Origin of the sequence: Duganella sp. BJB1802 (assembly GCF_013369445.1) — a bacterium.
In the GTDB taxonomy this organism is placed as follows: domain Bacteria; phylum Pseudomonadota; class Gammaproteobacteria; order Burkholderiales; family Burkholderiaceae_D; genus Rugamonas; species Rugamonas vulcania_A.
Map to the genome: position 1 here is coordinate 1 of NZ_JABWEF010000029.1, position 57,671 is coordinate 57,671.

The window sequence follows — 57,671 nt, forward strand, 5'->3', positions numbered from 1 at the left end:
GGGGGGTGGCGGCCGGGGGGGGCGCGCAGCGGGTTGACCACGCCTTGCACGCCGAGCGGGCGGGTGGACAGCAGCGTGATCTGGCCCGGCTGCACGTTGCCGCTGCGGCCTATGCCGACGCGGAATTGCGCGCGCAGGTTGTCCTGGCCGGTGGGCAGGCGCGCGCCGTGGGCGCCATCGCCGAAGACCACGGTGGCGGCGCCGGCGGCGTCGGTGGTCAGTTCGTAGGCGCGCTGGCCGGGGGCGGCGTCCAGCAGGGAGTCGACTTCATTCCAGCGCACGTCGTTGACGCGGATGAGCTGCGTTCCGCGCACGCCGCTGGCGGTGGGCGCGGCCACGTAGGTGAGCGGTGCGCGCTTGAGCGTGTAGGCGGCGAGGCGGGCCCGCGCGTCGCCGGAGCCCATCACCTCGGACACGGTTTCGCCGTGCGAGGCCGGCACCACGTTGCCATACACGGTGACGCTGTCGCGGCGGTAGGTGAAGGCCAGCTTGTTGCGCAGGTAGACCACGGTGTGGCGGCTGTCGGCGGGCGAGGCGGGGTCGGCGACCTGCTTGATGGCGTCGATCATGGCCAGCTCGCCGTCGCGGATGCCGGGCAGCGCGACGCCGTTCGCCGTGATGTCGGTGCGTTCGCCGGCCACGATGATCCAGCGGCCCACGTCCAGCCCGTCGTACAGGCCGTTGAGGACGACGTTGTCGCCGCCGACGTCGTCCGCGATCGGCTCGGTGGCCAGCGTGACCAGCTCGCTCTGCACGGCGTACACGGTGTTGCGGTGGTAGGCGAGCGAGGTGGCCAGGTCGCCGAGGCTCGCGTCGACGTCGTGCAGTACGTCGAGCATCTTGCCGCTGTCGGGATCGACCAGTTCCAGCCGCGTGACTTTGCTGTTGAGGCTATAGTCGCCACGGTTGGCGGTGCTGGCGCCGATCACGCGGGCGAAACGCACCGTGTGGCTGCTGGCGTTCTGCACGCGCGGCGTCTGGATCAGCGCGTAGCTGTCCGGGTGGACCGCGTCGTTGACGCCGTCAAGGAAGGCGTAGCGGTGGTCGATTTCCGCCGCCGTCCAATCGGTGTCGTTGGCGTCGCGGATGACGGAGGCTTGCAGCGGCGCGTTGGCGCCATACGGGCTGTGCACGGAACGGAGCAGGTACAGGTCCGGTGCGATATCCTGCGTGGCGGGGGTGCCTGGCAGTTGGCCCCAGGCCGCGTACAGATGGGCGCCCAGGCTGGGCGTCAGCGATTGCAGCAGCGCGCCGCGTGTGGCACCGCTCGCTTCCAGGCCGGCGGAGGCCTTGCGGTCCAGGTAGCGGGGTGCGCGCAGTTGCGCCTCGGGCGCGGTTTCCAGCGCTGCGAGGCTGGCGTCGATGTCGGCGGATTCGATGGAGATCGGTTTGCTGTGGGTCGGTGTGAGGAGCGCGTCAAGGATGTCGCCTGCCGGGTCATCGACGGCGGAGAACCCTGTCGATGTCTCGCTGATGCTGGAGAACGCGTCGATGGCACTGGCGCCGAGCAGGTAGGAGACCAGCGCTTCCAGCAACTGCACCAGCTTGGGGTCGGCATGATCGCCGGCTTGTGCGACTTTCTTCTGCGTTTCGTCGGTCAGCGCCAGGATCTTGGCGGCGAGGTCGGGCGTCAGGCCGGGGCGGGGCTTCAGCGTCAGCACCACGCTGGCGGTCAGCACGTCGTTGCGGGTGCTGGCGATCTCGCGGCCCACTTGTTGTCCCTGCAGGTCGCCGAAGTGGAACAGCAGGCGTTCGCCGGGACGCACCACCAGGCTGGCGTCGTTGAGGCGGAACTCGAGCCGGGTCAGCGCGTCGACGCGTTTGATCGCCGGCACGCGGGTCAGGCGCGGCGGCATCATGCTCCACTCGGCGCGCGCTTGCAGGGCTTCGTCGGTTTCGAAGGTCTGCATCTGTTCGCCGGGCTGGGGGACGGTCTGGGTCTTGGCGCCGGCCGGGATTTCCACCGGCGCGGCGGCGGCGTCCAGCAGGAACGCCAGGTGCACGGTCGCGGCCACGCCGGGACGCGGCTTGTAGCCGACCTCCGATGCCAGTTCGCGCAGCGAGCGTTCGCTGCGCGCGGTGCGCAGATAGGCTTCGTTGGTCAGCCGTTCACGGTAGAAGGTCAGCACGTCGGCTGCGACGGACCAGGCGTCGAGCAGGGCGATCGCGGGATCGGTGAGGTCGCGGGTGCCGAGGGCGCGCAACGCCGGCGCGTCGCGGGCGCTGAGGCGGCGCAGCGCGTCGGCGAAGAAGTCGCCATGGTTGCCGATGCGGGTGCGCAGGGTGTCGCGGCCGGCGCGGTTGGCGGGTGGCGCCAGCGTGGCCGGGGTGCCGCAGGCGCAGTCGCAGTCGCAAGCGGTGCCGGCGCAGGGATCGCAGTGATGGTCGCAGCTCATCGTCCACCTCTCACATTCAATGTCAGCGTGCCGCGCTCGGGGAAGTCGGGATTGCCGTCCAGCTGGGCGATTTCGTCGGCGGCGATGGGCAGCAGGCCGTCCGCCAGGGTGCGCTGCGCATCGGCCGGGGCGACGTCGGCGCGGGCGAATGTCACCATCGCGACGTGGGCCACGCCTTCGGTTTGCTGGGCCAGGGCGACCAGGACGGAGGCGCGGATGTCTTGTCCGAACTGGAGGCGGTCTTCGTGGAACAGGCCCAGCTTGCCGTCCGCCAGCCGGCGGTTGGACAGGGCGTCGGACAGTGCGCGCTTGACTTCGGCGCGGATGGCGCCTGGCGCGACGCAGATGTCCATTTCGATCCGCAAAGGCACGCGGAGCGCGGGCAGCAGGCGCAGGTCGTGGCCGATGCGGCGGACCATTTGCAGGCGCTCCCGGGTTTGCGCTTCAAGCAATGGGTCGTCGTCGGCGGACGCGTAGCGGTCGAGGGCGACGGCGGCTTCGTACCAGCTGCCGCTCCACACCAGTTCCGCGTAGGCGCCCTGGATGCGGGCGTCGTTGGCGGCGATCTCGGCGTAGTCGGCGGCGGCGATGGCGCGCTCCAGCACGCGGCCGTAGGCGCGCGGTGCGTACTGTTTGACGTCGGCCACCGGTTCGGGCTCGCGGCCGCCGGTTGCGGGCATCGGGTTGCGCGGATTTAAGTCGATACCGGACACCAGCCCGTTGCGGATGGCGATCCAGACGATGGTGTCGTGGCCAACGTTGCCGGCGGCGCCGTTGCCGATCCGGTAGCGCGCGCGGAAGCGGCTGTTGGCCGGGGGGACGCGGCCGTCGTCGTCGCTGCCGAAGCGCAGGTGGGCGTAGCCTTCGTCGTCGACTTCGGTGACGAACACCTGGTCGTCGCGCTCGCTGGCGAGCAGGTCGGGCACGGCGTGCCAGCCGTAGCTGCCTTCCCAGACGATCTGGCTGGATTCCGGCGGCTCGGGCCAGCCCCGGTCCAGCCGCAGTTGCGGCAGGGCCTGGCGCGGGTCCTGGGTCAGCATGGCGGTGGCCGGGGCCGGCTCGGAGGGCAAGGCTGCGGCCCAGGTCAGGCCGTTGCGGGCGAGCGTCGGGTTGAACGGGGCGGGTGTGATGGTGATGTCGGCGGCCATGCCGTCGCAGGCGCAGCAGCCTTGCGTGCTTTCCTCGCCGACGATCCAGCTGTCGTCGCCGCGTTCGATGTCGATGCCTTGGTCGACCAGTACCACGTTGCCGCGCGCGACCGCGCATTCGACCCAGCGGCAATCGGGCGCGGCGGTGCGGGCGGACAGGCACAGCATCCAGGGCAGTGCGTCGGCGCGGTCCCATTCGATGTCGAGCAGCAGTGTGCCGGTCAGCGGATCGTGCAGTTCGGTGACGCGGGTCAGGCGGACCGCGTGGCGGCGTGCGGGATCGGCGTCGGCGCCCGAGCCGGTGACGCCGCTGCGGATTTCTTCGAAGATCAGCACGTCGCCAGCGGCCAGGTGGAGCGTGCGGCGCGGCTCGGCGTTCGACGCGGCTTCGTCCGAATCGCGCAGCGTAGCGTTGGTGGTGCCGGCCGGCAGGCAGCAGCCCTGGTTGTGCCAGGTGTAGAAGTGGATCTCGTTGTGGGCGACGCTCAGGTGCAGCTTGCCGTCGCCGCCCAGGTCGATGGCCTGGAACAGCGTGGCCTGGTCGATGCGCTGCAGTTCCTGCCATGATTTCAATCCGGGCACCACCACCTGCTGTTGCGGCGGCGGCGCGGCGAATACCAGCTCGGACAGGGGCAAGGCGATGTCGGCCGAGGTCTCGACCGTTAGCCAGGCGCGGGCGTTGCAGCCTTCGTGCATGCGGTAGTCGAGCAGCCGGGCGTGGCGCCGCACCGAGATGCGCCGGCGCGCGGTGCCGAGATAGGCTTCGGTGGCGACGGCGTCCAAGGTGTAGCTGAACTGGTCGGCGATGTAGGCCAGCACTTCGACCACGGTGACGCCCAGGTCGGGCAGGTGGCGTTCGCGCCAGTCCGGCATGACGGAGCTTATGCGGTCGAGCAGCAGGCGGCGGAAGCTGTTGAAGTCGCGCGCCAGGTAGTCGATGGCGGGCGCGGGGGCGGCCGGTGGCATCGGGCAAGGCGGCGCCAGGCAGTCGAGGTCGGACGGGCAGTCGATGCGGAATGAGAACGCGGCGCAGGCGTAGCGCGGGTCGATGCCGGCTGGCACCGGGCGCAGGCGCGGCACCGGGGCGGGCAGGGGATCGTCGCTGCAGCGGCTGGTGCGCCGCTCCGGTTCGATCAGGCACAGGCAGTAGCTGGAAAAGTCGCCGGTGCGGTCCACGCTGACGCGCAGGCAGACGTCGCCGTCCTCGTGCTGCTCGAATTCGGCGCCGGTGACCTGGATGCCGGTGATGCGCTCGCCACCTTCGATGAGCAGGTTCTCGCGGTCCAGTCCGGCCGGCGGCTGGCCGAAGAAGCGCACGCACAGGGTCAGGCCGTCCGGATAGACTTCGACATAATCGACCCCGGCCAGCTGTCCGCCGGCCCGCACCAGCGCGCGGCGCAGGTCGTCGCTGCACTGCGCGCCGGATTGCGATGTGCACGGTTGGCTGTTCATGTCAGGCTCCGGCTGAAGTTTTCGGTGACGATCTCGCCCGTGGGGCGCAGCATGTAGCGGACGGTGACGCGCAGCGTGGCGTCGTCGCTCAGCACCTCAACGCCGCGCAGTTCGATCAGGTCGCCCAGCCATTGGGTCAGCGCGGCCTGCACGGTCAGCTGCAGCGTCGCGGCCAGTTCAGCGCTGTTGGGGGCGAAGATCGATTGCAGCAGGCCGCTGCCGAATTCCGGCCGTATCACCCGCTCGCCCGGATTGGTGAACAGCAGCATCTCCATCATGTCGCGCACGTGGTCGGCGTCGGTGGAGGCCAGGCTGCGGCCGTCGGCGCCGATCTGGTAGGGGAAGGCGATGTTCATGGCGTTCTCCGCTCAGATGGCATTGACGCGCTGCTGGCCCGGCGCCAGGATCAGCGGTGTGGGGTTGGGCACGCAGGTCGATGTGGCCGGCACGATGCCCACCGGCAGGCCCATCGATGTGACGCGCGCCGCGCCGACGGTCAGCTTGCCGCTGACGCACGGCGGTGAGCCGGACGAGGCGGAGGGAAAGCCGCAGCCGGTGATGGTGTAGGTGTGGGCCAGCGTCACCACCGCCATGCCCATCACGCTCAGGCGGCTGGTGGGGGGCAGTGGCGTGGCCTTGCCGGCATGGCTGCAGGTGACGACGGCGTTCACGGTGAGCAGGAGTCCGGGCATGATTATTTGACGTAGAGCGCTGCGGTGAGTGGGTTGCCGTCCGGCGTGCCGTTGATTTGCACGCCGGGCAGGCCGAAGATGCGCACGCCCGTCGGCTCGACCGCGATGAACGAGGTGCCGCTCTTGAGCAGCACGCCGCCCTGGGGCAGCAGCGGCGGCAGCGGCGTGTCGCTAATGACCAGCGCGTGCTTGAGCAGCGATTCGATGGTCAGGATCGGCGCGCCGGGCGTGGCGGTGGCCTGGGTCTTGGGCGTGAACGCGGACGAGCCCCACCAGAAGCCGGTCCAGATCGGGTGGTCCGGATGGCCGTGCAGGAATTCGACCCAGACGTTGGCGCCGATCGGCGGCACCACGTACATGCCCAGCGACATGCCGCCATACGGCAGGCAGGGCAGCGCCCACGAGGACACGTTCGGTCCCCACACGTCCTCGACGGCGACCATCAGCCGGCCGCGCATCTCCGGGTCGATCGGCACGCGCACCACGCCGCGGTACTTGCCCCAGTAGCGCTTGACGCCGCCGACGCTGTCCGGTGGGCCGCCGCCGTCGTCGTCATCATCGTTGAACTGGTCGGTGAAGCCCAGGTCCTTCATGGTGGGTTGGTCGGCCATTTGCGTGTCCCTTCGGTCGGTTGCGCTAGCCCAGCAAGGGCAGGGAGGTGTCGGGCAGGCCGATGCCGGGGAGCGACAGCGGCTCGAAGGCGTTGCGCGCCAGGTTGAAGTTCTGCTTGAATTCGCCCGGCTTGATCTGGCTGGTGACGCTGCGCACGAAATACAGGCCGTCGTGCGACAGGCCGGCGCCGCGCACCTCGACCAGGCGGTGCGGCTTGAGCACACGACCGTAGCGCACCACGTTGAGCGCGCCCGAGCCGCTGATCACCTCGGCCGAGCGGGCCGCGTGGGCCAGCCCGACCATGATGGCCTGCGCCGGGTTGTAGTGGGCCACGCCGCTGAGCGGTTCCACCCGCAGCGGGATCGGCGAGCGCCGGCCCAGCGGCGGCGACAGCGGATTGACGTCCGGAATCGGGATCGGGATCGGCACCGGCAATTCCTCCGGACGGATCAGCAGCAGGTGCAGCGTCTTGGAAAAACCGTCGAAGGTGAAGCTGAGGTTGTCGACATTGCTGGCGGCGTCGCTGTTGGCGATCAGCGCAGCCTGCGGGGCGCCGGTCTTGATTTCCGGCCCCCAGTAGGCGATGGACTGGCCCGGCTGCGGTCCCGGTTCGATGTAGAACACGTAGCCGACGCTCTTGGCCACGTGGTTCAGGTATTGCAGGTCGGTGCCGATGTGGCTGGGGATGCGCGAGGTCGGTATCGGGATGTCGATGTTCACGCTGGGGATGATCAGCGGGATCATGCCCAGCGGGATGTACTTGGCCAGGATCAGGGCGACGCGGCCCTCGATGGGCATCGCCGGGTACTTGATCAGCCAGCTCAGGTCGACGGTGTCGAGCATGCGCGACAGGTCCTCGCCGGTGACGTTCAGGCGCGACTGGCCGGGGTCGTTGGAGACGGCCACCTCGTGGCGCGTGATGACGCCGTCCATCAGCACCTGCGGCGTGCCGTTGAGCGTGGCGTACAGCACCATGCGGCGCGGCGGATCGAAGAAGCCGTCCTCGAAGCGGCGCCGGATCGGCGAGCCCTTGCCGAAGGCGAAGCTGAGCGAGAAGCCGCTGCGCCCCTCGGTCACCTGGGTGACCTGGGCCGACAGCAGGCTCTGGGCCACGTCCAGCGGCACCGGCTCCGGGTTGAGCATGCCGGCCATCAGCGAGAACTGTATTCCGCGTAACATGCGTCCCCCTGTCAGCGGCGCGGCGCCGGCGTGCCTTCGGCGAAGGTGATCAGCAGGCGGCGGCCGAGGCGTTGCGTGAGTTCGTCCGGCTGCAGCGCGCGGTTGGCGTCGGCGATGCGCCACCACAGCGTGGCTTCGCCGAACTGCACGGCGGCGATGTTGTCCAATCGGTCCTGGTCGTTGACGGCCACCACGCCGGCGGCCGACAACGCTTCCGGCCCCGGCACGAGGCGGCGCTCGACGTAGGTGTGCTCGACGCCGTCGTCGTCGGTCCAGATCAGCAGCGGCAGGCCGCGATAGCGGCTCAGCTCGTCGAAGACTTCGGTGCGCAGGTCTTGCAGCGACGGCACCAGGGTGCGCGGATCTATCATCACAGTCCTTTCACGCCGAGTTGATCGAGCGAACCGGCCACCGCCCGCAGCGCCAGCGCTTCCTTGTTCTTCAGATAGCTCATGTATAGCGCCGCGCCCGGGTGGTCGATGCCGAAGTCGTTCACCGACAGCACGCGCAGCGCCAGCGTGACGCGCGCGCGGGTGGGGTTGAGGCTGATGTCGAAGGCTTCCTCGGTGACGGAAAACTCGGTCACCCGCACCGGCGCCACGCGCTGCGCGCTCCACACGAACAGCGCCAGCGGCGACTCCATCGGCGCGATTTCGATGGCGCCCTGGGTCATCAGGGCGTCGGCGGCGTCGACCTGGGCGCTGGTCGGGGTGACCAGCGCCTCCAGCGCGGCCAGTTGCGGGAAGATGCCGACTTCGACGGCGGTCTTGTTCGCGTCGGGGAATTCCAGCTGGTCGGTGGCGTCGATCTCCGCTTCCAACCGGAAGGTTTCCACCGGCGGGCCCTTGAAGCGCAGCGGTTCGGTGCGGTCGCCGGTATCGCCGCCGACCGATTGCACTTGCAGGGTGCGGTTCAGGTGGTCGGGCGTGTATTGCAGCACGATCACGCGGCCGGCGCGCCGGGTCAGGGCATCGATCATGACGATGCCGCACTTGAGCGTGTACGGGGTGCGGGGATAGGTGCTCATAGGAAGCCCTTGAAGGTGGCGTGGACGTTCTTGGGCAGGATGAAGGGGCGCTTGCCGGGCGGCGCGATGTCCCAGCGGGCGTCGTTGACGCCCTCCAGCTTGAAGGTGACGGCCTTGCGCGTGATGGTCTTGCCCTTTTCCTTGCTGGTCTCGCTGGCGACGTTGCGCTCCTTGATGACGAATTTGAGCTTGAAGGTATAGATGCCCTTGTCCTCGGCAAAGAAGGCCAGCGTCATCATCACGGATTCGCCGACGGCGGCGTTGTGCACGTCGAAGTTGCTGAAATTGACGAACCAGAAGTCGCGCGCGGTGTTGGTTTCGTCGGTCGAGACGCGGTATTTGGTGACTTCGCCGCCCTTGGCGCCGGGCTGGCCGGTGCCCTTGCTGCCCGCGCCCTCGGTGCCCTTGCCCGATGTGCCGGGCTTGCCTTCGCCCTTGCCCTCGGTTTCGCTTTTGCCGCCGCCCTGGTCCGTGCCTTGCTGCTTGGGCGGGGTCTTGGGCTTCTTCGCCAGCGCCGCCAGCACGCTCTTGCGCAGCTCCTCCGGCGTGACCTTGGCCGGCTTCCAGTTCAGCGTCTTCAGGTAGGCGATGTCTTCCTCGCTGATGCCCTGGGTGGCGGCCAGCACCTTCTGGATCCAGGTGGAGGCCGGCACGGTGTACTGGCCCTCCGGCGAGTTGTCGGCGATCGCGCGCAGCAACGCTTGCTGCGCGGGGCTGGACTTGTCGATCAATTCGCGGATGATGCGGGCCTGTGCCAGCGCGGCGTCCAGCTGGTCGTGGGTGATGGGCTTGCCCTTGAGGCCGAATACGGCCATTTCCTTCTCGGTCAGCAGGTCGGAGCCTTGCTTTTGCGTGCCCTGGCCGCTGGTGCCGCCGGGCTGGCCGGTGGTGGAGGTGCCGCCGGCGGCGCCCTTGGCGTCGCCGGGCTGGCTGCCGGCTTGGCCCTGGCCGGTGCCGGGGCCGCCGGTCTTGGGTGCGCCGCCCGGTCCCTCGGACTTGGTGCCGCTTCCTGTGCCGGTGCCCGTACCCGTGCCGGTCTTGTCTCCGGTCGCGGTGGCGCCCGTCGCCGTGCCGCTTGTGCCGGTCGCCGTGCCGGTGGCCCCGGTCGTGCCCTTGCCCTCCGCCGATCCGCGGTGGGCGGGCGGCGCGGTCTTTTTGCCGCCGGCTGTGCCGCTGGCGTCCTCGACGTTGCCGGTGCCGGCCGTGCCGGTGGCGGTCACGTCGCTGTTTTTGACGGAGCCGGCGCCGGCCACGCCAGCGGCCTTGACGTCGGTGCCGGTCGAGGTACCGACGCCCGCCGCACCAGCCGCCTTGGACGTGGTGTCATTGCTGTAGCCGGCGCCGGCTGTGCCCGCGCCGGTGCTGGTGGTGTCGACCGAGGCGCCGGCGCCCACGCTGGCCACCGACTGGCCTGAACTGGTGACCGCCGCGCCCGCCGACGCATTACCAGCGCCGATAGAGCTCGACGCGATGCTGACGCCGACCCCGGCATTGCCGGCGCCGAGGCCGGACGAATAGATCGACACGCCGATGCCCGCGCTGTACATGCTGGTGCTGGTGCTGCCGATCGAGATGCCGAAGCCCTTGTTGGTGGTCTTGGTGGCCTTGTCTTCTCCCTCCTTGGCGTCGCCGACGCAGCGGCACTTCTTCCTGAGCTCGTTGCTGAACGGTGGCGTGCAAAGGTACATGTACAAGCCCCTGGCGGGCGGCAGAACGCCCAGCCATTGCCGGCAGGTGATGGCCAACGGATCGAGGAAGGGCAGCGGCGGCGGTGGCGGCAGTGTCATCCGGGTGAGGGTCAGCCCGGGATTCACGCCGATATAGCGTTCTTTGAGAATGTTTTCGTAGAGTTGAAGCTTGGCTTCGCCTTCAATCAGGCCCTCGGAGTTGAACGGTTTGATTTCACCGAGCGCGAAGCCAGTGGGTGTGGCCATGATCAGGTCGGGCACCAGCTTTTTAAATACACCCTTGGCCTTCTTCAGCGCCTTGCTCAAGCCTTTGACCTTCTTGGGATCGAGCGCCAGGAACGGCGCCTTCTTCTTGGTCTGGACGACGAAATTGGGTATCAGGAAGCGGTACATGGCTTGCATGGCGGTCTGGATCTGCGTGTGGGCGTCGGTGCCGACCTGCCGCACGTTGCCCCGGTAGCAGATCCCGCAGCCGCCGGCCGCGTCGCCGTACGTGAGCGGCGCCTTGGCCACGCCGGTCGCGGACTGCTTGGCCGGCACGTTCACCTTCCAGCCGAAGGACACGGCCTCGGCGGCGATGTCGGCCTGGTCCTCGTCCGCCGCGTTGTCCTGCATCGTCACTTCGCCGTCGGGCGAGCGTTGCAGCGGTCCCTTGGTGCCGCCTTGCTGGACCACGTGGGTCAATTCGTGGGCCAGCAGCATTTGTCCGTCCGGATCGCCCGGCTGGTAGCGCCCGCCGGCGAAGGCGACGTGATTGCCGACCGTGTAGGCCGACGCGTGAATCGCGCTGGCCGAAGCGTTGGCCTCGCTGTCGGCGTGGATGCGGACGTGCGAGAAGTCGTGGCCGAAGCGCGATTCCATCAAGCCTTTGGTGGCGGTGTCCAGGCCTTGGCCCGGGCTGTCGAGCACACGGCCGACGCTGGCCGGCGCGCCGCCCGGGGCCGCCGCGTTGCTGGAGGCGCGCGCCAGGTTGCCGGATGCGCTGCAGCGCTCGCAACTGCCGCCTTGCTCGGCGCAAGAGCATTTGCGCTGCAGCAGCGCCGGCGGGACCGGCTGGGCCGGATTGGCGCCGGAGCGGGAGGATTGCTGGGCGGCGAACATCAGCGGCTCCTGGCAAAGGCCGGGGCCGACGTGCGGTCGCCTGTGCCGGCTGCGGGCGCCGAGGTTGCGCCAGCGCCGGCCGGAGGAGGCAGGGCCGCTCCAGCGCCGGCTGTTGGAGACAGGGCGGCACCCAGCGCCTGTCCCAGCGAATGGCCGAGCGGCGCCGTGGCGTGCGACAGGTCGATCCGCAGATGGTGAGCGGGCGACGGCGAGCTGCCGCCGGAAGTCATCCCGGCCCAGCCGGCGCGCAAGGCGCTGGTCAGCTGGGTTTGCAGGGCGCGCTCCAGTTGCAGGAGTTCAAGCGGCGACAGCGTCATGCCGTGCAAGGTCAAGCCGTCGATGACGCAGCGGATTTTCATGCCGGCACCTCCACAGGCGGTTGGGCTGGCGTTGCCGTGTTCGCGGGCGTCCAGGCAAACTCGCTCTCGGCGACCGGGCGGCCGATCTTCAGCAATTCCCAGCGGATGGCGTCCAGGATGTGTGGCATGCCGATGTCGGCGTGGGCGGCGGCGGCGTTGTGGGCGGCCGCCAGCGCCGCGTTGAAGATCGCGCCGCCGGTCATCGCGAAGCGGGCCAGGCGGTCCAGGTCCAGTTGCGCGCTGTCGAGGCGGCTGGGGTCGGGGAAGACCCTGGACCAGATCTCCTTGCGTTCGGCCACGCCGGGGAAGGGGAAGCCGATGATGAACCGCAGCCGCCGCATGAAGGCGTGATCGAGCGCGTGCTTCATATTGGTGGCCAGCAGCGTCACGCCGGGGAACTGTTCCATGCGCGTGAGCAGGTAGTTGATGTCGATGTTGGCGTAGCGGTCGTGGCTGTCCTTGACCTCGCTGCGCTTGCCGAACACCGCGTCGGCCTCGTCGAACAGCAGCACGGCGCCGCCGCCCTCGGCCGCGTCGAACACCCGGCGCAGGTTCTTGGAGGTCTCACCGATGTATTTGCTGACCACGGCCGACAGATCGACCCGGAACAACGCCAGCGACAAGGCCTGCGCCACCGCCTCGGCCGCCATGGTCTTGCCGGTGCCGCTCTCGCCGTGCAACAGGGCGGCCATGCCCAGGCCCCGGTTGGCGTGCGCCGCGAAGCCGTAATCGTTGAGCACGGCGATACGCTGGCCGGCGTGTTCGACCAGCCGCCGCAACTGCTGTTTTTCGTGCGGCGGCAGGGCGATATCGTCCAGCGCGGCGCGCACAGCGATGCGCTGCGCCAGGCCGTCCAGCGCGCCGGCGGTGTGCTCGACGCAGGCGTTCCAGGCCGCCAGCACCGGCGGCTCGAGGTTGGCGGCCGGGGCCACGCCCGCCGCGAGGCCGGCGATGCGCGAGGCCGACAGCTGGAATTCATTGGCCAACCTGGTCAGCGCCGACTCGTCGGGAACGGCGATGCCGCGCGCCATCAATGCCTGGTGCCATAGGGTGGCGCGCTCGGTCGCGAGCGGCGGTTCGACCAGCACGACCCCGGTGCTGCTCCAGGTCGCGTCGGCACAGCGGGTGTCGACGAAGACGGCGCCTGGCAGCCGCTGCAGCAGCCGGGTGGGCAACGGTTGCGGCTTGTCGCCATCGTCATGGTCCGCGTGTGTTTCCGCATCCTCGATCAACAAGGTCAGCGGCAGCAGCCTGGTTTCGCGCTGCCACAGGTGCAGGAAGCGTTCCATGTCCTGCGGCTGCGCGGGCAGGGCGCTTGCCGGCAATGCCATCAGCCGGCGCCCCGCCGAGGCGGCGGCCGTGGCCAGCACGTCGCGCTTGGAACTGGTGTCGGCGCCCAGCAATTGGACAATACCGCTGCCGCCGTCCGGCGCGAGCCAGTACGACAGCTGTTGCGCCACCTGCTGCTGGCGCGGCGGCAGCTGCGCGGGCGGCACGACCGGCGTCACCAGCGCCTCGATGCGCTCGTCCAGGTAGTTGAGGCCTTTGATGTAGGCGGCGATCCGTTCGTCGATCCGCAGCGGCGCGGCCAGTAGCGAGTCGGCGCCGGATTGGTGGACTTCCAGCAGCTGCAGGGCGCGCAGGGGGCGCTCCGGCGCCATCGCGTCCCAGCCGGCGGTTTGAAACAGGCTCATGCCAAGTGCGAAGGTGGGCGAGCGCCGGTACGGATCGCCTTGCGCGGAGGCGATCAGGGCTGGCATGTCGGGATCGAGTTCCGGCGCGGCCGCCAGCAGCAGCATGTCCCGCTCGAAGGGGTTCAGGCCCATGCCGTTGGCCAGCGACACCAGTGCGGGAGATGGCGTCGCTGCGGCGGCGTTCTCGAAGTCCAGGCGGGCCTCGGCGAGCCCGCCGGCGCTGGCGGGCTCCGCTTGCGGGGTGTCCGCGGCCGGTGGCAATTCCTGTTGAACTTGGGCCTTGCGCCGCCAGGGCCAGCGTACCTCCTGTTCCACGACCGGCGGCTTGCGGGTCAATGGCGGCAGGCCCGGCGCGAGCCGCCGTTCTTCGGCCGAGAGGCAAGCGCGCAGCCACGCCAGTCCGGCCTCGATGCAGGCCTGGTTGTTGCGGGCGAAATCGGCGTCGTCGGCAGGCATGGCGCTACCCCGGTACGGTGATGGATTGCAGTGGATCGAAGCTGGGCGGCTGCGCGCCGAGGTCGCGTACCAGGATGCTGTCGACGCCGTCCACGCGCAGCGCCACCGGCAGCGGCGTTTCCGATGCGGCCAACCCGGCCAGCGTGACGGTGATCTGCGCGGACTTGGCCGCCACCGGCGCCGGCCTGAACGGTTCTCCGCCGACAAAGATGTCGATCCGCTGTCCCGGCCAGATTTGAGGGAACACATGCAGCGTGAGATCGAACGGGCCGGGCGGTGCGCTCAATGTGGGCTGCGGCGACAGCCGGGGGGCCAGGCTGAAGCCGATTTCATTGGTCCGGCGCGTCGGCCTGCCGGCGGTTTCGATGCGCAGGGCGACCGTGTATTGGCCGGCGGGCCAGTCACTGTCGGCGGTGCCGCTGCCCGATGGCGGCAGCGCCACCAGCGCCTTCTGGGACGTGGCGCCCGCTGTCAGCGGCAGTTCGAGCGGCACCGGCAGTAAGGCGTGCTTGAATTCGGCGGTGACGGTGTCGCCGCTCAATTGGGCGCCCGCCAACGCCAGCGTGTCGCCGAGCTCGGCGGCGAGGTGGAAGCCGTCGGCGCTCACGATGGCGATCGACGTCAGCGTGGGGATGCTGGACGGCGGCACTTGCAGGTCGGGCTGGCTGTGGACGCCCTGGTCGCCGGCCCCGCGTTGCAGCACGGGCAGCGGCGAGCGCACCGGACGGTTATGCTGGATCAGCACCGTCGAGACCTGGTACACGACCGTGGGCCGGTAGCGCGCCTGCATCGCTGTCCACAGGCGGGACAATTCGTCCGCGCTGGGGTAGTTCGGCGTGATCTTGACCAGTTCCAGCTGGTCGGCCAGGTCGATCGCCGTGCGGCCGTCGGTGTCCGGTGGAATAAGGTTGACGTTGACCGGGTTGTTCGGACTGAGCGACCGCCGGATCGCGGCGCGCGGCAGCATCGGCATGTCGCTGAGTATCTCCATGGCGTAGCCCAGCAGGATTTCGGCGTTGAGGTCGCTGCTGCCATAGGCGGTGAGCATGTAATGCAGGTTCAGCGCCAGTGGCGCGTTGCTGAGGCGTTCGCCGCCCGGCCCCTGTGACGGCAGGCCGACGTTGCGCCAGCCCTGGTTGGGCGTGATCTGGTACAGGAACAGGTTGAGGCGGTTCTCCTCGGTCTCGCCGACGGGAATCCGGTCCGGGGGCAAAGCGCTCACCAGCAGCGAGCCGACCTGCGCCAGGTCGTTGTTGATCAGGCCGTCGTTGAGAACGTCCTTGAGGATGGCGGTGACCGCCGCCAGTGCCAGGGGGCTGCTCATGAGCGCGCTCCCCGTGCCCGGCGCGACAGGTAGGCGTTCAACGCGTCGCCACCGCGCTGCGGCGCTGCCTGCACGGCCGTGGGCGCCGAAGCGCCGGCGGGTGCGCGCACGTCGATGCGTCCAATATGAATGTCGATGGTGATTTCCTGAGCCGCCTCGGAGAACGGCCTGGCAGCGAGCGGCGTTTGCTGTGGCGGGGCGCCGCGCAAGGCGGGCTGGGACCGCTCGGCGCCGGCTGGCCGGGTGGCGGCGGCGGACCGTTCGATCGGCTGCGGCGCTGGCATGCCGGCTGGCGCAGGCCACGCGCGGCGAGGCGTTGCGTGCGCTGCGCCGTGGTCATCCTGCCGGGCTGGCGTGGATGCCGCAGGTGTTGCGTCGTGCGTGGGGGCGGCGAACTGTCGGCTGGCAGCCGCCGGGGGCGCCAGGCGGGCGGGCTTGGATGGCGCAACTTGCTGGGCGGCCACGGACGGGGGCGCGGAGGGCGCCTGTGTCTCGCGATGCAGCGGTGCGCGTTCCTCCTTGGCCGGCTCAGGTTGGACGCGGCCAGCCGGTTGCGAGGCGGCGACGGGATGCGCTTCTTGTCGCTCCCGTGCCGGTGGAGCGACCGCGGCCGGGCTGAGTGGCGCGCTGGCTGCGTGCGCCGTGCTGGCCGGGCGGAGCGCATCGTTCGCCGGGATTCCGGCCACGTCATCGGTGCGGCCCGCGCGCGAAGACGTGGCGGCGGATTCGTCCGGCTGGGCCCGCAAGGCGTCGGGATGCGGCATGCGCGGCGCGGCATCGGCGGTGGCGAACCGCATCGCCTCGAAAGGATAGGGCAGGCGTGGCCGCAACGCGTGCGTGGATGGCGCGTCCGGCCGGCTACGCGAGGCGATGCGGTCCAGCCAGCCGGTCGCGGCCGATCCGCCCCCGGCTTCGGTCGAGGCGTGCGCAGGCGCGACCGCTTGTGCCGTGCCCGCCGTGTCGCCCGTGCTGTGTTCGCCGTTTCGCATCAGGTCTCCAGCCATTCCAGGTAATGATTGCGGCGGGTGGACGACATCGCCAGGATATCGCTCTCGCGCCAGCCGAAAGCTTGCGCAAGTCGGCCCACCTCGCTCAAGACCCGGCGCGCGCACGCGCCGATCTCAGCCCACAACACGTCGATAATGTGCAGATCCGTGCGCCATTCGTGCCCGCAGGCGGGGCAGGTCATCGCGAAGGCGATGTGCGCCAGCGGATCGGCCTGTTCGATCGCCTGTTCGACGGCCGCCAGCGTCGCCTCGCCAAGCTCGGATGGCGAGATAGCCACCGCATCGCGGCAGGCGCTGTCGATGGTGCGTGCAAGCAGGCGTCCCGGCGCCGGCCCCTCCGTTTCCAGCAGCAGGTCATGCACGGTGGGCAGGTGGAAATGCACGTCGCAGCCATCGCTGTGGATGTGGTGCGTGGCGGCGGCCATCTGGTTTGCGTTCAGCAGTGCGTCCATGGGCATCTCGATTTCGACCACTTCCTCGCAGGCGGGACAATCGGCCAGGCACACCAGGGCGTAGCCGAACAGCCGCTGGCGCAACACGATCAATTGCCGGTTGATGTAGCCCAGCGGCCAGGAGGCGATATCGTCCCGCTCCGGGTAGGCGGCGGACAACAGCAGCAAGGCCCGGCGCGCCGGCGGCAGCGGCTGCCCCACGTCCCAGATGTCCAGCAGCTCGGCCGTGCCTGGCGTACGCATGGGCGCCTCGTCAGCCTGGTGGTTCCGTGAAGGTCGGTTCGGAAGGTTCCGGTACCTCGTAGTCGCGCTCCCAACCCTCGTTTTCCAGCTTCAGATGCTGGATCAGCACGGCGTTGGCGTTGGCATCGAGATCGGACGCGGCCAGGAACTCCGACACCCAGCAGCGATACACCTTGTAGCGGATCGCCAGCTGCCCGGCCTCGTTGTAGACTTCGATCACCAGATCCTTGCGGAAATCCTTGAGCGACACTTCCTTGCCCAGGCCGGAGCCGTAGTTCCACACCTTGTTGGCCCACTGCTCGAAGTCCTTGTCGTGCGTGACGCCACGCTCGACGGTGATGGCGTCGAATTCGGTGCGCCCGGGCGACTTGCGGCTGGAGCTGGGATCGCCGCCTTCGCGGTGCCGCACCACCTCGGTGGTACGTTTGAGCCCGCTGATCTTGCTGACCCCGGCGACGAAATCGTTGCCCCATTTGATGCGGAACTTGAAGTTCTGGTAGGGATCGAAGCGCAGTGGATTGACGGTAAATTGAGCCATGATCGTCCCCTCAGGTTTCGATTTGTCCGGCGATCTGCTGCAGCTGGATCACCACGAATTCCGCCGGCTTCAGCGGCGCGAAGCCGACGTTGACATTGACGATGCCGAGATTGATGTCGTTCTGCGTGGTGGTCGAGGCGTCGCAGCGGACAAAATACGCGTCGCGCGCCGATGCGCCCTGGAACGCGCCCTGCCGGAACAGGTTGTGCATGAAGGCGCCGACGTTGAGGCGGATCTGCCCCCACAAGGGCTCGTCGTTGGGCTCGAACACCACCCACTTCAGCGCACGGTACAACGATTCCTCGATGAACAGGGCGGTGCGGCGCACCGCGATGTATTTGTACTCGTCGCCGAAGGCGTCGGCGCCGCGCATGGTGCGCGCGCCCCAGACCACGCGGCCGAAGACCGGGAAGGTGCGCAGGCAGTTCAGGCCCTGCGGATTGAGCAGGCCGTTGTCCTCGTCGGTCATCGGCACCGTCATCGAACTGACGCCGAGCATGGCGGCGTCCAGCCCGGCCGGCGATTTCCACACGCCGCGTTGGGTGTCGATGCGGGCAAAGATGCCGGCGATGATGCCGCTGGGGGCGAAGGGTTCGATCTGGTCGCCGTGCAAGGGATTGGGCATGTTCACACGCGGGAAGAACACCGCCGCGTTGTGGCTGGGCGCCGCATACTTGTTGGGGAAGCCGGTCTGCGCCAGGTCCACCGAGGTCCATTCCGACGGCGAATCGAGCAGCAGCATGGCGCGCCGCTTCTCGCAATAGGCGGTGGCGACGGCCACCACGCTGTCGTCGATATTGTTGCTGGCGTTGTAGGGCGGAATGCACAGCATGTTGAACAGGCCGTCGCGGGTGAACAGTTGTTCCAGCGCGAACAGGCCTGTCTTCTGGGCCTGGCCGTTGGGCTTGATGAAATCGGCCGAGGTCAGCGCGGCGCCGTCGTCGACGCTGTCCAGCGCAGCCTTCAGCGCGGCATCGTAGGCGGCCTTGGCGGCCTTCACCGCCGGCGAGGACGGGTCCGGATCGGCGGCGCGCGCGGCGTCCCAGGCCAGGAAGGCCGTGCCGACCGGGTCGCCCTTGACGTTGGCGAAGTCAGGCAAGGCCGGCGGCACGCCGTTCAGGTCGGCCCCGGCCCAGACGATCAGCGTGGAGGCGTCCGCCAGTATCCGGTCCACGCGGCGGGCGGTGTTCTTGACGGTCAGGTTCAGGTAGGTTTCGGTGGTGCCGCCCTGCGCCGCGCTGGCCACCGTGAGATTGAACAAGTCGGCGACGCCGACGCCGAGCTGGGTGGCGGTGGCCGCGGCGGCCGGGCCGCTGGCGGCGGAGACCATCAGGCGCAGGTATCCGGCCCATTTGCCGGGACTGGCGGCGGCGAAGCGCAGCGTTCCGGCCTCCAGCACGCGCGCCTCGGGCGGTAGGTTGGCGATCAGGGCGAGGGCGGCTTGCGCTGCGGCCGCGACCGCGTTGGCGTCGGCGCCGTCGGCCAACCCGGCGAAGGCGGCGTTGGCCTGCTGCGCGGCCGCCTTTTGCGCCTGGGTGGCGTTGGCGTCGTCGGTGATGACTTTCAATGCGGCCGCCGCCTTGTCCTTGGCGTCCTTGCCGGTCGCGCCGGCGGCGCCCGCGTTGGCCACGGCGGCGATGGCGTCGGCCTGCGCCGAGTGGAACAGGCGCACGATCACGGCATGGCTGCCGCCGTTGATGAAGAAGTCGCGCACCGCGAAACTCATCGTGCTGGCGAGCCAGAGTTCGCCGAACTTGCGCTCGAAGTCGGCATAGCTGGTGATGTCGACCGCCGTATCGACCGGGCCTTTGCGGGCGCGCCCGATGAAGGCGGCGATCGAGGTGGCGACTCCGGTGATGGTGCGTACGCCGCTCGGTATTTCCTCGACGTAGACCCCTGGGTAACTCAATGCACTCGGCATGACCGTTCCTTTCGACATGGCGGCGCCCAGACCGGACGCTCGCGCGCCGGACCAGTTGCTAATTTGATTTAGGGACTTGCAAGGTGCAGACTGAAACAACATCAGGGTAAGTCGTGCATCGAGTTCACTGAACCGTGAAATGTATTCTGCGCCGATTTCCCCTGCCAAGGCGTCCGCGATTTCTATTAAACCGAAGCCTATTGATCTAGATCTAAAACATCGTTGGTCCCGCAAACGAAGTATCAAATGGCGTGGTGACTTGATAAATATAGTCGGCGAAACACGTCAAAAATACGCACTTTGTCACAACGTAATGCGTAAATTTTTAAGGCAGAAACCCAATGGTGTTGCCATAAATGTATGTTATCGGTTTATTATTGCGCCCTTCGCGGCCACGCCGCAGCACTGGGAAAGCACATATGAAACAGACAGTCCTCGCGATGGCCCTGCTGGGCATGGGAACCGGTGTAGCCTGCGCCGCTCCCGCCGATCTGGCGAAAGGACTGGCCGCCTACGATGCAGGGCGCTGCGACGACGCGGTGCGGATATTCAAGCCGGCCGCGGAAGCGGGAAACGCGGAAGCGCAAATTGCGCTGGGCGATCTGTATCAGGACAACGACCGGAACTGCGAGACCGAGCGCGATATGCATGCGGCGGAAACCTGGTACTTGCAGGCTGCACGCTCGGGCGACGTGGAAGCTCAGCACAAGCTGATCACGATGTACGACTACAGTTCAAGTATGAAAAACCCGGAGCAGGCCGTCTTCTGGCTGGCCAAGGCGGCTGCGCTGGGTGACGCCAGTGATCTGTCCAGCCTGGCCAGGCATTACGAACAGGGCGAGGGTGTACAGCGTGACCGCACGTTGGCCCATGCCTTCTACCTGTTGGCCAACCAGCGCCGGAAGCGGGACGATCATAAGGACCTGCCCAAGACACTGGAATACAGCGCGCAGCGGATGTCGCCGGAACAGCTGGCCGAGGCCGAGAGCATCGCGGCCGCCTGGAAGGAGGGCACAGCGCTGCCGTCGGCTTCCACGACAGGCGGGCGCGACCCGCTCGACTGGTACGTGGCCGCCGCCAAAGCGGGGGATCTGGATGCCGCGTACAAGGCCGGCACCTTGTACTTGAAAGGTGGAGAAGGCTTCAAGGTGCAACCCGAGCAGGCCGCGATCTGGCTGAACAAGGCCGCCCAGGGCGGCAACGCCGATGCACAGTACGAACTCGGCCAACTGTATGCGATGGGATATGGCGTACCCAAGGATTTGGTATTGGCGTTTTCGCTGCACCGGCTGGCGGTCAAGGGCGGCAGCAAAAAGGCCCAGGGTGAGACGGATGGCTGGGAGGACGTCCTGACAGCGCAGCAGCTCAGCGAAGGCACAGCGCTGATCGCGAACTGGAAGAAGGGCGACGCCTTCCCGCAAGCCTCCCGCTACGGCATGCAACGCAAGATCAACTACGTCGAGGACGCGCAGGGAAAGCTCGCCCCGACGCCGGCTGTGCTGGCCCTGTTCAAGGCGGCCAGCGAAGGCGAGGAAGCGGAGTTTGCCCGCCAGCTGGCCAAAGTGAACAACATCAACGACTATCTGGTCGACGGCAATCAGCTGCTGCATGCCTTGCTGCTGCCCGCCGCCAGTCTGCGCAAGGAAGCCGCGGCATGGCGCGCTGCGCGCAACGCCCCGCGCGACACCGGGCACTGGCATGCCCAGCAAGCGCGCCACGCCGCGCTGCTGCCGGCCAAGACGCGCATGCTGGCGCTGGCTCTAAAGCGTGGCGCCAGCCTCAATGAAGGCTCCAAGGACGACCACGCCGCGCCGCTGCATTTGGCGGCCATGTTCGGTACGCCCGAGATGGTGGAGCTGCTGCTCAAGCACGGCGCCGATCCGCGCCAGTATGGCGGCATGTTCGCCGGCCAGACCGCGCGACTGGCCCCGCTTGAATTCTCGGTGGAGCAGGAACAACATGGGCGCGGTTTGCCGGAACTGATCACGCCGGAACAGCGCACCGGAAATATGCTGGCGCTGCTGAAGGCTGGCGCGGAGCGCCCCTACATCCGCTTTGATATCAACCGAAAGCGCCAGAAGGCCGCCGGTGCGAAGGAGGAGCGTCCGTTTGCCGACCATCTGTTCTGGCCCAAGGTACTCGGCCTCACGCGCGGTACGGCGGTGCTCGATGCGCTGCTGAAAACCGGTACCAGTCCCGCCGACAGTGAACAAGGAAAGAGCGACTTCGAGTACGCAGCCGAAGTCGGCAATGACCAGGCCATCGCCTGGCTCAAGCCGCGCTTGCAGCGCTATGGCGACAACCAGCGCGACCACTGGCTCGACGCCGCCATGCTTGCCATGTACACCGCCGCGCCCGCTCGCGACAAGATGCTGGAACAGCTGCTGGTCAAGGACATGAATTGGAGCCAGGAAGGCCCGAACACCGAAGGCACCGGCCGCGACTACGTTCCGCTCGCCGCCGGCGGCGAACGTGTTGAAACCGGCACGCTGCTGAATCACGCCACGCGCGCGCGCCGCCTCGAGTGGCTGCCCCGTCTGGCCGCGCTGAGCGCTCCCGTCAGGAAGGGCGGCAGCGCCCGGGACCTGCAGGCGGCCGTGCGCGACCACGACATCAAGGCCATCAAAGCCTTGCTGGAGCAGGGCGCCGATCCGCTGACCGGTTACGAAACGTCGGCGCTGTCGGTGGCGCTGGCCACGCCTGCGGGCGACGACGCCATGCTGGACCTGCTGCTGGGCCATGTGGTGACGATGCCGAAGAACTCACTGGCGCAACTGTCGCCGTCGCCGCTGGACGGCATCCTGAGCGCGAAAGGCGGCATCAATATGTCGCGCCTGCGCAAGTTGCTCGATGCGGGTGCGCCTGCGCGGGGATTAAGCGGAAATGCCGTCAGCGCCGCGTTCACTTCGCCTGACCGCGAGCTGTTCCCCTTGTTGATCAAGCATGGATTGCTGGACGATACGGGCAGCGGCGATCCCGCCTTCGCTGGCCTGCCAAGGTTCCTGCAAGGCGCCATAGCGCACGGAAGGGTGGATCTGCTGCCGGCGATCCTGGAACACGGCGAAGATCCGAACCGGCGCCTTACGCTGGGCAGCCGGGCGGAGGCAAATCCGGTGGAGAACGCGATCGCGGTCGGGAACGTGGAGGCGCTGAAGGTTCTTGTGGCCCACGGCGGCGTGATCGATACGACTACCGTCAGGGACTGGGGAACGGCGCTGGAGCGCGCCATCGTCTCGCTCAATCCCGATATGCTGCACCTGGTGAGCAAGGATTTCAGCCTGCCGTTGAAGCAGGTCTGCTTCCCGCTCAACGGGCAGCTGGCCAGGGTGGTGCTGGAGTCGCCGGCCAGCTACTGGGGTTTATTGCGTGAGCACGGTTTGTTTACCGGCGGCGCGTGCCCTGGCATCCAGCAAAAATTCGTGCGCTACCTGTCCGAGTCGCCCGAACGCTCGCTGGAAGGCTGGCGGGGCGACAATCTGGTGCAACGTCTGTCGCAGCTCGGACCGGCTCGCGAAACCTTCGACGCCGGGACCTGGTCGGCTATCGCCTTGAGCAAGAACGCGCCGCTGGCGGGCCTGCTGGCCAAGGCCGGGTGGACGGCACCCGCCAGCGCGAAGGTGACGGCGAACGCGGCGCCGCAGTAAGACAAGGCGGCCGACCAAACGCAGGGGGCAATCCGGTGCGATAAATCGAACTGGCTAGTCCGCCGCCGGATTCAATTCCAGCAGCGCTTTTCTGGTGTCTTCATACGCCAGCGCCAGGTCTTGCAACTGTTCGGCCGCATCGTCGAAATTTTCGCCCTTGCCCATCAGCTCAAGATTGGTGCACGGCAGCCGCATGCGGTTGGCGCCCACGAATTCGATGCTCGACTGCAGGTAGTGGGCGGTCGACGCCAGCAACGGCGCATCCTGCGCCGTTGCCGCGCTCGCCAGCTTCTCCAGCAACTGCGGCACCTCGGCGATAAAGGAGGCGACCACCTCGTCGAGCAGGGAAAGGTCTTCGCCGATCGCGCGCAATTGCGCGATGCGGGCGTGGCTGAGCACCGCGTCGTCCGGCCGGCGCGTGGCCAGCCGGGCGATCGCCGCCACCAGCGCGGAGTTCAACACGTGCAGCTCGATGGGCTTGGCGATGTACTCATCCATGCCGGCGTCCAGGCAGCGCTCGCGGTCCCCGGGCAAGGCGTTGGCGGTCATCGCAATGATGTAGGGGCTGTTGCTGCCCTTGAAGCGCTGGCGCAGGCGCCGCGTGAGCTCGAACCCGTCCATCTCCGGCATCTGCATATCCATCAGGATGATCTGGTAGTGCCGGCCTTCCAGGGCCGTCATCGCCTCGACGCCGTTGGCCACCACGTCGGCCTGGTAGCCGAGATGACGCAACAGCTGCCTGAGCACTTTTTGATTGATCGTATTGTCCTCGACCACCAGAATGTCCACCGCGGCGGCAAGCCCCGGCGCGACGGCGGCGGGGCGGGGCGCGGCGATGGTGGGTTCGCGCTTGCTCAACACCTGCCGCAGCGCGTCCAGCAGGGCATGCGGCTTGATCGGCTTGTTCAGCCATGCGGCGAACATGCCGCTGTCCAGGCTGCTCCCTGCCTGCCGGTGGCCGACCGAGGTGAGCAGGACCAGCGGCAGCGTCGCCCGGTCGCGTATCTTGCGCAATTCGGCCGCCAGGCGCACGCCGTCCATGTCGGGCATTTGCATGTCAAGCACGGCCACGTCGAACGGCGCGCCATGGCGCACCAAGTCGATGGCTTCGGCCGCCGAGGCGGCGGACAGGCCCTCCATGCCCCACAATAGCGCCTGCCGCATCAGGATGCGGCGGTTGGTGGTGTTGTCGTCGACAATCAGGATGCGCTTGCCTTCCACGGTCGCCGAGCGATCCCGCAGCACATCCTCGGCGAGCTGGTCGTCGCTGGCCTCGGCCAGCATGGACAGCGTGAAGGTCGAACCTTTTCCCATCTCGCTGTGCACCGTCAGGCTGCCGCCCATGATCTCGGCCAGGCGCCGGCTGATCGTCAAGCCCAGGCCGGTCCCGCCGTACCTGCGGGTGGTGGAGGCGTCGACCTGGGTGAACGAGCGGAAGATGCTTTCCTGGCTGTGCTCGGGAATGCCGATCCCGGTATCCCTCACGGCGAAATCCAGACTGTAGGTGTTGGCATCCCGGCGCTCCGCGCCGACCGTCACGACCACCTCGCCGTGATGGGTGAACTTGATCGCGTTCGACAGCAGGTTGACCAGGATCTGGCGCAGCCGGGTGGCGTCGGACAGCATGGTGGCCGGCACGCCGGGCTCGATGATGTAGGCCAGGTCGAGGTGCTTCTCGCCCGCGCTCGACGCCACCAGGTCCAGCGCGTCCTCGACACAGCGGCGTATTTCGACCGCATGGCGTTCCAGGTCGAGGCGGCCCACCTCCATCTTGGAGTAGTCGAGCAGGTCGTTGATGACCGCCAGCAGCGCCTCGCTGCTGGAACGGATGGTCTCGGTGTAGTCGCGCTGCTCCTCGTCGATGCCGGTGTGCAGCAGCAGGCTGGTCATGCCGATCACCGCGTTCAGCGGCGTGCGGATCTCGTGGCTCATATTCGCCAGGAACATGCTCTTGGCGCGCACGGCCGCTTCCGCCGTTTCCTTGGCCTGTTCGAGCTCCTGCTCGTAGGCCTTGCGCTCGGAGACGTCCTGCAGGATGGCGGTCAGGATCACTTGCCCGTCCTCGCCGGATTTGGAGATCGTCGCCTCGGCCGGAAATTCGGTGCCGTCCTTGCGCACGGCGTAGATGGTGCTGCGTTCGCCCATCCTGCGCGCGGTCATGTCGCCGTGGCGGAAGGCGGACACGCGCGCGGCGTGCCCGGAACGAAAGCGCTGCGGTATCAACAGCTCCAGGCTTTTTCCCACGACCTCGGACGCCGCCCAACCGAACATGCGCTCGGCGCCCCGGTTGAAGAGGATGATGCGCTGGCTCTCGTCGGTGCAGAGAATGGCATTCTCCGCGATGTCGATGATGTTGCTCAGTTGGTCCGGGTTCAGTGGATGGGGCATCGTTGGTTCAGGGGGGCTCGGACAATAATATCCGCCATCCTAACACTCTTGCGCAACGATTAACCTGCCGGCGGCTGACCGGCGTCCAAAATGGCCTTCCTTCCTGGCAGCGACCGGCGCCGCATCAGCAGGTACGCGGCCGGCACCACCAACATCGACAGCAGCGGCGCGGTGATCATGCCGCCGACCATGGGCGCGGCGATGCGTTGCATGACCTCGGAACCGGTGCCCGATCCGATCATGACCGGCACCAGGCCGGCGATGATCACGGCGACCGTCATCGCCTTCGGCCGCACGCGCAGCACGGCCCCCTCGCGGATGGCCTCCAGCAGATCGGCCTCGCCGCAGGCGCCGTTCGCCAGCCGGGCGTCCCAGGCGTGCTTCAGGTACAGCAACATGATCACGCCGAATTCGGCCGACACGCCGGCCAGCGCGATGAAGCCGACCCCGCTCGCCACCGACAGATTGTGCCCCAACGCCCACAGCAGCCAGATGCCGCCGGCCAGCGCGAACGGCAAGGTCGCCATGATCAGCGCCGCCTCGTCGACGCGCTTGAAGGTCAGGTACAGCAGCAGGAAGATGATCAGCAGCGTCATCGGCACCACGACCTTGAGCTTGGCCGTGGCGCGCTCCAGGTATTCGAACTGCCCGGACCAGGACACCGAATAGCCGGCCGGCAGCGCGACCTGGCTGGCGACCCGCTGCTGCATCTCGCGCACGGCGGCGCTCAGGTCGCGGCCCCGGATGTCGACATACACCCAGCCCGACAAGCGCGCGTTCTCGCTCTTGAGCATGGGCGGGCCGTCGACGATGCGGATCGCGGCCACGTCGCCCAGCCGGATCTGGGCGCCGCGCGCGGTCAGCATCGGCAGGTCGCGCAGCTTTTCGACGGAGTCGCGCACCTCGCGCGGATAGCGCACATTGATCGGGAAGCGCTGCAAGCCCTCGACCGTCTCGCCGATGTTGTCGCCGCCGATGGCGCTCGACACCAGGCTCTGGACATCGGCGATGTTCAGGCCGTAGCGCGCCGCCGCGTCGCGGTCGATATGGATGTCGACATAACGTCCGCCGTTGAGCCGCTCGGCGAGGGCGGACGAGACGCCCGGCACGCCCTTGACGACCCGCTCGATCTCGCCGGTGATGCGGTCGATCTCCCGCAGGCTGGCGCCGGCCACCTTCACGCCGACCGGGCTCTTGATGCCGGTGGCGAGCATGTCGATGCGGTTGCGGATCGGCGGCACCCAGATGTTGGACAGGCCCGGCACCTTGACGGTGCGGTCGAGCTCTTCGACCAGCTTGTCGGGAGTCATGCCGGGCCGCCATTGGTCGCGCGGCTTGAACTGGATGGTCGTCTCGAACATTTCCAGCGGCGCCGGATCGGTGGCGGATTCGGCCCGGCCGGCCTTGCCGAACACCGTCTGCACCTCGGGCACCGTCTTGATCAGCCGGTCGGTCTGCTGCAGCAGTTGCGCGACCTTGCCGGCGCCGATGCCGGGCAGGGCGGACGGCATGTACAGCAGGTCGCCCTCGTCCAGCGGCGGCATGAATTCGCCGCCCAGGCGCGCCATCGGCCAAACCGTCACCAGCGCGATCAGCGCGGCCACCACCAGCGTGGCCTTGGGCCGGCGCAGCACCGCCTCCAGCAGCGGCCGGTAGAGCGCGATCAGCCAGCGGTTCAGCGGGTTCTTCCGCTCGTCCGGGATGCGGCCGCGTATCAGGTAGCCCATCAACACCGGGATCAAGGTCACGGCCAGGCCGGCCGCCGCCGCCATCGCATAGGTCTTGGTGAACGCCAGCGGCGCGAACAGCCGGCCCTCCTGCGCCTCCAGCGTGAACACCGGGATGAAGGACAGCACGATGATCAGCAGCGAGAAGAACAGCGCCGGGCCGACCTCGGCCGCCGCGTCGCCGATCACGGTCCAGTGCTCGTCGCCGGCCAGCTTGCGGCCGGGATGGGCGTGGTTCCAGGCCTCGATGTGCTTGTGGGCGTTCTCGATCATCACGACCGCCGCGTCGACCATGGCGCCGATGGCGATGGCGATGCCGCCCAGGGACATGATGTTGGCGTTCACGCCCTGGTAGGACATGACGATGTAGGCCATCAATATGCCCAGCGGCAGGGACACGATGGCCACCAGCGCGGAGCGAAGATGGAACAGGAAGATCGCGCAGACCAGGGCGACGACGATGAATTCCTCGACCAGCTTGTGCCCGAGATTGTCGACCGCTCGCTTGATCAGGTTGGAGCGGTCGTACACCGGGACGACCTCCACGCCGGCCGGCAGGCTCGCCTTGAGCTTGGCGAACTTGGCCTTGACCGCCTCGATGGTCTCCAGCGCGTTCTTCCCGGAGCGCATGACGATGACGCCGCCGGCCACTTCGCCTTCGCCGTTCAGGTCGGCGATACCGCGCCGCATCTCCGGCCCCAGCTCCACGCGCGCCACGTCGCCCAGGCGCACCGGGACGCCGGCCTCCGTGGCCGTCAGCGGAATCTTGCGGAAGTCGTCGAGCGATTGCAGGTAGCCCGATGCGCGCACGATGTACTCCGCCTCGCCCAGTTCCATCACGGAGCCGCCGGCCTCCTGGTTGGCCCGCTGCACCGCCTCGATCACTGCGCCGTGCGGGATGGCGTAGGCGCGCAGCTTGTCGGGATCAAGCACGATCTGGTATTGCCGCACCATGCCGCCGATGCTGGCCACCTCGGAGACGTTCGCCACCGTCTTCAGCTCGAACTTCAGGAACCAGTCCTGGTAGGCGCGCAGCTGCGACAGGTCGAGCTTGCCGCTGCGGTCGACCAGCGCATACTCATAGATCCAGCCGACGCCGGTCGCGTCCGGACCGAGCGCGGTCTTGGCCTGCGCCGGCAGGCGCGACTGCACCTGGTTCAGGTATTCGAGCACGCGCGACCTGGCCCAGTAGGGATCGGTGCCGTCCTCGAACAGGATGTAGACGAAGGAGTCGCCGAAGAAGGAATAGCCGCGCACGGTCTTCGCGCCGGGCACCGAGAGCATGGTGGTGGTCAGCGGGTAGGTCACCTGGTTTTCCACGATTTGCGGCGCCTGGCCCGGATAGCTGGTGCGGATGATCACCTGCACGTCCGACAGGTCCGGGATGGCGTCGAGCGGCGTGCGCGCCAGCGACCACACGCCCCACGCGGCGATGAAGACGGTCGCCAGCAGGACCAGGAAGCGGTTGACGATGGACCAGCGTATCAGTTTGGCGATCATTTCTTCGCTCCCATCGGCATGGCATCGTCGCGGCCGTCGTCGCGGGGGAGGGGCATGGCAGGGGCGTCGCCCATGCGGGTGGCCGTCCCTTTCAGGCTGGCCTCGGAGTCCAACAGGAACTGGCCCGACAGGACGATTTTCTGTCCGGCGGCCAGGCCCTTGCGGATCTCGGTCATGCCATTGCCTTCGGCACCCGGCTCGACATCGACCGGCTGGAACTTCCCGCCGTCCTGTGCCAGCAGCACGACGCTGCGGGTGCCGGTCTGGATCACCGCCTCCGATGGGACCAGCAGCACGTCGGCCCCACGGCTGGAGCCGAAGGTGACGGCGGCATACATGCCGGGCACCAGTTGCCCGCCCGGGTTGGCCAACTCGATCCTCGCCTTGAGGGTGCGGGTGGCCGCGTTCACTTCGGGCAGCACCGCGCCGACCTTGCCCTTGAAGACGCTGCCCGGCAGCGCCTGCGCGCGGGCCTCGGCGGCGTCGCCCGGGCGCACCCTGGCCGCCACGCTTTCGGGCACCTCGGCGTTGACCCAGACGGTCGACAGGCCGTTGATGCGGAACAGCAGCGCGCCCGGCGCCACAGTCATGCCCTCGCGGGCGCCAAGCTCGGCGACGACACCGCCGGCCGGCGCGGTAATCGTGACGCGCGGATGCACCTTGCCGCTCGATTCGACCAGCTGGATCTGCGCTTCGCTCATGCCGGCCAGGCGCATGCGCTGGCGCGCGCCGTCGACCAGCGATGCGGTGTCGCCACCTTGCATGCGACGGGCCGCCAGGTATTCCTCCTGCGCCGCGATCCAGTCGGGCACGTACAGCTCGGCGAGCGGCTGTCCCTTTCGGACCGGATCGAGCGGAGCGCGCACATACAGGCGCTCGATGAACCCGTTGCTGCGGGCCTGGACCAGCGCCACGTCGCGCTCGTTGTACGCGACACTGCCGACCGCGACGACACCGGAGGGCAGCCTGCCGCGCGTGACCAGCGCCGTCCGCACGCCCAGGTTCTGCTGGACGCGGGGGCTGATGGTGACGGTGCCGTCGTCGCCATCGGCGCCGCCATAGACAGGGACCAGCTGCATATCCATGTAGGGCGACTTGCCTGGCTTGTCGAACTTCTGCCCGGGGACCATCGGATCCTGCCAGTAGAGCGGTTTCCTGGCTGCCGTTGGTGCGGCGCGATCGGCCGGCATGGTCTTCATCGCCTGGGATGCGCCAAGCCGGTAGGCCCCGTATCCGCCGGCGGCGATGGCGAGCGCGATCGGCAGCGCGAGTATGGTCTTGTTCTTCATTTGGATTCCTGTTGACGGTTATTGCTTGCGTGTCCGGTAGCCAAGTCCTCGGGGACGAGGAAATTCAGCTGCGCCCAAAGCCGCGCTGTGTCGAGCTCAAGCTCCAATGCCTGCAGACGGGTTTCCGTCTCGTTGCGTCTTGCCGCCAGCACCTCGGCCAGCGTTGCCTTCCCGCCCCGGTAGGCGGCAAGCACCACTTCGCTGCGTTCGCCGGCCAGCGGCAGCGTTTCGCGCGTGTAGCGGGACAGCCGCTCCTTGCCGCTCTGCCATTCGACGATCTGGGTGCGGACCTCGGCCTCGTGGCCGCGCAGCATCTCGTCGCGCTCGGCCTTGGCTTGTTCCACCAGCGCGAGCTTGCCGGCCAGCTCGCGGTCCTGGCGGTTCTTCCTGTCCCATTGCAGCGGCACCGAAATACCGATCGATACCATGTTCGAATAGGCCGAGCCGCGTTGCTGGAACGCGACCTCCGCGCTCCAGTCCGCGCGCTGGTTCGCCTGCGCCAGATTGGCGTCGGCCTGCGCGATGTCCTGTTGGCGGGTCAGCACCGCGATCTGCGGATGATGGGCGAGGAGGGCGCCCGGCTCGGCGGTGTCCATGCGGATGGTGTCGATATCGGGCTTGCCGGCCACGGCAGCCTCCGCGCCGGTCCACCTGGCCAGCACCGTCCGGGCGACGCGGCGGCGGCGCGCGATTTCGCTGCCCCGGTCATCCAGGGCGAGCAGGGCGGAGCGGGCCGCGAGGATGTCGGCCTGGCTGCCGCGCCCGCCACGGTAGGCTGCCTCGGCCGCTTCGATCTCCTGGCGTGCCAGCGTGGCCTGCTTGGCGATGGCGTCGGCCATCTGGCCGGTATAGAAAACCTCCAGCCAGGAAATCGCGGTGTCGCGCTGGATCGCGGCGGTGGCGGCTTGTTTCTCGGCCTGGGCCTTGTCCGCTTCACGCTCCAGGCGCGCGGAACGCCAGCGCAGCTTGTCGGCGCGCGTCAATTCCTGCGATACGCCGATGCGGCGCATGGTCATGAAGTCGCTGCCTATGGTCAGCCGGTCGGAACCGTTGATGGGCAGGTTGTCGATGCCCACCTTGAGGACGGGGTCGGGCAACTGGCCGGCCGCGACCGCCATCTCGTGCGCGGCGTCGGCGGCATGGTCCTGCGCGGTCAGCTGGCGCGAACGGGCGACCGCAAGTTGTTGGGCCTGGCCCAGCGTGAGCTCCTGCGTTTGCGCCTGCGCGGCGTAAGCGGCAAGCAGAAGCGCGAGTGCAAATTTGATCTTCGACAGTTTTCGAAAACCGCCGGTGGGCGCGTAACGACGCGCGAAGAACGAGGATGACATGGTACCTCCAGAAAGCGACGGACAACATCGCGCTCGCCGGCTCGGCGATGCGATGGGGAACTAGGCGATCTGGTGGATTAAATGCGGAAGCAGCAGTTGCGGATGGCGACCGGCGGGGCGACGGTGCGGGCCCACACGATGGGCCGGTAGGCCGCTGCGTTGGAATCCAGGGCGGGATCGACGGGCGGCAATTCGAATATCAGCGCGCTTGGCACGAACGCCGGCACGTCGGCCAACGATGCGTTGTCGAGCGGCTGCTTGGCCGGCTCGCCATGCGCGTGCAGATCGCAGAGCTGGGGCTGCTCCGCATCCATGCCCTGGCAGTTCTGCATCATGACGGCGGCCCGAGCCGATACCGCGTTGTCGAGACTCCCCGCCGGCACGCCTGGACACACGTACGCCGCAACGGCAAGCTGCATATACAGCATGCTGAGCAGCGTGACGATGGCCGTGACAAGGCGAGTGGAGCGGGAGGTCTTCATGGATGAGGCAATGTTGAGAGTTCTTTTAGCCTATGTTGAATCAGATCAGCTGTCAAGGGCGGGCTTAAGATCAGCGCTGCTGTATCTCGTACTGGATACGGATAAGCGGACGCTGCGTGTCGGCGGAGCGGCGGGTGCTCGCATAGAGTCCGTCATCGTATCGCTGGCCGGAGCGCCGCGCGGACTGCAGTAGATTGCCCAACGTCAGGCGCAGCCGGCCGCCGGCCGCCGGCCAGGATGCATAGGCCTCCAGTTCCCGGACGACGCCGGTCTCCTGCACCAGAGACTGCGATGTGCGGGCGCGCCATCCGCCAACGAAACGAAAATTTGCGCCGGCGGTGACGCCTTGCGGCATGCGCAAATCGAGTCCGGCGTTGGCCGTCAGCGGCGCCTGGTTGCCGAGGCGGTTGTCGGGGCCGGCCAGGCCGTCGACGCGCGACCAGTTGCGGCTCAAGTTGGCGCGCAGCTCGACCGTGGAGCCGCCGGCCACTGAAGCCTTGAACGGCACGCGCGCGTCGATTTCAACGCCGTGGACATTGGCCACGCCGCCGTTGGCCGGACTGCTGACCCAGACTCCATCCTCTTGCCACAGCCTGAGCTGCACAACATCCTGTATGCGCCGCGCATACGCGGACATGCTGACCATGGCATCCCGCGCAAAATAGGACTCCAGCGCCGCGTCCAATCCCCAGGCCAGCTCGGGGCGCAGCGATGGATTGCCCTGATAGTCCGGCTGCGTCGGTCCGTTGTCGTTGTTGACTGTGTAGCGCCGCGGCACCAGGTCGCGCGGCTGCGGCGCCTTGTAGGTGCGTGCCAGCGCCACGCGCAACTGGTCGCGCTCACTGTCGGGCAGCTTCCAGACCACCTGAGCCACCGGACTCCACACCCGCGATGCGGTCGCGGCGTCCCCCGGACCCCATGTGCGGGTGTCCAAGCCTTCCCAGCGCAGTCCGAGATACGCTTGCAGACGCGGGGTGACGCTCCACTCGTCCTGCGCGAACAGCGCCAGTTGTTCCACGCTGGCGTCGTAGTCCTGGTCCAGCCTGTACAGGGGAGGGCTGCCGGGCCCCGATGGGCCGGTGTCGCGCTGATGGCGGCCCTCTTCGCGCCGCACATCGGAAGCGTCCCAGCCGATCGCAATGTCATGACCGGCCATCAGCGGCGCCAGGTATTTGCCGCTGGTGGTGGCGCGGCGCTCGTAGGCCCGCGAGTCCACCGCGCGGTTCAGCCATGGGGTGCCTTGCGCATCGATGCCGTGGAACAGGTAGTCGCCGTCGCGGTGACTCGCCTCGATGCCGGCTTTCAGCGTCAGCTTGCCGGTCTCGAAGCGCTGCATCCAGCTCAGGTCGGATTTGACCAGCCAGTTCTTGAACACCCCGCGCCAGTTGGAGTCCGGCGACGCGGTGGGCGCGCCCAGCAGTGTCGTCTCGGACTGCACGCCGCGCGCATCGACATGCGACAAGTCCACCAGGCCTTGCCAGGTCAGCGAATTGCCGCCGTCGAGTTTGACGTCCGCGCGCGGCGCGGCGCTGAGGCGGCGGGTACGGTTACGGTCATCGTCCTCCAGTCGGCGCAGCGAGGTGCCGCCGGCATCGGTGGTTCGCTCGTCGGTACCGGTCTGTTGCCTGCTGCGCGACTCGCTGGCGGTGGCGGTGACGCCGTAGCCGACCGCGCCGCTGCGCTCCATCCATTGGACGGTCGCCGTGGGACTGGTCTCGCCAGCCTGACGGTCCGCGCTCAGCTTGGCGGTGCGCCGGGGCGCGCCGGCGGCCTTGCGCAAGATGATGTTGATCGATCCGGCCACCGATTGTGCGCTGGCGTCCACTTGCGCGCTGCGCTGGATCTCGACGCGCTCGATCAGCTCCGGCGACAGGGTGGCGATGTCGAAGTTGGCGGGCGCCGGCTGGCCGTCAATCAAAATCTGGGTGTAGCCGCCGCCGAGGCCTCGCATGCGGATTTCGGTGCCGACGATGCTGATGCCCGGTTGACGCTTCAGCGCGTCCGCCAAGGTGGTTTCGCCGTAGCGCTGCAGGTCGTCGCGGCCAACCACGATGCGGCCGACGGCGTCGTCGCGACGCAACTGGCTGCCGCCCGGTCCCCGCACCTCGACTTGCGGCAACGGGGGCGTGTCGTCGCCGGCCGCGGCGGCAAAGCTCAGGACGAGAAGGGGAACTGGCCGCAATATGGAAAGGCGCATGATGGTGGTGACGGAAGTTGAAGAGCCGCCAGCGTAGCCGACGGCCTGCGGTCCCTCTAGCGGCGAGTGATGAATGCCCGCGCCTGTGGGATGAAGCGGCAGCCATCCGCACAATTCGGACTGTTATACTCCGCCACAAATATTGATATCGCTGCCCATGTCCGTAAAATCCCGCGCGTTTCTGACTAACTTCGGCCTCTGGACGCTGCTGTGCGCAGTCGCAGGGGTGAGCACCTACGGCGATGCGGCGCATGACCGCGATTTCCGCAGCTACTGGATGATGACGCTGGGTTGGTGGTGCGGCTATGCGGTGATGATGGTGCAAAGCTACGTGCTGTACCTGATCTATCAACGCCATCCTCGCTGGCTCGGCACCCGGCGCCTCATCGTGCGCGGCTATCTGCTGTACATGACGTTGTGCTGGCCGGTGGCCATGCTCGGCCTTGCCTTCCGGCGCTGCTTCAAGTTCGACCTGACGCCCACTCTGGCCAACGCCTGGCACTACTGGATTTCAATGGATAAATTCGAGTGGTTTGTGGTGTTTATCCTGTTGACCCTGGCATTTGGTGTCGTGGTGGCCGGCTTGCTGTGGCAGCAGCGGCAGCAGCAGACCCGCGAGCTGGCCGCCATGCGCTTGTCGCTGGAGCGGCAGCGACTGGCTGCGCTGCGCGGGCAGCTGGAACCGCATTTCATCTTCAATACGCTCAGTGCGATCGGCGCCATGGTGAGGACCGACGACAAGCCTGTCGCGCTGGACGGACTGTCGCGCTTCGGCGACCTGCTGCAGTACGCGCTGTTGAGCAGCGAGCGCGACTGGGTCAGCCTGAAACAGGAGCTGCGGTTCGTGCTGGATTATCTGGAATTGCAGCATCTGCGATTCGGTGCCCGGCTGCGCGTCGGCATCGAGGGAGAGCATGTGCTGGATGAGGAAGTGGAGTGTCCGCCCATGCTGTTGCAGCCGCTGGTCGAAAACGCCTTGCGGCATGATCTTGAGTGTCATGGCGGCAGCAGCGATATCAGCGTCACGTTCGCGCGCGAAGGCGGGTTTTTGCTGGTCAGCGTCAGCAATCCGATCTTCGACCAGGTGGCGCCGACTGCGGGACTGGGGATCGGCCTGCGGGGAATCCGGGCCCGGCTGCTGCTTGCCTACGGCAACCTGGCTTCGCTGGAGACCGCGCGGATCGACGGGCGGTTCGTGGCCGGACTACGGCTCCCATGGCAAGTGATGGACTGAGCATGACTTTTAAAATTCTGATTGTGGACGACGAGGCCCACGCGCGTACCAATCTACGGCTGGCGCTTGCGCCGCTGGCCGAATGGGAGGTGGCGGGCGAATGCCCAAGCGCGGCCAGTGCCCGCGACTTTCTGCAAACGAAAGAAGTGGACCTGATACTGCTGGATGTGCAGATGCCGCAAGAGTCCGGGCTGGAAATGGCGCGTTCCCTGAGCCAGCGGGAATTGCCGCCGCTGATAGTCTTCGCGACCGCGCATCGAGGACATGCCCTCGATGCCTTCGATGTCCATGCCCTGGACTATATCGTCAAGCCCGTTAATGAGCCGCGCCTGCACCAAGCGATCGCCCGCGCCCAGGTGCTGCTGGAACAACGCGCCACGTATGCCCGCGCCTTGCGCCAGTTCACCGATCCCGCCCCCGGGTTCTGGCGCGAATTGATCGTCAGGTCGGTAGGGCGGATGGACCGGGTCGCCTTGAACGATGTGCGCTGGATCGAGACCGCCGGCAACTACGTCGAGCTGCATCTGGCGGACGGCACACTGCTGCACCGCACGACGCTCACCGAACTGGTCCGGTACCTGGATCCGGACGAATTCTTGCGCATCCATCGCCGCATCCTGGTCAAGCGCGATCAGGTGGTCGGCGTGCGCCAGGGGCAGGAGAGCAGCTACATGGCAGCGCTGCGCTGTGGCCGGTTGTTGCCGATCAGCGAGAGCTACTGGCTTGCGGTCAAGTCGGCGTTGGGGCGCGGCAGCATCTTGCCGTGAGCGGACGGCACATGGCGGTCGCCGGCGGCATAGATTCCTCCCTGCAGAGCGTGCGGAGAATAAACGCGCCCCCACGTATGATGCCATGGATACGCGCTCGTGTGACTCTCAATATGCTAGCAGTATTGCATATTGAAAAACATTGGCGAAAGGCGCAGAATCGTCCGGATAGGTCCATCCGGGAGGGGCAGAAACGATGCTGGTTATCAGAACAGAGCAACTTGATCTCTTGGCCAAAGCGAGCCGGGAGGAATTCATCGAACAGATGTGCCGGCACTTGCGATCTCACTTCACCCATCAGCTGCGTGTTTGCGGCGACGATGTACTCAAATCCCACATCAATGATGCGCTGCGCCGGAGCGCTGGCTACGGATTGACGTCGCGCCAGGACTGCTGCCGTTTTCTGAACCTGGCCGTACTGTATGGCTGGCAGTTCGACCAGTCTGCAGCTCAGCAATGGATGCGCGACTATTTGATCGATGGGACTGTCAGCAGCCCCAGTGAGCGCCTGCGCCTGCTGGTGGACCAGTGCGTCCATAGACGCGAAATAGCGGCGCATAACCGCCAACTGCAGGACGGCTTCGGTCTGCTGCAAGAGACAGGACCATGAGCGCCGACGCGCTGAGGAACGCCGACGAGGCCGCCGCGAGCGGGGGCGCCGGGCAGGGGGTTGCGGACCCCGTGCTCCCTTGTCCGCTCAAGCTGCTCGCGCTGGAAGTGCTGGTGGTGGATGAGGACGAGCACGCCATGCCCGGGGTGGTGGCCGAACTGCGTAATGATGCGGGACAGGCATTGCTGGGCAAGGGAGGCAGCGACGGCGTCATGCGCTTTACAGGCTTGGAGGGCGCGGCCTATCAGCTGGATTTATACGCACTGGATGCACCGCTATGGTCGATCAGCTCCAGCGAGGCGCTGGAGCCATCGCAGCGCACCGGCGCGCCGGCGCAGTGGAGCGCCCCGGCAGTGCGCGGCGGCCGGACCGCGACCCATCAGGTGCTGCCGGGTGACTGCATGATAAAGCTGGCGTATCGCTACGGTCTGGCGCTGGAGACGCTGAGCGAGCATCCGGGCAACGCGGCACTCAAGGACGGTTATCGCAAGTACGGAATATTGCAGCCCGGCGATACGGTGCATATCCCCGATTTGACGCAGGGCAACGCCCCGGTAGAGGCAGGCATGCGTTACCGGGTGGTCTGCCGGCAGGAATGGGCTACGTTGAACCTGCGCTTTCTCGACGACGACGAGCAGCCACGGGCCGGCGTCGCATATTTGCTCAGCTTGCAGTTGGCCGATACCGGCGTCTTTGCCGACCGCACCGGAACGACCGATGAGAACGGCGCGCTATGCGAGAGGATACCCGCCAGCGCGGTGCGGGCCGATCTCTTCCTTGGCCAAGGCGCGGGCATGGAAGCTCATGAGATATGGATAGGCCATGTGGAGCCGGTCGGCACGGTTGGCGGCGTGCAGCAACGCCTGAACAGCCTTGGATATGACTGCGCGGAAGACGAGCCTGGCGTGCTCGGGGCCGCCACAGGCGCCGCGCTGGCGGCGTTCCAGGAGGACCATGGCTTGCAGCCGAGCGGCGAGTTGGATGAGGAAACCCGCGCCGCAATAGAGCAATTATTCGATTTGAGCTAAGCCTGCCCGAGATCCCTGCCATGTTCCCTGACGAATCGAGTGCCCCTCCGTCGCATGCCGTGCTGGACGACGACGAGCCTACGACGATGACCTTCAACACCGCCCCCAACTTGCCACCCCTGCCAAGCGGCCCTGGCGACAGCTCCGAGGCGGACAGCCGCGAGCCTGCGCTGGTGATCCATCTCGATCCGAACGACACGGGCGGCATCTTTCCTGCTGACGCGCCCAGGTATTGGGGCGCCGACCTTGCAACCCCTGGATACATACCGGCGCGGAACACGACAAAACAGAACTCCGAGATGCGATTGGCTGAGCTGCTGGACCACGACAAGGAGCGCTGGAAAGACGACGAGGCCGGACGATTGGCTCAGGCCCAGTTCAACGTTCTTCTCAAATCGGGCGGCCTGGTTAAGAAGGGGGACACAACGATGCTGGCGGAGCTGAAGCAGACCTTGCTCGGGACTCAGGATGAGCGGCTGGAGGCCGCTTGGAACATCCACCGGGCCCGCCAATTGAACATCCATAAGGCGAATCTGCGGGGCATCAGCCAGATCAGTTACGGCAAGACCCACGTCCGCGTGCCACTGTCCTCCAAGAGTGCGGTGTATCGCGATATCGAGCGCTATATCGGAGAATGCTTGAAGAAGCAGAAGTACGAGATGAGCAAGAAGGAGACGGAAAAGTTCCTGACCGATGTAGATCCGAGCAAGGCGTGGATGAAAGATCTGGACAAGTTGATACCCACGATTAACGAGGACAGCATATACGTCGACAGAATCGAGGTGGTGATCAATGCCCCGCGCTGGGCTACCTATAGAGGCTATGCGGACAACGGCGTCGGCTTGAAACTGCCACCTCGCGGGGACTCCGACCCGTCCGGGAAAAAGAAATGGTCGAAGTCGGAGGATTTTCCTTGGCTCTGCAGTCCTGTCTGCGAGGAACTACAACTGCCTTGCCTTTCCATCGACAAAGGTGAATATTATTTGTTCCATGGCACCGGCCCGGCCGGCGTCGAAGGCATCTGCGATCATGGTTTCGACCCGGGACGTTGCCGGAAGAGCGAGATGATCGGCATCTACGGCAGCGTTGGACAGGGCGCCTATCTCAGCGACAATTTCGCGAAATGCGCGGCGTATTCCCGCTGCGAGCACTGTGACTACGTTGCCTGTCTTTGTAAACACTGCCAACTGTGCGGCCAGTGGGTGCAAGCCGGCGATGCTTGCTTTTGCGGGGAGAAAATCCATCACGTCGACCCGTTGCGCCCGGTCCTTCTGTCCCGGGTTGCGTACAAGGAGCAGCAGGACCGCGTGCGCGTATCCAAGAACTATGTTCGACGGCGCCGCGACGTGGCGTCATTGTTGGAGAAACAGAAAACCAGCCCCGCCACCACGATTTGCGAAGGCCGGCCAAAGCGCAACTGGTTCCTGAAGAAACTCGACCGCCGCTTCGGCAACAACGACTTCATAGTCTATCGCAACGAAATGGCATATACCGAATTCGTGGTGTGGTACCGACGGCAGCCCAGGCCTGCTGTAAGCGGCGGTAGCAGTAGCAGCAGTTCCGGTTCGGGTTCCAGTCCTGCCATGGTTGGATACCTGGACGGCGCACAGGACAGACTGACGCCGGGCGGCCTGCAGCAGCCTCGATATCGGCGCCTACGTTGCCTGGCGCAAGACATGCCCAGTTGCGGGCAGCGCGCGGTATTCAATATCGCAGCCATGCGCGCCCATAGAGATGATACCAACGCTGCGCAGAACGCCATGAATGATGATCCGGGACTTAAGGCGATAGGCGGCATGGTGCACAATATCCATAGCGATGACGTACACGCCTTGCTGTTGGGGCTCGGCATCGATGACCAAGTTGTCGTCATTCAGAGCGTCTATGAGATCCGCTTTATGCTGGGCACGGCGAACGGCTATGCCATCGCGCCATCGACGCCGCTAATGAATTTTTACAACGGCCTGTCGAATAATCTGTACGTCGTGCTGAACACCGTCGCGCTGGACACCCGGTTCAAAGGCGGCAGTCACTGGATTGCTGTGCATTTGCAACGGAGCGCCAGCGGCATCGAGCTCCGATTTGCCGACTCCCTGGAGCGCGCCGCAAGCCGCAAGACGCTCATGAACGGCTTGCTAGAGGCGCTGGGTCTCCCGATTCTGTCGTGATCCGCCAGCCGCGCCGGTTTCGGCCAAGGCCGCTAAAGGCGGCAGCTTATTACATATAGGGTTGGCCGGGATTACTTGCTCTGATGATTTTCGCTCCGATGACCGAAATAATTCGCGCCCTGGTGACGCCCACGAACTGGCCGGCCGCCAGTTCGTGGGAAAAGTCGCGTGACGGCCAACCGGGCCAACGTCGAAGCGACGGTGGCCTATTTCCTGGAACACCTTGAAGGTGGAGCCGGATTGGCGGTGTCGTCGACGGCACAGAATGGAATCGACCAGACGAAGTCGGCTTGGGTCGCGAATTGCGTCAGGTCGACCTGGTCGACGACGATGGGGGCGTAGGGTGGGTTGCCGCTGGTCGAAGCGGCAAACCAGCTTGCCTCCACCGGGCCTATTGACGCCAGCCCGGTCAATCGATCGAAGCCACCACCCGTCGTTGCCTTTCCCATATGGTCGAACGCTGCGCGGCTATGGCATGTCATGCAGGACGACTGGTTCACGAAACCGTTCTCGGTGATCGAGTTGCCCAGGCGGACAGCTTGCCCGGTAGCGGTCGTAAAATCGGTTTGCGTGCCTTTCAGGCAGTAGTTGGCGAAGGCCGGGTCGGTCTTCGCCTTCGCATACAAGGCCGCAAGCGCCGGCGTCTTCTTGCAATCGGCGTAACCCTGGCCGGATGCCGGGTTCGGCGCCACATACGCTGCCGCCGCGCCGAACGGATCTTTGCAGCCGAGAATATCGCAGCGCGATGGGTTGTTCTTGTGCTCGAAGGTGGCCCAGGTCCAGTTGGGGACTTGCTTGGAAATCACGTGCATCGCGACCAGGGCATACTGGACGCCGTCGGACGCGGTGCTGACGTGGTAGACCTTCGCCGTGTCGGCCAGCGTTCCCGTATAGCCGGGAATGCCGCTTTTCTTCGGGTCCCTGGTCGAGACGACCGGATACCAGTTCGCTTTCACTTCCAGTGAGTCGACCGGAAAATTCATGGTCTTGCCGAAGGCGGCCTTGAGGCCGGAAACGGTAAACAATTTGTTGGCAACAATGTAGTTGTAGGCTTCCTTGTTGCGTCGCGTCTCCTCGGACGGCTCATCATCCGTGGCGCCCGGCACCACCTGCACCGTTTGGAAGGCGTGGCCCTTGGGGAGGGCCCTGGCGGCGGCACGCAGCGCGGGCACCTTTAATGCGAGCGGCGCCGTCTTGACCGGCCAGGGTTGTGGTTGCAGCTGAAAGGTATCGTGATCGCTCGCCCAGGTTTCGAACAAGGCGTTGCCGCCCCCGCCAGGCTGTACGCTGGCATTGACCTGCAGGAAGAGCTGCCACGCCAGTTCATCCGGGGCGTTCATCGGGTTCTTGGGTTCGGCAGCCGCGGCGGCATTCAGCAACGAGATCGATACAGCGAACAGGCAGACACCTAGTGTCGAAATGAGCTTGCGCATTTTTTTCCTCGTGACGGTTGTTGTGTCTTTTATGCAGGGAATGAAAGGCTGTATCAGACGGCAATGAGCGTGTTCACATTCCAATGGGGGAAGATCACGTCCTTACCATTGAAGCCTTTCGGGATAAACATGGGGATCGACTGCAGGTACTGCAGTTGCATGAAGGTTGACCTTTCATCGGCGGCCGGGCTGGCATTGCCCTTGAATCCGGGCGTGAGCACCGTCTCGATCATGAAGGTGCAGATGAAGGCGCGCGGATGGGCAAAAGCGCGCTCGAACGGCACGTTCAACACGCCGCCGTGGTCGTTCTCCGTGGTGACCGCCATCGACACCGCGTGCGTCACATCCTTAGCCTGGGCGTTGAGGAGGCCGATCGGATTGATGAATTCCTCGTACGACAAATCGGAACGCCCAACCACCTCCAACGCCTGTTTTATCTGGCGCACGTAGGCCGCATGCAAGTCCGTCGGGTCGCTGCCGTCGGCGTACATCGGCAGGAATTCGAGCGTGCTGCCATTGTTCTGGAAATTGGCGAGCTTGATGAATGGCTGGACGTCGCCGCTGGCCGGCGGCGTCAGGTCGGCGGCGCTCCAGTTGCCGATGGCATGTATGGTGTTACCGTGCGGGATGGTTCCCGAACGCAGCAGCGGGTTGTTGCTGAGGTATTCGCGTGTCGTGGCGGGATCGACATGCTGCAGGCCGTAGCCGCTGCAGTCCTCGGCCAGGGTGCCGGGGGTCTGGTTCAACCACATGCCGTTTTCTTCGTGCAGAATGTTCTTGCTGTTTTTCTCCGCCACCGTCTGCGAATATTTGATGGCGGTGTTTTGCGCCGTGCCGTGCTGTGCGCTGCGGTTGGGCGCGGAGGCCGAGACTTCGAAATGGTGGGTTTCGAACAGCGGGCTGATCATGACAAGGAAGCCCACCTCGGGCCTCGGGACCACCATCAAATTGAAGCCGGTATCGCCTATCCATTGATTGCCATTGGCCAGGGCGGCCAGCGGGCCGAGCCCGGCATCGTTGACATCGGCTTTGCGGTTAAAGGCGTTGGGCGTTGCTGCGAGAGGGTTGGTTTTCATGATCGGCTTTCAAGGTTGGGGGAGATGTATTCAAAACTGGGACCGGCCGTTTCACTGTCGTTGAGCGGAATTTTCATCAGCTCGAGTGCCTTGTACTTCAAGTCCCACATCATGGGGATCGTTCGGGCGATCGCACCGGGCTCGCCGTTGAAGGCGTGGTGGATGGCGTCGAGCAGCGCCATGTATGTAAGGTTGAAGTTCAGGGTCTTGTTCCACAACGGCGAGCCCGGTTCGTAATGGGCCAGCTTGGGATTGGGGCGCATTTGATAGGTGGCGTCCGCACTCCAGTCGACCTCGATGGGGGCGCCGGTGGGCGGTGCGTTGGCTTTGTCCTGCGGACGGTAGCGGCGTTCGCACGCAATTTCCTTGAAGCGGAAGTAGTGTGCATACTCGACATCCGGCCCCGGCATCGGGCCGCCGGCATCGATGATGCCGCCGTCGATACCCTCGCCCTGGCCGACGATCTCATTGATGCCCTTGATGGCGTCGTCCAGGCAGCGGACCGGCACCAGCTGCCCGCCGGAACCGTAGTAGTGCTCTGGCCCCAACTGGCGTGCCGGGTCGCCGTTGAACAGATTCTCGTCCCGCTCGGCCAGATAGATCAGCCCGTCCTTGAGCGCCGCGTAGAACTGGCCGATCGTGTGATAGTGATCGCCCGACGGCGGCGTATGCACAGTGCGCGGCAGTTCGATCTCGAGGAAGGTCGCCAACGCCTGTGGTGAAAACGACTGCAGCGGCACAAGAAAGGCGTCGTCGCTGTGCGGCAGATAGGTCGGATAGGAGGGCACGAAGCCACGGCCGTTGACCGACGGTTCGCCGCCCACCGCGTTCAAGATATTGGCCGCCTGGCTCATGTGCAGCATTTCCTCGATCACGATATCGTGCAGGGTGCGCAGGGCAAACGGGTTGCGCCCATCCTTGATCGAGAAGAGCGCGCACAGGTAGACCGGGATGGTCGAGTGCTCCAGTTCGATCGCGGTCTGCAGGTGGCGGCGAAGTTGGCCGACCGTGGTGATGGCGCCGCCTGGTCCGGGCGGCGGCAGCAACAATTGGCGGCTGCGCGCGGTGCCCGCAGCGGGGCGTGGGGTAGGGTGCATGGTCATGCCTTAGTCGGGAAGTTGTTGGAGGATCGCTTCCGCGCTCATGAACGCCATGGCGGTCATGGTCAGAGTCGGGTTCGAGGTGCCGACGGTGGGCATGCTGCCGCAACCGACCACAAAGAGGTTGTCATGGTCCCAGCTGCGCTGCACGCGGTCGACGACGGAATCGGCGGCGCTCGCGCCCATCCGATGGGTCCCGGCGATGTGGCCGGCGCCGTTCCAGGTGTAGCCGCGCCCCCGGTACCAGACATGGTTGGTGTCGGTCGGCGTGTACCGGGTATGATCGGCGATGCCGTTGGCGGCGAAGATCTGGTCCGACGCATCGCGCGCCGCTTCGAACGCCTTGCGCACATAGTCGGACACGTCGTACTGGATCACCGGACGGTAGTTGCCCAGATTGTCCTTGTAGCGCGGGTCGATGGTGACGCGGTTGTCCGGATCCGGTGGTTGCTCGCATTCGAAATGGAACAGCGCCTGGCGCGTGACCGTCTCGTTGATGTGCGTCCTGAGCGCGGCGCCGAACATGCCCTGGCCGATGGCTTGCGACACGTCGGTGCCGGGCGCCCCGGTCGGCCACGACCAGCCCCAGTTGTCGATCGGCGATATCCAGGCGGCGAACTCGCTCCGAAAGGCGCCGTCGCGAAAGGTCGGCACGTAGCTGGTGCAGCCGGGGCCGCGATAAGGGTAGACCTTTTCCGGCGTCAGGCCCCAAGTCAGCATGACGAGGTGGTCCATCAGATTGCGGCCGACCTGGTCGCTGGAGTTGGCGGCCCCGGACGCCAGCAGGATCTTGGCGTTTTCGATGGCGCTGGCGGCCAGCACGTAGATGGCGCCGGTGGCGACGGCGCAGGTGTGATCGGGCGAGCCCGGCGACTGGTAGACCTTGTAGTGGATGCCGCGCACGCGTCCGGTCGACGGATCGATGTCCACCGTCGACGCCACCGCCTGGGGGATGACGGTCAGTTTATCGGGCGGCGCCTGATTCAGCGTCTTGAGCGCGTTGTATTTTGCCTGGACCGGGCAGATCGGCATACAACTGGCATTGCCCTCGCAGCGGTTGCCCTGGTGCGGGTTCCAGGTCGCCCCGACCACGGTGTAGTGGCGGCCGGGTGCGCGTGTCAGGCGCCGCGACGTGGCGTCCCACTCGACGCCGGCATACCGGTATTCAGGATTGGGGACGGAGTTGCGGCCTTGCGGCATGCCGATGCACGTGAGCTTGTAACGGAGCCGGTCGACCGTCACCTCGAGGCCGTCGGTATGCTTGAACCACATCTTGTCCTGGTAGCTGGCCGGAATGCTCTTCATCGGGAACACATAGCCGGGGCCGTAGTTGGACTGTCCCATGTCCGGCCCCACCTGATGGGCGACGTCGCCGGCGACGCCGATCTCGAATTCCGCCATGTCGTAGTAAGGCATCAGCTCCGCGTACGAAATCGGCCAGTCGACGCCCTGTCCGTACAAGGTCTTGAGCTGGAAGTCGCGCGGCAGCATGCGCGGCACGTTGCCCAACCAGTGCAAGGTGGTGCCGCCGGCGCCGCGCAGGCAATCGCTGGCAAACGGCTGCGGACCGAGTTGCACCAGGTAGCCGGTGTCGTACGGGGTCTGGCGGGATAATTCGACGACGTCGATCGACGGCGCATTCGCCAGGTCCGGGTAGGGCGAATTGGGTACCTTCGCGGGGTTCGCATAAAACTGCGTGAGGTATTGCTGGTACGTCGTGAAAGCGGTGTCCTGGTCGAAAGCGAGGCCTGCGCCCAGGCCGGCTTCAAGCATCAGCACCTGCTTGCCGGCCCGCGTCAGGGTTTTCGCCATCACCGCGCCGGCGATGCCGGAGCCGACAATGACGACGTCGTATTTGTGTGGATGCATGATCGGCGTTGAGTCCATAAAAGCGCGGCGGTTAGAGTCGGGAAGTCAGCGGCGGCTCGCTCCAGGAGCCATACCCCGGTTGCTTCGCCCCTGGCGGATGGGTGTCGGCGGCTTTCCACATCAGCCCCTGCAGGTAGCCCTGCGGCAGCAAAGTGCTGCCGAGTTGGCCGGTGTACCAGAGACCGATGATGTTGCCCGCCAGCCCTTCGAAGCACGAGGGCGGCACCAGGCGTGCACGGACCAGCGCGTCGGATGCGGGCGGGCCGCCGGTTTCCTCGATGATGGCGATGTACTCGGCATAAAAACCCGCCAGCACGCGCGGCGTGTTGGACATCCGGATCAGCTGGTTGTAGCTCTCCGCCATGCCGGTCGCTTCCAGGTCGGTCTGGGTGAAACCGGTCAGCATGGCGGAAACGGCGAGAAAGTTCTCGTCGTGAAGGTCCTGTGGGATAGGCATGATGGTCGCGATTACCAGGGTTGCCAGGTCACGACCGGCGAGCCGTTGACGAGGTTGATCATGATGGAGCAGTCGTCCACCGGGGCGCCCGAGTTCTGCACGATGTTTTGGCTCGACCATCCATTGAACGCCGACCACATGAACACGCGGTTGTTCTGATCGTCCACCCAGCAGGACACGCTCCATGCGCTGGACGAGATGGTCATGTGATGCGCCGGCCAATAGGTGCTATCCGAGCAGTCGGACAAATAGACGAAGTCGCCGCCTGTTCCGCCGGTATGGGTGATGCCGAGCGCGGCGATCGCTACCGAATCGCCCTCGTCGTTGGTGAGGGTCGCTGCGGTGCCGGTGTTGTTGCCTACTGCCCAAAGTCTGCGGGACATGATAATTTCCTTTTTAATGGATCAACGCCGGGCGTTGAAGTGGTGGCCATGCTCCGTGGCCGCTTGCTGCGATAATTCGCGGCTGGCGGTCAGGATTGGCTATCATTGTGGTTCACGGGTTGGCAATCCGACATTGGCCGCAAGGATGGGCCTTACGGCCACGCCGACGCACCATTTATCGTGGTACAACATGGCGATACCCTCGATACGCCGCCTCATGGCGAGGCGGCCTCCTTCGGAAAGTTTATGAATATCCTGCTGATTGACGATCACGCGCTGTTTCGCGAAGGCCTGTCCCTGCTGCTGCGCGCGGCGCTGAAAGATGTCCACACCATCGAGGCCGGCAGTTGCGAACACGCGTTCGAGCAATTGCGTGCGAACGCCGCCATCGACCTGATCCTGCTCGACCTCGGCTTGCCCGGCATGAGCGGCTTCGATGGTTTGCGCCAGCTGCGCCATGACTACCCGGAGATTCCCGTGGTCGTGCTGTCGTCCAACGAGGACCGCGACAGCGTGTTGCGCGCCTTGGACGCCGGCGCGATGGGCTTCGTGCCGAAAAGCTCGACGTCGGGTGTGCTGGAGGGCGCCGTGAAGGTGATACTGGCCAAGGGCATCTATCTGCCGGCGACGATATTCCTGGCCGAGCCAGGCGGCGCCGAGCCGCGCCCGCCAGCGGCCTCGCCCGCCACAAGGCCATCCATCACCTGCGCGCAGCTGGGGCTGACGCCGCGTCAGGGCGACGTCTTGCAACTGGTCTTGCAGGGAAAGCCAAGCAAGACGATTTGCCGCGACCTCAACCTTTCGCTGAGCACGGTGAAGACGCATACCTCGGCGGCGCTGCGCGCGCTCAACGTCACCACCCGCACGCAGGCCGTTATTGCGGCAGGCAAGCGGGGGCTGAGCTTTGGCTCGTAGACGGTGCGTTCAGCAACCGGGCGCACAGTTCGAATAAGCGGCCGGGGCCGATCGGCTTGCGCACCAGTTCGCAATGCTCCGGCAGCGCGTCGAACAGCGGCGTGCGCGCTTCGCCCGTGATAATCAAGGCGGGTATCAAATGCCCGGCGTCGGCGCGTATGCCGGCGATGGCTTGCCAGCCGCTGTCGCCGGCGCCCAGGCGCAGGTCCGTGACGATCAGGTCGGGCGTCCGCAAGTGGTCGGCGAGCAGCGCACGCGCCGCGGCGGAGGAGGTGGCGGCGACGACATGGCAGCCGGCGCTGCGCAGCAGTTGCTCGGCGGCCTCGCAGGCGTCGCGGTCATCGTCGAGCAGGACAATGAAGGCGCCGCGCAGCCCATCCTGCTGCGCGCCCGCATTGGCCGGCAGCGAGGCCCGGGGCGTGTCCGGATGGGCCAGGGGCAGGGTGATGCCGAACACCGAACCGACGCCGGGCGTCGAGCGCAGGTCCAACGGCAGCCCGAGTAGCGCGGCGCTGCGGCGCACGATGGACAGGCCGAGGCCCAGGCCGCCGCCATGGCGTTTTTCAGGCCGTTCAATTTGATAAAACTCTTCGAAGATGTGGGATTGATATTCCGCCGGTATGCCGATACCGGTGTCGTAGACTTGCATGCGGATGGCCTCGCCCACGCGCCGGCAACCGACCAGGACCTTGCCGGTCTCCGTGTAGCGCAGCGCGTTGCTGACAAGATTGCCCAGTATGCGTTCCAACAGGGCCGGATCGGTCCGCACCGCGCAGCGGCAGCGCGCCAGGCGCAACACGATGCCTTTTTCCTGGGCGATCGGTTGGTAATTGAGTTCGATGAAATTGAACAAATTCTGGATGTCGACCGTTTGCAGGTCCACCTTCACCGCGTTCGAGTCGAGCTTGGAAATGTCGAGCAGGCTGCCGAACAGGGTCTGCATGCCTTGCACGGTCGCCTCGACTTTCATCACCAAGAGGCTGACCTCGGGATAGCGGATGCGCTGGCGCAGTATGCCCACCAGCAGACCGACGGCGTGCATCGGCTGGAGCAGGTCGTGGCTGGCGGCGGCCAGAAAGCGCGTCTTGGCCGCGCTGGCCCGCTCGGCTTCGTCATTGCGGACGGCCAATTCGCCGAGCCGCACCGACAGCTCGCCGTTCAGCAACGCCAGCTCATCGGCCTGATGCCGGAGCTGCGCGCCGGCCTGTTCCAGCGCATGGGTACGCTGCCGCACCTTTTCTTCCAGCTGGGCGTAGCTTGCCCCCAGCGCCGCCGCCATGCGGTTGAATTCATGGGCCAGCAATTCGATTTCATCGCCGGTGCTGACGACGATCCGCGTCTCCAGGTCCCCGCCGGCCATCTGCACGGCGCCGTTCCGTACCTCCAGGATGGGCTGGGCCATGCGCCGTGCCAGGAAATAGCTGGCGGCGGTCGCGCAAACCATCGCGCCGGCGGTGACGAACAAGGTCAGCCAAAGTGCGGTGAAGATCGAACCGAAGGCTTCCCGGACCGGCAGTTGCACGAACACTTGCCATTCCGGACCGGCCACCGCCGACGCCGTCGTGAGCACGTATTGGCCGTCCATGTCGCGCACCATGGCCGTGGCCGGCGTGGCGCCGCTGCGGAGCACCGCCGCGATCACCGGTGACGGATGCAAGTCGATGTGGCGCAGCACCAGGCTGTTGTCGGGATGGGCCAGCAATTGCCTGTCGCGGTCGATCAGGTAGGCGTAGCCGGTGTCGCCGACCTGGATGGCGGAAATGGTCGCATGAATCTGGCGCAGGTCGACCTGGACCAGCAAAGCTCCCCCGCGCCGGCCGCGCGCCGCCATGGCAATCTCGATATAGGGTTCGGAGGCCTCGCGAAACAGCACCGGGCCATAGGCAAGCTGCTGGGCGTGGGCCCGCGCCAACAGCGCTGTTTCGCGCGCGGACAAGGGCAGGGCGCCGCAGTCGCCTTCACGGTCCACCCCCACCCGCGACACTTCCAGGCGCACGCAGGCCGCGCCGTCGATATAGCGCACTTGCCAGATGGAGGGCACCTTGCGCAACAGGCGGTGGCTCTCGTCGCGTATCTGCCCGGTATCGACCGCCACGCCCGGCTGGTCGTAGTCGAGGGCCCACGTCATCGAAGCGACGATGGGTGCAAGGAAGGACTGGATCTGCATGCTGGCAAGGCGCGACTTCGCCACCAACAGCGCCTCGGCGCTCTGGCGCTGCTCGCGCACGTTCAGCGCCAATTGCACGATGCTGGCTACCAGCAGGGTGCCGCATATCGCGGCGGTCAGCACGCTGAGGTATTTGCGGAATAGCGATCGTTGCAAGCTCATTCGAGTATCCGGTCGGCACGGCGCAGAATTTGTGGACTGAGCCGGTAATGCGACGCGTGCCTGGCGCGCAGATTGATCACCAGTTCGAAATGCACTGGCTGACTGACCGGGAAGTCGCCGGCGGCGCCGCCGCGCAAGACGTGCACCGCCGCCCGCGCCATGCGGTCGAACGCGTCGTCCTGCAGCGCGCTGAATTGGATCAGACCGCCGTCGTCGACAAACACCTGGCCCTCGTAGATGGTCGGGATCGTCAACGCATCCATGCGGGCGATAATCTGCCGGCGCATCGGCCAGGTGACCGCCGTGGCCGCGACGATCAGGGCATCCGGCGCCTGCCTGCCTATGCGGTCCAGCAAGGTCGGCAGCTCCTCCGCGCCGGATACGCTGAAGTCGAGCAAGCGGATGTCGCGTCCGGCGGCATAGTTGCGCGCTTGCGCATTGCAGCCGGAGTCGGCGATCGCGCCGTCGTGCACAAAACCTATCCGCCGCGCCGTGGGTACCGCGTCGCGAATGATCTCGACCAGTTTCTGGTCGAGGCAGCGATACGTCGTAATGCCGGTCAGATTGTGGCCGGGATGGGCGTAGCTGTCGATCAGGCCGAAAGCCAGGGGGTCGTCATGGGCGCGGAACACCAGTGGAACGTCGGCGGAAACACGCGTGGCCACAACGGCGACGGCGGCATCGAAGTCGAAACACAGGATCAGCGCCGGACCTTGCTCGTTGAGCTTGCGGGCCAATTGCCGTAGCTGCGCGGCGTCGAAATGGGCGAAGTCGGTCGTGAAGCGCGCGCGCGCGGCCAGCGCGGGGTCCAGTTTGGTCAATGACGCCAGAAACGACGACAAGTTCGCCGGATGGGGCGGCGTCGACGACAGACAGGCGATGTGCAATGGCGCGCCCGGCGCCGCCGCGCGGAGCAGGCCATGAACGGCGCCCAGACCGAGCGCCGCGGCCGCCATCAGGGCGCGGCGCGAAGGCAGCGGAGCATCGTGATCGATCGGCAAGCGCGCCATGGGCAGGGTCCAAAAAGGCTATCGGCCAGATGGCCCATACAGATGGGCAATTGTCGCCGCTCCTTAATAATATTTCAATGCTAACCTTGCACCTGTTGTCACAACCCAAAAAAGGAAGTCATCATGCCCAAGACATTTACCCGTTCGCTATTCGCCGCCGCCTTCGCCATCGGCCTGGTCTGCTCCGCCAACGGCGCCCATGCCGCCGATGCGGCTCCGGCAAAGCTTCCTATGGTTCCAGCAAAGCCTCCTTCGTTGTATTGCGCGAACCGGGTCAAAGATCCGGCGCAGAACACCCAAATTCCGCATCAATTCATGCTGTTGCTGGTTTTCCAGAAGGGCAAAGGAAGTTCGTATTTCGGCAATGCGTCGACGAACCAGAACGGCTGCATCGAGGATGTCCAGAGCGTGCCTAATACGGCCGGGACCCCGCAATTGCTCAAGCCCACCGGACACTATTTGACCGTGCCCAATTGTCCCAACGATTGCATCTATCCGCGCGCGGCCCATGCCGCATTGAACGATGGCAGCGATCCGCTCAACACCGACAAGAATCGGACTATTCCCTGGGGCATAATGTCCGCGGTCGACTCGGCGCCGGTCGATGGCGGTCCGGGCCGGCGGATCGAGATATGGGAAGTCGCCGTGCAGGACGCCTGCCATGCACGCCGGCTGTACGCCTACCACACCCAGTGCTTGAACAGCCTGTTGCGCAAGGCGTTGGATCGCAAGGACATGCTGGGTGAAATCCTGGTCGGCTATCGCGTTGCCGACAACGCGGACGGAAAAACAGACCCGTGCCCGGTGATCAATAACGTCTGTTTGGAAAAGTAAGGGCCTTGAACGGAGGCGTGGTGGTCAGCTGTCTGAACCGCTGCGGCCACGACCGGTATTTTCGAGCTAGACGGCTGTCATTGTTGGCAATATAAACCCGTCACCTTGCATATCCACGGCAAATGCGGCAACAGCCTGGGACCCGCACCGCTCGAAGAGGCCATGCAGGCGTGCGGCTGAACCGACTCGCCGTAGGACACCAGGCCGATCAGCCGGCGACGTTCACCCAGGCAGCCGACTGCCGGGAGGTTGCCGTTGATGGTTTCGATCCCTGGCTGAATCTCCGCCAGCGGATCAAAAGGATCCGGCTGTTCGGTCTGCAGCGTGGCATAGATCGGCGCGCCCGAGTCACCATGGCAACTGGCGTTGGACTGCGCGCCGTCGGCGCCCGGCTGTACCGATGCCGACCACGTCAACAGTTGCTCGCCGGACGTGACGCGGAGCCAGCCGACGTCCAGGGCCGGGTCGGCTGCGCCTGGTACCGGCTGCGAGGTTGTGATGCCATAGCCTGCCAGGGTCCCCAGAACCTGTGCCGGCAGATCGGTCGCATCTTGCGGCGGCGTGCTGGCGCCATCGCCCAAGGCGGTGGACAGTTGCAGCAGCGCGATGTCGGTCTTGCCCAGGTCCCCCTGATTGCTGTGGGCCTTCAAGGCGTCGCGGTAAGCCTGCGGAACGTGTACCGGGGCGGTGATGCCCGAGCGGGCCGGTAGCCCGAGCGCGGCACGCCGCAGCGCCACCCGGCCATTGAGGTAGACGCGGGTCAGTGCGTCCTCGCTCTGATACTTGCCATCGTCCACGCAATGGGCGGCGGTCAACACCCAGCGGTCTCCCAGCAGAACACCGCTGCATTCCCACTTTTGCGTCTTTGCGGCGTTTTGTAGCGACAGCTGTACCACCTCCGGAAAACCGAGCGCGCTATATTGTCCAGCCACGTGGCCGTTCGGCAGTAGACTGAGGAAATCGGCGCCAGCGGGCTTAGGCTCGCACCCCGCTTTGGGTAGCGTGTACACAGGGTAGTCTTTTTCAGTGCCGACATGGACCTGCTGCAGGTAAGGCGAGTCGCGGAACTGCGCCCGCCAGGTCATCAGATAGGCGACGCGCTCGTCGTGCCGCGCCAGATACGCGCGGAACAGGCGCGAACAGTCCGGTGCTGCCGACTGCTTGCGGGCGATATCCAGAGCCGCGCCCAAATACAGCCGCGCGCCCTGATCGTCGCCGGCCAGCGCTTGTTGTAGTGTTGTGGGAAACGTCGTAGACCTGAACTCTCGCCGCAGATCAACCAGCTTCGCCTCCATGGCCCGGCTGTCGATGGCGCCGGCCAGATCCTGCTCAAGCAAGAAGATGTGTTGCGAGGCCGCGCGCAACTGGTCGAGCATGCCGTACGAGCCGGCTCGAAGCGCCGCCTCCCGTACGACTGGATCGGTCAGCGTGCCGGCCGATTCGCGCGGCAGCATGGCCAGCCACTCACGCAGGATCTTGGCCGAGTCCTCGTCGCTACAGCTGCGCCGCTGCGCCTGCTGAGCAGCCATGCTGGACACGTCCAGTGCCGGCGTCGGCCCGGCCGCCGCCAGTAACAGCAACAGCATGATCAAGCCTCTCAGGCGGCCCATCGCTCAGACCTCGAAGGGCAGGGGGAGGCCAGCGGCCCGGGCCGCCGTGTTGGCGGCTACCTTGGCGCGCAGCACTATGGCCTGCTGCACCAGTTGCTCCGAGCGGGGTTTGGTCGCCGCTTCCTGCAGCTTGGCCTGTTCCTCTTCCACCTTAAGCATGGCCAAACGATATGCCAACTGCGCATCACGCGCCGCAGCTTCGTCCTTGTCGGCTGCAGCCGCCCGGCGTGACGGGATCAGTTCATCCTCCAGTGTGGTCTTAAGCTTGTCCTTGTTGGCGCTGAACGCGCTGGCGACGGCGGTAGCCAGGGCGTTCGGCTCACGCGTTTCGACCACCGTCACCTCCCACGCGTATGGCCCCTGCTGGGGTTGCGCACGCAACGGCGGCGTGCACACAACATGATCATCCTTGTCCTTGTTGCAGGCCCCGCCCTTATGGTAAGCGAAAAAGCCGTTCGCCCAGATGTTCTCCATCTCGGTGCGCAGCGCGGCGCGCGCGTCCTCGAGATCATTGGCGGCCTGCAGGTAGCTGAGCGGACAGCGCGCGTCGCGCGGTAGTTCGATTTTCTTATCTTTTAATTTGTCCATAGCTTCGCAGAGCGCTTGCAGGCTGGCGGCAAAGTGCGGCGCGGCGGAAAACGATGCGGGAGTCGCCCCTCCACCGCGGACCACCCACTCGGGTTCTTCCAGCACAGGTTCGGATTTAGTCATGTTGAGCAGGCGTGTGGCCTTCTGAAATGGGGCCGCCGCCAGCTTCTGCGTATTGACCGCCGATTCGATGGTCGCATTGACGGGATGGAAGGGGACACGCTGGGCTGATGCCCAGTCCGGGGGCGGTGACTTGATGCTCACATCTCGTTGCGTGTCCTGCCCGGCACGGTTGCGGATGATGTTGGATGCCGCCCAAGTACCGGGACGCACACCGGCAAAGTTGAAACTCAGCTGACCAAAGGCTTTGTAATCCTCCAGACCACGAAGCGTCAGCGCGACCGAATAGGCGCGCTCGTCGGTGTAGTTCCAGCCGGTCTCGAAAAAACTGCCCACGTGCAACATGCGGTTGCGAGCCACCAGCTCGCGGGCGGGACTGGGGGCGGGCTCAAACGACGCTTCGAAATAAAAGCGCGGCAAGCTCTCGACGTGACGCAGCTGTTCCGACCGCTCGCGCGCCGCGTCGAACCAAGGCTGGCGTGGCTGGGTGCCTTCGACCATCATCACCACACAGCCCTGCGCATCGTGCACGGGCGTCAACTGCCCCTGTGCGTCAAGTGTGTAGAACACGTCGTCGACGCTGCCTTTCAGCGCGGTCGAGCGGGTCTTCGCGGCGGCCGTGAAGTAGTTGCCGGCGGCATCCAGCGCAGTGGTCACGGCGGTGCTCAGCAAGCCTTCGATTATCAGCGCGGCAACGGCGGACTGCGTTTCCAGCGGTGGCGCCACGCTGGGACAAGCCGGCTCGATCCAGACCTGCAGCGTGCCTGGTGGAAGCGCGGCGCGAGCCGTACCGGCCGCCGTAATCGCCAGGCTGAGCGTACCCAGCCACGCCAGTGTCTTCACTCGTTTCATCTGCATGATCGTCCTTTCGACATGAGACCCGTGAATTGCAGGGCCGGCTCGCAATATGCAGAATAGCATTCTTGCACTTTGGAAAAGTAGCAAATTGTCACGACGTTGCTCGACGTGGTTTTTCGCACGTTTTGCATGGCGCAACGGCGTGGAGCGCAGGCGATGTCCGGAAGGCCGATGCCGATAGAGCGTGTCTTTTCGCTTACCGTGACAATCAGTGACATTTAAATGAAGTTTTCCGTGCAGAATTGTTGTTTGACCTAAAACTTTTTCCAGGAACATCGCCATGGCAGTCCACGAGCCGGATCTTCAAAGCTATCTCACCGAAGCCATACCGGGCTATCTGCAGATCTTGGGCGATTTCGGGACAGGATTTCACCCGTTTTGCCGCAGAACGCCACCTAGCGGCGAACAGCCGACCGAGTTGCCGCGTGGCCTGGGCTTAGATGTATTGTCGATCATCGACGCCAAGTGTATCCTGGCGCTGGAACTCAAAAAAGCCGACCACAAGACAGAGACTTTGGGTGATTTCCAGCCGGGGCAAAAAGCATTCCTAAAATACGTCGACCAGCTAGAGTTCTGCAACGCTTATCTCGTGTTCGACCGCATGCCAAGCCTGAATATGTATAACGTCAAGGGACTCCGGGCGCAGCAAGTAGCGCGGCTGAACCGTATGGCCGCCGTTCCTTCACAGCTGGTCGATGCGGTGGAAGCATCGCCTGCGTCTTATATCGGCCCTGGCGCCATTGGGTCGACTATGCTGGACGTGGTGACCCGGATCGTCTTCGATCTTCAGCAGGGGAAGGCGGACGCGTATGCGCTAATGGACTATCTCGGCGAACATGTCGATGAGATCAACAATTGCTTCTTCTGGTTCTTTGGCGAGGACTATGCGCTCGGACTGACGCTGGAGGAATTCAAACGATCATTTGCACACTTGGCAGAGCTCAGGGCAAGCGCGGCCGGCGAAGACCTTCGAATCGCATTTGAAGCGTTGCGGAGTGTCAGGAACAAAAAAACTTCCACCGCGCAGGCATTGACGGATGCCGATACGGCTTATGTCGCTGCGCGCAATCGTCACCTGGCGCAAGCGCGGGCTGCTGCAAAAAAGCCTGACGACGATAACAAAGGGGGCGGCGGCCCACGCAAGACTTTAGGATAGGATCTGCGCTGACAAATGGGCTTCATCGGTCCAGCTGGCACCAATGGTCCGCAATAAAAGGGCGAAGTGGCGAATCTAATTTTACATAATATAAATTATGCGAAATTAGACAGCACCTCCGCATATCTGCCGCCATCCACCTCGTTAAATATTTGACATGAAAAATACTGTACAGTGTACAATCTTCAACAACGCACAGCATTCACCGACTCACATGACTTCCGATTCCTCCCCACCTAAAACCGAGCCGTCTCAAACAACCGGCGGCCGACGAGCCCGCAAATTGCATCAGACCAGTGCGGACCTGTTGGCCTGCGCCTGGCAATTGTTCGAGGAACAGGGTTACGAGGCGGTGACGATGGAATCCATCGCCCAGGCCGCCGACGTGGCGCGCGGTACCCTCTACAAGCATTTTCCCAGCAAAGAAGCGTTTATTCAGCACCGTTTTCACCACGATTTGATGGCGCGCCGGGCTGCAATGCGCGCCGCCATGGCGACCATGCCGACAGTCGCCGAGCGCTTTCTGTATATGTTCCAGAACGAGGCGGCCTATGCCGAAAGCATGCGCCCGTATGCCGCCCCCTACCTCCACCACCGTCTTCGCGGACAGAAAATCCAGCAACATCCGATCGAACGCGATAGTTTTGAAAGCCTGATTGCCGATCTGATTCGACAAGGCCAACTGGACGGCGAGATCGTCACCGACACCAGCGCCGAACAGATGGCGGAGTACGTGGTCTTTCTGCGTCTGGCTACGCTGATGCGATGGATTGCGACACCCGACGTGCCGCTTGCGCCGCTCTTCGCGGAAATGGTCCAGCTTTTTCTCAACGGAGCCTATCGTAGAGCGGCTCCTGCGCAGTTATCCACTTCCAACTGAAAGCCCATATGTCCATTCGATTCAAGAGTGTCGCGCTGATCTCCAGCGCCATTTGCTGCGCCCTGTTTTGTATCTGGATGTTCGCTCCCGCCACCCTGCTGCAACTATGGGGTGTCGGCTATTCCAATGCGGCCGGACTGGTAGCGCGCCGCAACGCTGCGCTTTTCGCGGGGCTCGGTCTGATGCTGTTCTTGGTTCGTAATTCTCCCGCCAGCGCGGCTCGGGCGGGAATCAGCGCCGGTGTCGCGCTGGCCAGCCTGATTCTTGCGGCGCTCGGGATGTTTGAATATCTGAGCGGCGCCGCAGGGCTGGGCATCGGAAGCGCCATCATCCCCGAGATCGCGCTGACAGTGGTTTTCACCGTCCTTTGGCGAGCTGACCGGGCACTGCTGCATCACATAACGCCGGTGTCGATCCCTCAAGAGTCGCGAATAGCCAAGGTCTATTCCTCGATGAATCTCGCCGACGCCTATTCGATTGAGTTACCGGTCGGAGCGTCGACAAACGCCGAGCAATTGGCGAGGTTCATGTTTGCGCACCAGCCAGCCTGGATCAACGGCTTGTTGGCCGTTCGAGACGCACTGGTTGCCGGCATCGGTCTCAAGACAACCAAGCAACTCGAGTCGATTGGCGCAACGGACAAGGGAAGCCGCGTCGGCTTCTTCAAGATATACAGTTCAACGCCGACGGAAATCGTTCTCGGCGAAGACGACAAGCACCTGGACTTCAGGCTTTCTGTCTTGTGCTCCGCTGGGTCTTCGCCAACAGCCAAAGGGCGCATCACAATGTCGACCGTCGTCCATTGCCACAACAGAGTCGGCCGGTTCTATATCCGCCTCATCGCGCCGTTTCACCGCTTGGTGGTTCAGGCCAACCTCCGTCGTGCCGCGCAAGTCGGTTGGCCCCTGGCGTCGCCGAGCATATGACCTCCGTCACAGAGCACTACGCGAAACACCTCGCCCCGATCTACCTTTGGATGGCGGGCGGCTCTGTCGCAGCGCTTGAGGCCGGCGCCGCGGAGATCGAGGCGCTGAACTTGCGGCTCACTCCAGGCGCCGTCGTCATCGATCTTGGGGCCGGCTTCGGCATGCATGCCATCCCGCTCGCGCGCAACGGGGCGCGAGTGACGGCTATCGACACGTCGGTCGAGCTGCTGCGCACACTCACAGACATCAGTGGCGGCCTGGCGATCCGGACCGTCAACGACGAGCTGCTCGGATTCCAGCGCCACATTTCGGAGGCGCCCACCGCAATCCTGTGCATGGGAGACACGATCACTCACTTGCAGGATTTCCAAGCGGTAGAGTATCTCATCGAGCAAGCATCTGATGAACTGCCGTCCGGTGGCACGTTCGTCGTCTCTTTCCGGGACTACACCGCGCCTCTCGCTGGGGACGGTCGC

General features: G+C 65.7%; 42 protein-coding genes and 2 pseudogenes (1 of these 44 running past the window's edge). 12 read left to right on the plus strand and 32 right to left on the minus strand.

Annotation, left to right across the window (positions count from 1 at the left end; genetic code table 11):
* From HUX88_RS30070 to HUX88_RS30145, 16 genes and pseudogenes are all read right to left on the minus strand, one after another.
* A pseudogene (locus HUX88_RS30070) lies at positions 1–2,396 on the minus strand (hypothetical protein); the annotation flags it as partial.
* Entirely contained in the window at positions 2,393–4,996 is a 2,604-nt protein-coding gene (locus HUX88_RS30075; RefSeq protein ID WP_176364129.1) for a putative baseplate assembly protein, read from the minus strand. The gene HUX88_RS30075 and the pseudogene HUX88_RS30070, both read right to left, overlap by 4 nt.
* Complete coding sequence (locus HUX88_RS30080) at positions 4,993–5,352, minus strand: GPW/gp25 family protein (protein WP_176364130.1); 360 nt, start codon at positions 5,350–5,352, stop codon at positions 4,993–4,995. Before HUX88_RS30080 ends, HUX88_RS30075 begins: the two co-directional genes overlap by 4 nt.
* A gap of 12 nt (positions 5,353–5,364) precedes the next feature.
* Positions 5,365–5,688, minus strand: coding sequence for a hypothetical protein (locus HUX88_RS30085; protein WP_176364131.1), 324 nt, complete (start codon positions 5,686–5,688; stop codon positions 5,365–5,367).
* Positions 5,689–5,690: 2 nt separating this feature from the next.
* The gene (locus HUX88_RS30090) at positions 5,691–6,299 is read right to left on the minus strand and encodes a phage baseplate assembly protein V (RefSeq protein WP_176364132.1); all 609 of its coding nucleotides are present in this window, start codon (positions 6,297–6,299) and stop codon (positions 5,691–5,693) included.
* A 25-nt stretch (positions 6,300–6,324) separates the two neighbouring features.
* Entirely contained in the window at positions 6,325–7,479 is a 1,155-nt protein-coding gene (locus HUX88_RS30095) for a hypothetical protein (protein ID WP_176364133.1), read from the minus strand.
* 11 nt (positions 7,480–7,490) lie between these two features.
* The gene (locus HUX88_RS30100) at positions 7,491–7,850 is read right to left on the minus strand and encodes a LysM domain-containing protein (protein ID WP_176364134.1); all 360 of its coding nucleotides are present in this window, start codon (positions 7,848–7,850) and stop codon (positions 7,491–7,493) included.
* A complete protein-coding gene (locus tag HUX88_RS30105) occupies positions 7,850–8,506 on the minus strand; it encodes a hypothetical protein (protein ID WP_176364135.1) in 657 nt (218 codons plus the stop codon). Before HUX88_RS30105 ends, HUX88_RS30100 begins: the two co-directional genes overlap by 1 nt.
* Positions 8,503–11,295, minus strand: coding sequence for a DUF4157 domain-containing protein (locus HUX88_RS30110; protein ID WP_176364136.1), 2,793 nt, complete (start codon positions 11,293–11,295; stop codon positions 8,503–8,505). Before HUX88_RS30110 ends, HUX88_RS30105 begins: the two co-directional genes overlap by 4 nt.
* Complete coding sequence (locus HUX88_RS30115) at positions 11,295–11,654, minus strand: hypothetical protein (RefSeq protein ID WP_176364137.1); 360 nt, start codon at positions 11,652–11,654, stop codon at positions 11,295–11,297. Before HUX88_RS30115 ends, HUX88_RS30110 begins: the two co-directional genes overlap by 1 nt.
* Positions 11,651–13,804, minus strand: a complete 2,154-nt coding sequence (locus tag HUX88_RS30120; protein WP_176364138.1) for an ATP-binding protein — start codon at positions 13,802–13,804, stop codon at positions 11,651–11,653. Before HUX88_RS30120 ends, HUX88_RS30115 begins: the two co-directional genes overlap by 4 nt.
* Before the next feature lie 4 nt (positions 13,805–13,808).
* Positions 13,809–15,128: a DUF4255 domain-containing protein gene (locus HUX88_RS30125; protein ID WP_176364139.1), complete on the minus strand. Its 1,320-nt coding sequence runs from the start codon at positions 15,126–15,128 to the stop codon at positions 13,809–13,811.
* Positions 15,125–16,117 carry a hypothetical protein gene (locus HUX88_RS30130; protein WP_176364140.1) on the minus strand — a complete coding sequence of 331 codons (993 nt, stop codon included), beginning with the start codon at positions 16,115–16,117 and terminating at the stop codon, positions 15,125–15,127. The genes HUX88_RS30125 and HUX88_RS30130 overlap by 4 nt, the downstream gene beginning before the upstream one ends.
* On the minus strand, positions 16,117–16,830 hold the full coding sequence (locus HUX88_RS30135) for a hypothetical protein (RefSeq protein WP_117015143.1): 714 nt from the start codon (positions 16,828–16,830) through the stop codon (positions 16,117–16,119). Before HUX88_RS30135 ends, HUX88_RS30130 begins: the two co-directional genes overlap by 1 nt.
* 10 nt (positions 16,831–16,840) lie before the next feature.
* A complete protein-coding gene (locus HUX88_RS30140; protein ID WP_117015144.1) occupies positions 16,841–17,368 on the minus strand; it encodes a phage tail protein in 528 nt (175 codons plus the stop codon).
* Between the two features lie 10 nt (positions 17,369–17,378).
* On the minus strand, positions 17,379–19,289 hold the full coding sequence (locus tag HUX88_RS30145) for a phage tail sheath C-terminal domain-containing protein (RefSeq protein ID WP_117015145.1): 1,911 nt from the start codon (positions 19,287–19,289) through the stop codon (positions 17,379–17,381).
* A 419-nt stretch (positions 19,290–19,708) separates the two neighbouring features.
* Between HUX88_RS30145 and HUX88_RS30150 the strand changes: the two genes are divergently transcribed.
* Positions 19,709–22,933 (plus strand): SEL1-like repeat protein, encoded by a 3,225-nt coding sequence (locus tag HUX88_RS30150; RefSeq protein ID WP_176364141.1) that lies wholly within the window; start codon positions 19,709–19,711, stop codon positions 22,931–22,933.
* A 54-nt stretch (positions 22,934–22,987) separates the two neighbouring features.
* On the opposite strand, the gene HUX88_RS30155 is transcribed toward HUX88_RS30150, so the two are convergent.
* The 6 genes and pseudogenes from HUX88_RS30155 to HUX88_RS30180 all read right to left on the minus strand — a co-directional run bounded on the left by HUX88_RS30155 (position 22,988) and on the right by HUX88_RS30180 (position 33,844).
* Positions 22,988–25,321, minus strand: a complete 2,334-nt coding sequence (locus HUX88_RS30155; RefSeq protein WP_176364142.1) for a response regulator — start codon at positions 25,319–25,321, stop codon at positions 22,988–22,990.
* A 59-nt stretch (positions 25,322–25,380) separates the two neighbouring features.
* Positions 25,381–28,548, minus strand: coding sequence for an efflux RND transporter permease subunit (locus HUX88_RS30160; protein WP_176364143.1), 3,168 nt, complete (start codon positions 28,546–28,548; stop codon positions 25,381–25,383).
* Between the two features lie 29 nt (positions 28,549–28,577).
* Positions 28,578–29,837, minus strand: a pseudogene (locus HUX88_RS30165) (efflux RND transporter periplasmic adaptor subunit); the annotation flags it as partial.
* Positions 29,834–31,165: a TolC family protein gene (locus HUX88_RS30170; protein WP_176364145.1), complete on the minus strand. Its 1,332-nt coding sequence runs from the start codon at positions 31,163–31,165 to the stop codon at positions 29,834–29,836. The pseudogene HUX88_RS30165 and the gene HUX88_RS30170, both read right to left, overlap by 4 nt.
* Positions 31,166–31,242: 77 nt before the next feature.
* Positions 31,243–31,647 (minus strand): hypothetical protein, encoded by a 405-nt coding sequence (locus HUX88_RS30175; protein ID WP_117015151.1) that lies wholly within the window; start codon positions 31,645–31,647, stop codon positions 31,243–31,245.
* A gap of 70 nt (positions 31,648–31,717) precedes the next feature.
* Positions 31,718–33,844 (minus strand): TonB-dependent siderophore receptor, encoded by a 2,127-nt coding sequence (locus HUX88_RS30180; RefSeq protein ID WP_176364146.1) that lies wholly within the window; start codon positions 33,842–33,844, stop codon positions 31,718–31,720.
* A gap of 157 nt (positions 33,845–34,001) precedes the next feature.
* Between HUX88_RS30180 and HUX88_RS30185 the strand changes: the two genes are divergently transcribed.
* The 5 genes from HUX88_RS30185 (at position 34,002) to HUX88_RS30205 (ending at position 39,651) form a co-directional block, all read left to right on the plus strand.
* Positions 34,002–35,078: a sensor histidine kinase gene (locus tag HUX88_RS30185; protein WP_176364147.1), complete on the plus strand. Its 1,077-nt coding sequence runs from the start codon at positions 34,002–34,004 to the stop codon at positions 35,076–35,078.
* A 2-nt stretch (positions 35,079–35,080) separates the two neighbouring features.
* The gene (locus HUX88_RS30190) at positions 35,081–35,845 is read left to right on the plus strand and encodes a LytTR family DNA-binding domain-containing protein (RefSeq protein ID WP_176364148.1); all 765 of its coding nucleotides are present in this window, start codon (positions 35,081–35,083) and stop codon (positions 35,843–35,845) included.
* A gap of 196 nt (positions 35,846–36,041) precedes the next feature.
* The gene (locus HUX88_RS30195; RefSeq protein WP_176364149.1) at positions 36,042–36,455 is read left to right on the plus strand and encodes a hypothetical protein; all 414 of its coding nucleotides are present in this window, start codon (positions 36,042–36,044) and stop codon (positions 36,453–36,455) included.
* Positions 36,452–37,483, plus strand: a complete 1,032-nt coding sequence (locus tag HUX88_RS30200; protein ID WP_176364150.1) for a peptidoglycan-binding domain-containing protein — start codon at positions 36,452–36,454, stop codon at positions 37,481–37,483. Before HUX88_RS30195 ends, HUX88_RS30200 begins: the two co-directional genes overlap by 4 nt.
* 59 nt (positions 37,484–37,542) lie before the next feature.
* A complete protein-coding gene (locus tag HUX88_RS30205) occupies positions 37,543–39,651 on the plus strand; it encodes a hypothetical protein (RefSeq protein ID WP_217916503.1) in 2,109 nt (702 codons plus the stop codon).
* A gap of 206 nt (positions 39,652–39,857) precedes the next feature.
* Here the strand turns inward: HUX88_RS30205 and HUX88_RS30210 are convergent, their stop codons facing one another.
* Genes HUX88_RS30210 through HUX88_RS30235 form a run of 6 tightly spaced genes read right to left on the minus strand, consistent with a single transcriptional unit; the run spans position 39,858 to position 45,969 of the window.
* Positions 39,858–41,084, minus strand: coding sequence for a hypothetical protein (locus HUX88_RS30210; RefSeq protein WP_176364152.1), 1,227 nt, complete (start codon positions 41,082–41,084; stop codon positions 39,858–39,860).
* Positions 41,085–41,137: 53 nt separating this feature from the next.
* Positions 41,138–42,160, minus strand: a complete 1,023-nt coding sequence (locus tag HUX88_RS30215; protein ID WP_176364153.1) for a hypothetical protein — start codon at positions 42,158–42,160, stop codon at positions 41,138–41,140.
* On the minus strand, positions 42,157–43,257 hold the full coding sequence (locus tag HUX88_RS30220; RefSeq protein ID WP_176364154.1) for a ferritin-like protein: 1,101 nt from the start codon (positions 43,255–43,257) through the stop codon (positions 42,157–42,159). Before HUX88_RS30220 ends, HUX88_RS30215 begins: the two co-directional genes overlap by 4 nt.
* 9 nt (positions 43,258–43,266) lie before the next feature.
* Positions 43,267–45,129 carry a GMC family oxidoreductase gene (locus HUX88_RS30225; RefSeq protein WP_176364155.1) on the minus strand — a complete coding sequence of 621 codons (1,863 nt, stop codon included), beginning with the start codon at positions 45,127–45,129 and terminating at the stop codon, positions 43,267–43,269.
* A 31-nt stretch (positions 45,130–45,160) separates the two neighbouring features.
* Positions 45,161–45,586 (minus strand): hypothetical protein, encoded by a 426-nt coding sequence (locus HUX88_RS30230; protein ID WP_176364156.1) that lies wholly within the window; start codon positions 45,584–45,586, stop codon positions 45,161–45,163.
* Between the two features lie 11 nt (positions 45,587–45,597).
* Positions 45,598–45,969, minus strand: coding sequence for a hypothetical protein (locus tag HUX88_RS30235; RefSeq protein ID WP_176364157.1), 372 nt, complete (start codon positions 45,967–45,969; stop codon positions 45,598–45,600).
* Between the two features lie 246 nt (positions 45,970–46,215).
* On the opposite strand from HUX88_RS30235, the gene HUX88_RS30240 reads away from it, so the two are divergent.
* On the plus strand, positions 46,216–46,884 hold the full coding sequence (locus tag HUX88_RS30240) for a response regulator transcription factor (RefSeq protein ID WP_176364159.1): 669 nt from the start codon (positions 46,216–46,218) through the stop codon (positions 46,882–46,884).
* Here the strand turns inward: HUX88_RS30240 and HUX88_RS30245 are convergent.
* A complete protein-coding gene (locus HUX88_RS30245) occupies positions 46,844–49,213 on the minus strand; it encodes an ATP-binding protein (protein ID WP_176364160.1) in 2,370 nt (789 codons plus the stop codon). The two genes, HUX88_RS30240 and HUX88_RS30245, sit on opposite strands and share 41 nt — an antisense overlap.
* Complete coding sequence (locus tag HUX88_RS30250) at positions 49,210–50,223, minus strand: ABC transporter substrate-binding protein (RefSeq protein WP_176364162.1); 1,014 nt, start codon at positions 50,221–50,223, stop codon at positions 49,210–49,212. Before HUX88_RS30250 ends, HUX88_RS30245 begins: the two co-directional genes overlap by 4 nt.
* Positions 50,224–50,346: 123 nt before the next feature.
* On the opposite strand from HUX88_RS30250, the gene HUX88_RS30255 reads away from it, so the two are divergent.
* Entirely contained in the window at positions 50,347–51,057 is a 711-nt protein-coding gene (locus HUX88_RS30255; protein WP_176364163.1) for a hypothetical protein, read from the plus strand.
* A 77-nt stretch (positions 51,058–51,134) separates the two neighbouring features.
* Here HUX88_RS30255 and HUX88_RS30260 read toward each other — a convergent pair whose 3' ends face one another.
* Together HUX88_RS30260 and HUX88_RS30265 are read right to left on the minus strand one after the other, a co-directional pair.
* Entirely contained in the window at positions 51,135–52,643 is a 1,509-nt protein-coding gene (locus HUX88_RS30260) for a trypsin-like serine protease (protein ID WP_176364164.1), read from the minus strand.
* Between the two features lie 27 nt (positions 52,644–52,670).
* On the minus strand, positions 52,671–54,515 hold the full coding sequence (locus HUX88_RS30265) for a hypothetical protein (protein ID WP_176364166.1): 1,845 nt from the start codon (positions 54,513–54,515) through the stop codon (positions 52,671–52,673).
* On the opposite strand from HUX88_RS30265, the gene HUX88_RS30270 reads away from it, so the two are divergent.
* From HUX88_RS30270 to HUX88_RS30285, 4 genes are all read left to right on the plus strand, one after another.
* Positions 54,514–55,389, plus strand: coding sequence for a hypothetical protein (locus HUX88_RS30270; protein WP_176364167.1), 876 nt, complete (start codon positions 54,514–54,516; stop codon positions 55,387–55,389). The genes HUX88_RS30265 and HUX88_RS30270 overlap by 2 nt on opposite strands.
* 214 nt (positions 55,390–55,603) lie before the next feature.
* Positions 55,604–56,269 carry a TetR/AcrR family transcriptional regulator gene (locus HUX88_RS30275; RefSeq protein WP_217916504.1) on the plus strand — a complete coding sequence of 222 codons (666 nt, stop codon included), beginning with the start codon at positions 55,604–55,606 and terminating at the stop codon, positions 56,267–56,269.
* Between the two features lie 8 nt (positions 56,270–56,277).
* A complete protein-coding gene (locus HUX88_RS30280) occupies positions 56,278–57,195 on the plus strand; it encodes a DUF2867 domain-containing protein (RefSeq protein ID WP_229219617.1) in 918 nt (305 codons plus the stop codon).
* A protein-coding gene (locus tag HUX88_RS30285) for a bifunctional 2-polyprenyl-6-hydroxyphenol methylase/3-demethylubiquinol 3-O-methyltransferase UbiG (protein ID WP_176364169.1) crosses the window boundary here: on the plus strand, positions 57,192–57,671 show its 5' portion. 249 nt of this gene lie beyond the right edge of the window; 480 of the gene's 729 nt are visible here — the first part of the coding sequence; the start codon lies at positions 57,192–57,194; the stop codon falls past the right edge of the window. Before HUX88_RS30280 ends, HUX88_RS30285 begins: the two co-directional genes overlap by 4 nt.

Coding starts and splice junctions, on each gene's coding strand:
- HUX88_RS30110 (WP_176364136.1), bottom strand. CDS start 11,295: ATGTTCGCCGCCCAGCAATCCTCCCGCTCCGGCGCCAATCCGGCCCAG.
- HUX88_RS30230 (WP_176364156.1), bottom strand. CDS start 45,586: ATGCCTATCCCACAGGACCTTCACGACGAGAACTTTCTCGCCGTTTCC.
- HUX88_RS30095 (WP_176364133.1), bottom strand. CDS start 7,479: ATGTTACGCGGAATACAGTTCTCGCTGATGGCCGGCATGCTCAACCCG.
- HUX88_RS30275 (WP_217916504.1), top strand. CDS start 55,604: ATGACTTCCGATTCCTCCCCACCTAAAACCGAGCCGTCTCAAACAACC.
- HUX88_RS30210 (WP_176364152.1), bottom strand. CDS start 41,084: ATGCGCAAGCTCATTTCGACACTAGGTGTCTGCCTGTTCGCTGTATCG.
- HUX88_RS30125 (WP_176364139.1), bottom strand. CDS start 15,128: ATGAGCAGCCCCCTGGCACTGGCGGCGGTCACCGCCATCCTCAAGGAC.
- HUX88_RS30080 (WP_176364130.1), bottom strand. CDS start 5,352: ATGAACATCGCCTTCCCCTACCAGATCGGCGCCGACGGCCGCAGCCTG.
- HUX88_RS30150 (WP_176364141.1), top strand. CDS start 19,709: ATGAAACAGACAGTCCTCGCGATGGCCCTGCTGGGCATGGGAACCGGT.
- HUX88_RS30105 (WP_176364135.1), bottom strand. CDS start 8,506: ATGAGCACCTATCCCCGCACCCCGTACACGCTCAAGTGCGGCATCGTC.
- HUX88_RS30215 (WP_176364153.1), bottom strand. CDS start 42,160: ATGAAAACCAACCCTCTCGCAGCAACGCCCAACGCCTTTAACCGCAAA.
- HUX88_RS30170 (WP_176364145.1), bottom strand. CDS start 31,165: ATGTCATCCTCGTTCTTCGCGCGTCGTTACGCGCCCACCGGCGGTTTT.
- HUX88_RS30220 (WP_176364154.1), bottom strand. CDS start 43,257: ATGCACCCTACCCCACGCCCCGCTGCGGGCACCGCGCGCAGCCGCCAA.
- HUX88_RS30155 (WP_176364142.1), bottom strand. CDS start 25,321: ATGCCCCATCCACTGAACCCGGACCAACTGAGCAACATCATCGACATC.
- HUX88_RS30145 (WP_117015145.1), bottom strand. CDS start 19,289: ATGCCGAGTGCATTGAGTTACCCAGGGGTCTACGTCGAGGAAATACCG.
- HUX88_RS30270 (WP_176364167.1), top strand. CDS start 54,514: ATGGCAGTCCACGAGCCGGATCTTCAAAGCTATCTCACCGAAGCCATA.
- HUX88_RS30120 (WP_176364138.1), bottom strand. CDS start 13,804: ATGCCTGCCGACGACGCCGATTTCGCCCGCAACAACCAGGCCTGCATC.
- HUX88_RS30250 (WP_176364162.1), bottom strand. CDS start 50,223: ATGGCGCGCTTGCCGATCGATCACGATGCTCCGCTGCCTTCGCGCCGC.
- HUX88_RS30195 (WP_176364149.1), top strand. CDS start 36,042: ATGCTGGTTATCAGAACAGAGCAACTTGATCTCTTGGCCAAAGCGAGC.
- HUX88_RS30225 (WP_176364155.1), bottom strand. CDS start 45,129: ATGCATCCACACAAATACGACGTCGTCATTGTCGGCTCCGGCATCGCC.
- HUX88_RS30260 (WP_176364164.1), bottom strand. CDS start 52,643: ATGCTGTTGCTGTTACTGGCGGCGGCCGGGCCGACGCCGGCACTGGAC.
- HUX88_RS30200 (WP_176364150.1), top strand. CDS start 36,452: ATGAGCGCCGACGCGCTGAGGAACGCCGACGAGGCCGCCGCGAGCGGG.
- HUX88_RS30255 (WP_176364163.1), top strand. CDS start 50,347: ATGCCCAAGACATTTACCCGTTCGCTATTCGCCGCCGCCTTCGCCATC.
- HUX88_RS30180 (WP_176364146.1), bottom strand. CDS start 33,844: ATGCGCCTTTCCATATTGCGGCCAGTTCCCCTTCTCGTCCTGAGCTTT.
- HUX88_RS30085 (WP_176364131.1), bottom strand. CDS start 5,688: ATGCCCGGACTCCTGCTCACCGTGAACGCCGTCGTCACCTGCAGCCAT.
- HUX88_RS30280 (WP_229219617.1), top strand. CDS start 56,278: ATGTCCATTCGATTCAAGAGTGTCGCGCTGATCTCCAGCGCCATTTGC.
- HUX88_RS30130 (WP_176364140.1), bottom strand. CDS start 16,117: ATGCGAAACGGCGAACACAGCACGGGCGACACGGCGGGCACGGCACAA.
- HUX88_RS30160 (WP_176364143.1), bottom strand. CDS start 28,548: ATGATCGCCAAACTGATACGCTGGTCCATCGTCAACCGCTTCCTGGTC.
- HUX88_RS30265 (WP_176364166.1), bottom strand. CDS start 54,515: ATGGCGATGTTCCTGGAAAAAGTTTTAGGTCAAACAACAATTCTGCAC.
- HUX88_RS30190 (WP_176364148.1), top strand. CDS start 35,081: ATGACTTTTAAAATTCTGATTGTGGACGACGAGGCCCACGCGCGTACC.
- HUX88_RS30140 (WP_117015144.1), bottom strand. CDS start 17,368: ATGGCTCAATTTACCGTCAATCCACTGCGCTTCGATCCCTACCAGAAC.
- HUX88_RS30245 (WP_176364160.1), bottom strand. CDS start 49,213: ATGAGCTTGCAACGATCGCTATTCCGCAAATACCTCAGCGTGCTGACC.
- HUX88_RS30135 (WP_117015143.1), bottom strand. CDS start 16,830: ATGCGTACGCCAGGCACGGCCGAGCTGCTGGACATCTGGGACGTGGGG.
- HUX88_RS30175 (WP_117015151.1), bottom strand. CDS start 31,647: ATGAAGACCTCCCGCTCCACTCGCCTTGTCACGGCCATCGTCACGCTG.
- HUX88_RS30235 (WP_176364157.1), bottom strand. CDS start 45,969: ATGTCCCGCAGACTTTGGGCAGTAGGCAACAACACCGGCACCGCAGCG.
- HUX88_RS30075 (WP_176364129.1), bottom strand. CDS start 4,996: ATGAACAGCCAACCGTGCACATCGCAATCCGGCGCGCAGTGCAGCGAC.
- HUX88_RS30090 (WP_176364132.1), bottom strand. CDS start 6,299: ATGGCCGACCAACCCACCATGAAGGACCTGGGCTTCACCGACCAGTTC.
- HUX88_RS30185 (WP_176364147.1), top strand. CDS start 34,002: ATGTCCGTAAAATCCCGCGCGTTTCTGACTAACTTCGGCCTCTGGACG.
- HUX88_RS30115 (WP_176364137.1), bottom strand. CDS start 11,654: ATGAAAATCCGCTGCGTCATCGACGGCTTGACCTTGCACGGCATGACG.
- HUX88_RS30100 (WP_176364134.1), bottom strand. CDS start 7,850: ATGATAGATCCGCGCACCCTGGTGCCGTCGCTGCAAGACCTGCGCACC.
- HUX88_RS30240 (WP_176364159.1), top strand. CDS start 46,216: ATGAATATCCTGCTGATTGACGATCACGCGCTGTTTCGCGAAGGCCTG.